The following is a 46692-nucleotide window of genomic DNA, read 5'->3' on the forward strand; positions in this document are numbered from 1 at the left end:
TCTCAACTCCTACTGAGATTTACGTCCTCATTATTATACATGATTTGTGATTTACAATTCATTTGCGATCGCTATATTGGGTCTACCCGTCCAATAAACAAATTGTTCTTAATTGGCTCGGTATAGGCTCAGCTATGGGAGAAGGATTTATACCATCAAGTAGTTTGCTTAAGTTTTTTCCCCTGGCTTTTTGGATAGTTTGGGACAAACCAGCTTCTTTCCCAATAAGTTTCCCACGGATCTCCAAAGACAAATTTAAAGGTTTGGATGAAACCTGCGAATTAATACTTGACTTGCGAAATATACCACCTCTTGACTATCCAGAAAATCCTGGTGAGGGTAGGTTTATTATGTACCGTGAGCAATCAACTTTCGTAGCACAACCGAAAAAAAGAAAAGGATTTGGGGATCTGTAAGTTGGCTATTTTAGCTTCAACTCTTGTTGCTAGCCTTTCAAATTGTGAGAATTTAGGTGTTGAGAAACTTTTGAACTGCAGAGAATCAAGGTCATAGAGTCTCCTGATGTGACGCATCTTAGATTTCGCGTTGTAAGGTAAAATTCACCCGTCTCCACGCCGGTTCGACGCACTAAGCAAGGAAGCCTAACAATTCAAATCCAGCTTACGGTAGCAAGTCGCTGATGTTGAGTTCGAGCCTATCTGCCACGATCGACTATGCCGTTAGCCTGCCTACTACACAAAAGCTCGATCGCTAAATTCGATCGCTCCGGCTCTCGGTGTCATGCCCGTAAATTGCCGAAACTCTGTCCTGCGAATGACTGTGGCTGTTGAACCCACACCAATACGGCAATGTCCATAATCGATCGCTCTTTTTATTTCAACAACTGCTTCTCCCGTTTTACCCGTTGCGCGATCGGGTATTGATCAGAAGTCGTGTCGCTCGACTGGTTAAAAAGATGAGCTAAAAGTCCGTTAAGGTTATCTGTTTTCAGCCGATATTAGGCAAGCAAAATCGTTGGCTTGGTTGGTAAGTGCCAGCGATCGCCGATCGGTATAACACATCACTGCAACCGACCTTATGCTAAGTTATTTTTGGAATGAGAAGCGATCGACCGCGCCAGCAGAAAAGGAGGATCTACAAAAATGGGTAAAGGCAGGTTAGAAGCATTCAGCGATGGTGTAATCGCCATTCTCATCACCATTATGGTGCTGGAATTGAAAGTACCCCATGAAGCTGATTTAGCTGCGCTGCGTCCGCTAGTTCCAGTATTTCTGAGCTATCTACTCAGTTTTATTTACCTTGGTATCTACTGGAACAACCACCATCACTTGTTACAAGCCGCTCGGCAGGTCAATGGTAATGTGTTGTGGGCTAATTTGCATCTGCTGTTCTGGTTGTCACTGATTCCCTTTGTCACTGCCTGGACAGGCGAGAACCACTTCGCGGCCTGGCCAGTTGCGCTTTATGGCACAGTGCTGTTGTTGGCGGCGATCGCTTACTTCATTCTTACTCGTGTTCTTATTTCTCACCACGGTAAAGATTCTACTCTAGCAATTGCACTTGGGCGAGACTTGAAGGGTAAAGTATCAGTGGTGATTTATACCGTAGCAATCCTGCTTTCCTTTGTAAACTCATGGTTGGCTTTCATGCTGTATGTTTTAGTTGCAATAATGTGGCTTATCCCCGATCGGCGTATTGAGAAAACTCTGAATTAGTGAAGAATATTAGGGATAGTTGAACGCTCATTTTTCTCCTTATCAATTACCAATTATAAATTACAAAATGACGATTTTCATGCACACAGCGAGATCGATACCCTAGTTACTTTTGCCCCCACAGCCAACTGGGGTTTACTTGATCGCGCCCAAATGCAAGAAGAACTCGAAGCACTGCTAAGTAGACGAGTCGATCTAATCAGTAAACGGGCGATCGATCGCAGCTCCAACTGGATTCGCCGTCAAGAAATTCTCTCTACTGCTCAAACTATTTATGTCAAATAACCGCACTCGCGCTTCCTTAATCGATCGCTCTCGAAAATTTCAACAATTGCTTTGCCCGTTTTACCCGTTGGGCGATCGAATATTGTTAGGGAGATGTGCCGCTCAACTGCTTCAACAGATGGCTAAAATGAAATTGACTCATGCCCAGCAATTGAGCTAAATCTGCAAGCTTAATAGCTTGATTCAGATGTTCGTTGATGTACTCGGTTTGCCTTTCTGGTTTTATTGTGCTTCGCCAGTATGATCACTATCTCTGGAGTGCTTTTGAGAACTGGCATTGCAAGCCCTAGCTTGATTGTGCCTAGATAGCAATCACTTTTGAAGTCATTGTAGAAATATAAAGTTTTAATTTTAATAATTTCCCTGACTTTACTTCGCTTGGTGTCCAACTTAAACATTTAACAGACAGCCACCACCTTGACCTGGCTGGCAGTACGCACCTTACTTGTATCTAGAGACGGGTTGTTTCAACAAAATCTTCTCTACCTTTAGGAAGAGATAAACCTGCCCTGATCTCAATGCCAAAAAAATAATGTTTTGAGTAAAAAGGCGGGGGTGGAAAGTACGAATGCAGATTGTAGGGTTTCCTTGCCTGTCATTCCCAAGTGCGATCGCCGAAGATAAGAGTATAGAAATTAAACGGCTGGTTTTCACCCGCCCTTACACAAAATGAACTCACAAATAGAACAACAAGTAACAATTCTACAAGACGAAACTGCAGCGGCCGGGAATTCAGCCAACCCAACAGTTGAAACTCATGTATTCACATCAGAATTTGTAACAGAGGAAAAAGTCAGAGTGGAAGAATTTAAGATTAGCGGCGACAGCCTAATTGCTAAAGTCAAAGAACTAATTCAGCAAGGAAAACTCCGCCGCCTCGTCATCAAAAACTCGCAAGGGCGGACTTTGGCAGACATTCCGCTGATGGCGGGATTGGTGGGCGGCGTTGCAGGATCAGTAGTCTTTCCAATTGCTGCTGTACTTGCTACAGTGGGGGCAGTTGCGGCTCATTTGACTGTAGCCATCGAGCGCAAAGAATAGTCCTTAGTAATTGAAAATCTTCTCTTCAAGTCCGCGAAGGCGGACTTTGTTTGTTTAGTAGCGATTTCAATCGCCGAATTGTCTGATCAACGTAACTTCTCCGGTACACTCGCCGCAGGTTGGTCTAAATAATTGTAAACAATCCGCGAAATTCGACGGACAAAATCTCTCACAATCGGGTCATTGTAAGGACGTTTGACAAAGATTGCCGCTAAATAACGCTTACCGTTGGGCATATCAATAATTCCAGCATCGCCAACTACAAAGCCGATATCTCCAGTTTTGTCAGCAATAACTGCTCCCGGCCCCAAACCGGAAGGCAAAAGCGTTCTAGTTGTTGTGTGCCGCAATAATTCTAAAGCCTGTTCTCGGCTCGATTCAGAAACTAATTTATCGCGAGACAGCATCGCCAGCAACTTTACCATATCCACAGAACTTGTTGTATTTGTTCCTTGAAAATCGCCGAGCCAATTCCGAATCCTCGTATCAGTTAATCCCCAAGTGCGAAAACGCTCGTTGAGTTTAGCAATCCCCCCCAAACGTTCAATAATCATATTGGTGGCAGTATTGTCGCTGATGGTAATCATTTTATCTACGGTTTCTCTGATGCTAAACCGAGTGCCATTTGGTCTGTCTTGCATAGTTCCAGAACCGCTGGCTACTAAGTCGGACTTCATAACTAATGTTTCGTCTAGGCTAACTTTGCCTGCGTCTACATCTTGATAAAAAGCAATCAGAATTGGTAGTTTGATGGTACTGGCGGCCGGAAATACTCGATCGCCCTTGATATCCAAATAGTTTCCTGTATCTAAATCCAGAAAAAACATTCCGGCGCTCAGGGATCTATACTGTGCGATCGCACTTTCGATTTGAGGCTTGATGGCTGTCATTTCCGAGCCTGTTGACATCGCCAAATCAGTGGAATAGTTTCTCTGCTTTCCCGGCGAAACAGTGGGCGTAACTTGACCGGCTGCTTGTTCTATGCGGGTAATAGCTGTTGGGATCAAAGACTCGTTCCCCGCTATCTGCTCGGGATTTGGCAACTGAAAAGACCAGCGCGTGGCAGATTCTCTAATGACTCGGACTTTTTGCGGGTCTAACTTATAACCGGGAGTTAATTGTATCACTAACCTGGTAGTTTCCGTGTCAAACTGCCCGACTCTAATTTGTTGAATAGCTGAGTTGTAGCTTTGAGGAGTTTCGGGATAGTCCAAGACTATTCCCGGTAAATCAATTACTAAGCGGGTGGGATTAGCAATTAGTTTAACTTGCGGCTGAACTCCTGAATCTGTGGTTAAATTGAGCTGATTTTTGCTTGCCTCGAAGTGCCAAGATGTTAGTTTATCAGCTTTTGCGGGCAGGGCGATCGAGAAAAGACTAAGGGCGGCCGGCAACAGCCATCGAAGTTTTAGAGTCATGTTTGAAGAGAAAGAGTTTAACGGCTGCAACGAGAAAGCGGGTGGAAAAACGTTCTCAACCGCTTCCGAGGCGAAGCACCTAGCATCATACAGTCAACTTTTGCCCGCAGCCGTATTTCTTTTATTTTCTTTGAGAGTATTCCGTTTCCCGGACTGCTATCAAATCCGGTTCTATTACCCCTTTTTCTCCCAGTCTCGCCCCGGCAGACAAAACTTTGTACACTGGCGGATTCTCTTGGCAGAATTCTTGTTTTGTAGGCACAAATTTTATTCACCTGAGATGAGTTCAAGTTAGGCGACTTCCCGATTTCTAGCATCTTCGAGCGAGTCGATCGCGGCTTTGAGAAAAACTTTTCCTTTAGCAACAAATCGGCGATCGCTCAAAGGATCGTAAGCTTCCCAATTACCGCTAACTTCGCGATCGCGCCACAAAAACCAGCAGCGGTAGATTTCCCCACTATCTATATCATCGCACAAAGCCAGCCAATCATCCCCCGTGAGAGCGCTGGCATCTAATGCTACCAATTCCATCCACGCAAGTGCAGTGCAGGCATCGATGGCCTCAACATCAACGGAGTCAGATTTTGTAGCTAGAGGTTGTGGCGAACACAGTGTAGACTTCATAATTTCTCCTTAATTAAATGAATGAATTTGCCTATTTATGGAACTGACCCGGTACGCCAAGTGGAAAAACTGTGTTTTGATAAATTTCTGGTTCGTCAAATTTACCAGCGGCTGATGCTTCTGTTAAATTATTAAGTGTATTAATTGTGAAAATGGCGGCGGTTCCCAAAGCGGCCATTGCCAGTCTGTGTAAGATTTTGCTCATTTGGCTGCTCCTTTTTTGCTTGGTGTATCTACTCTAAAAAGTTAAGTGGTGATTAGCGGCGGAGATTGGGGAGTTAAGAAAAACTTTTTATCCTAAAATATATTCAACTGTTGAAGCCGTTATCAGGACAGAGTTTGAGGAGTCGATCTCCCCAAAAACCTCTCCAAGTAAAATCCCTTAAATTCCGGCTGGCTGATTATCTTCCTTAAAATCGCCCAAAATAGGGACTTAAGGCGTTAAAATTTCTAGATTCGTTCCCCTTTCAGTGCAAGCGAAGTGCTCAAGTCAAAACGCGATCGTGGTCGCATTCTCACTGCCTCTGGCTTAAAGAAACTTAACGAGGCGCTCCAAGAATGGTCTGACCGACATAACATTAGAGGTACTCTGACGGAAATCGAGGCTGAATCTGGCGTTGGTGCCGATACAGTTAGCAAAATTAAGCAGGGTAGAGAAGGTGCGGATTTGAGTAAAATTCGACAGTTGTTCGCGGCTTTTGAAATGACTCTGGCTGCTAGCGACCATCGATCGGCTAAACTTGAAGAACCGGAAAATTTAGACGAGCTGGACAATTTGGCGGGGGAAACCGCCAGCAGCAGAATTGTTAAAGTATTTGTCAGTTATCGCAGCGCCGAACCCGATCGCGAGTTGGGAAAACAGTTGGAAATAGCCTTAAGCGCGATCGGTCATACAGTTTTCACAGCCGAAAATAACATTAGATTGGGAGATAATTGGTTCGATCGCATTAATTTATTCCTCCACGAATGCGATTATTTGCTGCTACTGTTGCCGCCAACGGAAAACCAAAGCGAACTACTAACATATCAAGTTCAGCAAGCAAAAGAACTGCAAGACTCCCGCCCAGACAGAAAACCAATAATTCTCCCCATCCGCGTCGGTTTTCCCCTCAACACGCCTCTCAATCACGATTTGCGGGGCTATCTGTACCGCATCAAACAGAGGGAATGGAAAACCACCGCCGACACTCCAATTATTATCGAAGAAGTTCTGAATTTGTTGGCCGAAAAACCCGCACCAGTCACAGAAGAAACGGAACAATTCACACAAAAACAGCTATTAGAAATTAGCAGCGACGAAATACCTCTACCCGCCGCAGAACCTGAATTACCGGGAGGACAAGTCGATGTCGCTTCTCAATTTTACGTAGAACGCCAGCCCATCGAAGAACGCTGCTACCAAACTATTGTGCAGCCCAGCGCGTTAATTAGAATCAAAGCGCCGAGACAAATGGGCAAAACTTCCTTGATGGCAAGAATTTTGCATCACGGAACCCGTCAAGGTTATTGCACAGTGCCGCTAACTTTTCAGTTAGTAGATAAAGGCGTATTTGCCAACTTAGATAAGTTCTTAAAGTGGTTTTGTGCTTACGTCGGCCGCGAGTTGCACTTACCAAATCAATTAGACGATTATTGGGACGAGATTTTTGGCAGCAAAGTCAACTGCAAAGATTACTTTGAAAAATACATTTTACCGCAAATCGACAGTCCTTTAATTTTAGGATTAGACGAAATCGATCGCGTTTTTCAATATCCCGACATTGCCGAAGACTTTTTAGGACTGCTGCGGGCGTGGCACGAAGAATCGAAGCGGCGGGACATCTGGAAAAAACTGCGATTAATTGTAGTTCACTCCACCGAAGTTTACATTCCGATGAACATCAATCAATCGCCTTTCAACGTCGGACTGCCAGTAGATTTACCGGAATTCAACGATCAGCAAATACAAGATTTAGCAGCGCGCCACAACTTAAATTGGTCGGATGCAGAAGTTAAGGCATTAACGGCAATTATCGGCGGACATCCGTATTTAGTGCGAGTTGCATTATATCACATTTCGCGATCGGGTTTGACACTCGATGAATTAAAAGAAACTGCGATCGCAGATGCGGGAATTTACAGCGACCATTTGCGCCGGCAGTTGTGGAATTTGGAAGAATATCCAGAGTTGGCGCAGGGGATGAGAGAGATTGTGGCGGCGGATTCTCCGGTGCCATTAAAGGCAATGCAGGCGTTTAAATTAGACAGTTTGGGGTTGGTGAAATTGCATGGTAACGAGTGCGTGCCCCGGTGCGAACTATACCGACAATATTTTCGATCGCACTTGAGCGCGATCGTGTAAAATTTGGTGCGTAAGTGCGGTAAGTAATAATTAGGCGAATGATACCCATGAACGATATTTTTTTGATAACATCCGATAATTGGCTAGATTGGATAACCGTGTTTGGTTATCTAGCCTTTACAGCTTTCATTGCATGGCGCGTGTTCACCACAAAGTAGATATATCATCAACTTAGAGTCTTCTTCTTCTGTCTTGCTTCGCGTCCTTAGCGCCTTCGCGGTTCGTTAAATAAACAGTAAAATAAGAGAAAAATTAACACGGCTATACAGTTATGTCGCCCGTCGAAAATGTAGCAGCAATTCCGAACGATCTGATTTTGCGCTTGAGAATCGAGCAGTATCATGCGATAATTCAAGCTGGCATTCTCACGGATGATGACTCTGTAGAATTGCTGGAAGCTTGGCTGGTTTTCAAAAGACCCAAAAATCCACCGCATCGAGTCACAACTCGTCTTGTCACAACAGCTTTAGAGAATATTTTACCCCCTGGTTAGTATGTCGATTCCCAAGAACTGATAACGCTATTCAATAGCGAACCCGAACCTGATATAGTGGTTGTCCGAGGGGGTACGCGGCAGTCTCTCGATCGGCATCCGGGCTCTGAAGATATTGCCCTGATTATTGAAGTATCTGATACGACGGTTCACCGCGATCGAACGGTCAAAAAACGGATTTATGCCCGCGCTGGAATTGCGATTTATGGGATGGTGAATCTTGTTGAAGGACTGGTTGAGGTGTACTCTCAACCTCCTGTTGAAGTTGACCCGTCCGATGACAGTCAAAGGTTAGATTTTGGGCGATCGGCTGTTATACCGATTATTATTGAAGGGATAGAAATTGGGGCGCTCGCACAAATTTTTCTTTTACCTTGAAATAACTTGAATATCGTGTCACTCCTAAACTTGTAGGGTGCGTTAGATGAAGTCTTAGAGAGATTTTTTAGGGTTGTATTTAGATAGAATCCTCTCATAGATTTCATAATTCTCTTGATCGAAACAGCAAAAAATTACTTTTGGAGAACCACCATTATTTTGTATATATTCCGAGCATACCTTCACTGCAATCTCACCTGCTAGAGCTTTAGGATAGCTGTAAATGCCGGTGCTGATGCAAGGAAATGCCAAACTCTCAAACTCTCGCTCTGTGGCAATCTGCATACACTTACGGTAACACTCAGCTAAGAGTTCCGGTTCTCCATCATTACCCTTCCGCCATACTGGGCCTACTGTGTGGATGACGAAGCGTGCAGGCAATTTATATCCCTTAGTTAGTTTAGCATCTCCAGTATTACATCCTCCAAGTAATCGGCATTCTTCAAAAAGTTCCGATCCTGCTGCTCTGTGTATTGCTCCATCTACTCCACCACCACCAAGTAAGCTGCTATTTGCAGCATTCACTATCGCATCAACTTCGAGTTTTGTGATGTCACCCAAAATAACTTTCATATTCTACAATAGTAAACTGTAGACAAGTTTAGCACAGAAACTCGTTATCTAGTCTTGCTCTCTCAACTTTCGCAAAATCGGAATTTGCTCTAACTGTTCCGGTCGTATATTATCCCAGTTTAACCCTTTCGGGCGCGGATAAATTGTATTAGTCTCAATCACCTCCTGGGCAGTAACAATCCAATTCAACGCCCAATCGTGAGCTTGCATTGGTAAACGCGAATCTGCAACTATTTGCAAAGGATGCACTGTTGTGACAAGTGGCGTATCGATTTGTACTAACCCGAATTCTGTCAACATAGCCAATTCCAAATCGGCAAAACCTGCACCTTTCCCGGTTCTTCCACCGCCCGACCCTGCTGCTACGCAGCCGACTATTACTAAATCAATTGGCTCCATTTCTGCAAAACTTACCAATTTTCCGCAAGTCAGTGCTTTGCGGGCGATCGCACTTTCGGCAATAGATATATTTTGCCGCTGCAAGTCCTCAGCAGTTAACTCTACAAAACAGCGATCGTCTGTCAATCGCGGTACTGCCATATACAGGCGCTTTCCATCTTGCAAAGCTCGCATCCGCACCGGAATTTGCGCCGAATCTGGATTGCACTTAATCGTTTTTGCTTGTTGCCATATTGGTAAAGTTGCCAATCTTTCGGCAGCCAAATCAGCACCGACAAAGTTGGGAATATGACCGAACGGATTGCCAATAGATGCGGCTTGGTGCTTCAGCAAAGACCAAATTTCCGCTCTTAAGTAGTCTTTGTCTGGGTGATATCCACTCCAATCAGTTTTCATACTGTATTGTGCTACAATTTATCATACAGAATTATGCTTTAATACCGCCTCACTTCTTCAGTCCGCGAAGGCGGATTTTGTTTGTATAGTAGCGGTTTCAACCGCCGAATAACTTATATGAATTTTACCACAAAGCCCAGTTACTATCAAGTCGGCGGCAGTCTCACCAATAACGCTCCCAATTATGTGAAGCGGCAAGCCGACGACGACCTTTATAACGGATTGAAAGCCGGAGAATTTTGCTATGTTTTGAATTCCCGGCAAATGGGCAAATCTAGCTTGCAGGTGCGGACAATTCAGCGGCTGAGAAATGAAGGAATTGCTTGTGCTGCGATCGACATTTCGGAAATTGGCAACCGCGGCGTCACTCCCGAACAGTGGTATGCTGGTTTGCTACGCATTCTCGAAAATAACTTTAACCTATCGGATATTGTCAACGTGCGGACTTGGTGGCGCGATCGCAATTTTTTAACTCCGGTTCAAAGATTGAGCGAATTCATCGAAACCGTACTGCTACCCAACATTTCCAGCAATATTGTCATTTTTATTGACGAAATCGACAGCATTCTCGCCCTAGATTTTCCCGCCGACGATTTTTTAGCCTTAATTCGATCGTGCTACAACAAGCGCGCCAACAATTCAGAGTTTGATCGCCTAACTTGGGCCCTTTTAGGTGTAGCATCGCCGACGGATTTGTGCCGCGAGCAAAATGCCAGCAGCAATACCCCTTTTAATATTGGCAAGGCGATCGAATTAACTGGTTTTGACGAAACAGAAGCTCAACCGCTAGCAGAGGGGTTGGCCGACCTTACAGACAGCCCTCATGAAGTTTTGAGAGATGTTTTGTATTGGACTGGCGGGCAGCCTTTTTTGACTCAAAAGCTGTGCAAACTTCTCTTTGAAAATGCCGAATTAGTCCAGAATTCCAAAGAGTGGGTGGAGAAAGTAGTCCGCTTGAAAATTGTGGAAAATTGGGAAACTCAAGATGTGCCAGAACATTTGTCCACAATTCGCGATCGGCTTTTCAAAGAAAACCAGCGCATTGTCAGGAGACTAGGATTATATCAGCAAATTTTAGAGCAAACTGAAATTGTCCCCGATGGTAGTGCCGAACAAATGGAGTTGCGCTTAAGCGGATTAATCGTTAAGCGCGGGGAAAAATTAACAATTTCTAATCCGATTTATGAAGCTGTATTTAACAAAGAGTTAATTGAAGAAAAATTAGAAAAACTTTCGCCTTACTCGGAAGCGATCAAAGTCTGGCTAAATTCTAGCTGTGAAGATGATTCCCAACTGTTGCGAGGGGATGATTTGCAGTCAGCATTAGTTTGGGCGGCAGGAAAAAGTTTGAGAAACGAAGATTTTCAGTTTTTGACTGCCAGCCAGAAAGTTATTTTGAGCGACCAAAATCAACTGCTACGTTCAGCTACACTCGAAACCAAAAAAGCTGTCTGTGATGCCGAAAAAGCTTGGAGTGAAGCTGACTCTGCCAAACAAAAAGCCAAACAGTGGATCGGCATCGGTTCTGCGGTACTGGCAGCATCGTTACTGACAGCGATCGGCTTTTCAACTCTTGCTTACCAGCGGTTTAAACTAGCACAAGCAAGTATTGAAATCGAACAAAATGGCAGCGATGCTTTATTGTTAGCGGTATCTCAAAAAACCGAAAATACCGAAGCTTTATCAGAAGCTTTACTGAGGGCGATCGCCTCCGGCAAAAAATTAAGAACCTTGGTTCAAAACCAACCTAAGCTAGAACAATACCCGGCAACTAGACCGCTGTTATCGTTACAAATAATTCTAGATAAAATTAGCGAAGCACAGCCGATTCAATCCTCATTAAGTCCGCCAAGAAAGATAACGTGGCAAGCTCATAAAAGTGCCGTTACCAGCGTCAATTTTAGCCCAAACAGGCAGATTTTAGCAACCGCAGGAATAGACGATAAAGTTCGGATTTGGAACTTTTCCGGGCAAAAAATTGCTGAATGGAAAGCTTTGCAGCAGTCAGTTAACATGGTAAACTTTAGCCCCAATGGTAATTTTTTAGCTACCGCAGGAAGGGACAGCACAGTTAAAATCTGGAATTTATCAGGTAAAAATATTGCTACTTTGAAAGGAATTCAAGGCTCTGTTACCAGCATCAGTTTTAGCCCCGAAGGAAAGTTATTAGCGGCGGCAGGGATAGACAGCTATGCTGCAATTTGGCAATTGTCAAAACAGCCACAATTAGTATCGCCTAGCCTGAAACTCCCAGGTCACAACGGCTTAGTGAGGAGCGTAAATTTTAGTCCGAACGGCGATTTCATAACGACTTTAGATGGCAAATCTACAGTGCGACTTTGGAATTTGTCGGGCAAGCTGAAAAAAACACTGCCTATTCAGGCAATTGGGATCAGTTTCACTCCGGCTCAACACCAGTATCGCTTTGCTACAGTAACATTGAATGGCAAAGTTGGGCTGTGGAATCTGTCAGAAAAAGAATTAGTTAAGGAATTTCAAACCTTGCATTTTGATGCGAAATCAATTAGTTTTAGTCCCGACGGAGAACGGCTGGCTACAGTGGGAATTGACAAGACAGTGCGACTGTGGAATTTAGCGGGACGGCAGGTTGCTCAATTTGAGTTCGAGGAGAATGTTGTTAGTGTCAGTTGGAGTCGAGACGGAAAACAAATTGCTGTAGCTGGAAGCAACGGCACTGTATGGTTGAGGCAGGTTGAAGGGTTAGAAGAATTGCTGAAGCAAAGCTGCAATTTTTTCGCCACTCAACCGAAGTATTTTACCAGAGTTTCAACTATCTGCAAGTAGGGACACGGCAATGCCCAAAGCGTGTCAACTTAAGCTGTCAGCCCGCCAAGTCCGTTAGTCATCCATCAAGTCCGCTAGGGGTTGAAACCCCTGTCTAATAGCGAAAGTCCTCTCAAAGAGGACTGAAGAGAAGAATCTCCACTCATTAGTCCTCTTTTAGAGGACTTTAGCTTTGAGGCAGGGGTTTCAACCCCTGCCTATTGGTTGTACCTTAAGTTGACACCTATGGGCATTGCCATGTCCTACCCGTAGCTAATGAGTTATGATTATCAATTTACTTTAACAGGCGAAACACTTACATTAGGATTTGTAACTCTTTTTAAGAGTTCTTGTCGGGCTTGTTCGGGATTTTGACCTTTGGGTACTTGATATAATAATCTACAGGAACCGTCTTGAGGATTAGCTGCACAAATAATTAGTTGACCTGTGGACGATGCACCTGCTGTGACAATATTATCCCAGCTTCCTTGCGGTTGCGAGTTGTTGAGAATTCCTGAGACTCTGGTACACCGAGTAATCGCATCTTCTCCTGATTCATTGAAATAGTTATCAGCTAGCCACAAAATAACGGGAATATTTTTGCCTTGTTGGACAGCAATTGTAGCTGGGCGGCCGCCAGCAGCGCCGCAGAAAAATGAAGGCGCTTGGGCAAAGGCGGGACTGTTTGCTAAAATCGGAGCAGCAAGGGCAATAATTGACGCGCTAAAAGCTGACTTTAAGAGCCGAAATTTCATGAGCAGTAATAAGCTTTTTCATTTAAGGTTACTAATAGTCTAAAAAGTTAAACTGTTTGTTGCCGGGAAGATTAGGCATTTAGAGAAAAAAATAAAGTTTATTCTGCAAATTTTGCCGATCGCACACACTGGCCTCATCTGGGCCAAAAATCCGGGGAAAAAGCTCGCTGACAAACACCAAAGGCAGAAAATAGATGCAGCCCTAGGGGCGCTTGCGCCAAGGTATAGGGTAAAGGAGTGGTTTTTCAGCGTTTTTTGCTGAGCCTCGCTGTGCCTGATGCCGTCCCACCTAAAGTGGAACCTGTGTTAACATCGAAAAAAATATTCTCTTTAATAATCAACAATGGGCAATGTTCTGGTGCTGAACGCCTCCTACGAACCCCTTAACATCACCAATTGGCGAAGGGCGGTAGTTTTGTTGCTGAAAGGAAAAGCAGAACAGGTAGAACACAACGGGAAATTTATTGCGCCAAACTTCCCGCTACCAACTGTGATCCGACTGCGGCATTACGTCCGAGTTCCCTATAAGGATATTCCGCTAACCCGCCGGAACATCTTGCACCGGGATGCACACTCTTGTCAATACTGTAGTTATGCGGGGGACGATTTAACCCTCGATCATGTCATTCCCCGATCGCGCGGGGGAGGGGACAGTTGGGAAAACCTCGTCACCGCCTGCGTGCGCTGCAATGTCAATAAAGGCAGCCGCACGCCGAAAGAAGCGGGAATGTCGCTGCGCTATCCGCCTAGGAAACCTCACAGCGGTCTTTATTTTGAAGTCACTAAACACGTTAAGAGCGGTATGCACAAAGAATGGCAAAAATATGTAATCGGCCTTTAAAACCCCTGTCAGCGCAAGCGCGGGGGTTTTTTGCGGGAGTTATTAGTTCTGAGATTGCTTCGTTCATGGCAACACACACTCTCTGCACGAATTAAAAAAGTAAACAGAGAATTTACGATCTTAAATCAGGTTTCTCGTAAAAAGTATGGGCTTTGACAAACAGGCATCTACAAAGAAACCGGGTTTAAGATCGAATGTCGTGCAAATCCTGAAATAATTAAATTGTTAATTTTCAACGATGAAAGACCATTCCCCTCCCAATTCCGATGAAACATCTGGCAGCCGCGAAGGTGAACTTGAGGCCAGCAGCGAGGCTGTACCCGGAGTGAGTGCGCCAGGGAAACGGCGCAGCAAAGCCGAAGTTGTTTCCGAAGAGAATCGCGGCCGTCTCCGCGAGGAATTGCACGATCGCAAAGTCGAGCAATTGCGCCAAATGTTCGATCGGCACAAAGGCACTCGCCAATTAATCTTGCTGCAAGATTTTCCAGATCCCGACGCACTTTCCAGCGCTTGGACTTACAAATTAATCGCCGAACAATACGATATCCAATGCGAGATTATCTACGCCGGCGCCCTCAGCCACCAAGAAAACATTGCCTTAGTTAAATTGACAGGCTTGCCGTTGCAGCGGTGGACGCTGGAAACAGTAAAAACTAAGGATTTGTCGGTGTTTCAGGGCTGCGCTTTCATCGACAATCAAGGGACGACTTGTAACTTAACCCAGTATATTTTAGCCGCTGGAGTTCCGATCGCCGCCGTCATCGATCATCACAATTTGCAGGGGGAAATGAACGCAGAATTTACCGACTTGCGCCCTCAAATCCGCGCTACAGCCACGATTTTTGCCGAGTATTTACAGTCTGGACTCCTAACTCTAGACGCCAGCGTCAGTCTGCACATTAAGTGCGCTACAGCTTTGATGCACGGTTTGCGATCGGATACGATCGCCCTCAGACAAGCTCAGGAGGAGGACTTTTTAGCTGCGGCTTATTTGAGCCGATTTTACGACCCGCAGTTGCTGAATGCGGTGTTACAGTCGTCTCGTTCTAAGTGGGTGATGGACGCGATCGAGCGATCGCTCAAACATCGCACCGTCCAGAACAATTTTTCGATCGCCGGCATCGGCTACCTCCGTTATGACGATCGGGATTCTATTCCCCAAGCGGCGGACTTTTTAGTAACAGAGGAGAACGTACATACAGCCGTTGTCTACGCAATTGTTCACGACAAAGACGAAGAAATTGAAGTAGTAATTGGCTCGCTGCGAACTAATAAACTTACTCTCGACCCCGACGAATTCATTAAAGAAGCCTTCGGTCAAGATGCTCAAGGACGCTTTTTTGGTGGCGGTAGAAGTCAAGCAGGAGGTTTTGAAATTCCGGTGGGATTTCTTTCTGGCGGCAATGAGAACAGCGATTATGCAAGGCTAAAATGGGAAGTATTCGATGATCAGATCAAGCAAAAGTTGCTGCATTTAATTAGTCCTAAAGACAATCCTGTTTACGACCATTAACTCTGGAGTTTCTAGGTGCGGTCTTGATTCCAGCAACAGCCTGAGAATGCGATCGCTTTTCGACCTCCGGTTGCTACCAAGTTTTGCCGTTTTTTTTACTCATTCCGGGCAAAATCTCAACTTGACAATCAGTCCTGCCCGCACTTCAACTCTCATCAACCGGGTTTTTTAACTCTTATTGATAGTTTGAATTCACGCCTAGTTCACCTCTGCCAGGAACAGGCTTTCCGGCCTGTTCCACAACAACTGCATTTTCTTGTGGGGAGTAGGGTTTGGCAGGATATCCCGCCCAGAGAAGGGTGATTGAAAATGGTGCAAGATGCCAGATGTTAGTTTGAACTCACATCTTGCACTATTCTCAATAACAGGCCGTCCAGCCTGTTCAGAAAAAGCTTATGAAAAATGGTGCAAAATTTAAGTTTGAACGAAGTAAGGGGGTTTAAAAACCTGATTTATATCAAATCCGTTAGCATCGGAACAGTAAATTCGAGTTCACTGTTGACTGTTGACTGTTCACGGCGTCAACAGTCAACAGTCAACATCATAGGGAGTGTAAGCGGAAATGATATTATCCCTCCAGGACTAACAGTAATAAATTTTATACCACTTTTCCAAAATCATACACCAAAGAAACCGCATTTTTTAACTATTGTCAAGGGATACAACGAAGAATTTTGGTAAAAAAAAAACGATGATGGGGCAAATTTAGTTTGATATAGTTTACGAAATTCCACAATAATTCTTAATTTTTAATAATTATACAGCGTTGATTTTTTGATTTTTATTATTTATTCGCTAAATCAATCACAATTTGTTATAGTTGGTGCAGGAGGATTTCGATAATAATTAGCAAAAAAACGCTTGAAAAGAAGAAAAAAAGATACCAAACCACCTAAAATCTTGGCTAAATGACATCACAAAAGTAATGGTAGCAGTCAAACAAAAATTGGCTTGAAACATAAATATTGGTTTTTTTATAAACCCAGCTAGCGATTCCTAGGAGTCAAAAGAAATTATTATATTTATTTGTCGCGGGTTAGAATAGTAGAAAATAGCTTAAAAAAACAAGGAACACGGAGATGTCTACAAAACAGACTTTCTCTTGGTCGTTAGAGAAAAGCATAGAAAAAGTTTCAGAAATTGCACTTAAAATCAACGAGTTCGTCGATGTGAAGACAATTTTGCAATGTGCGCTAGAAGAAACCAGGGTGCTGCTGCAAACTGATCGCGTGATTATTTATCGCTTCCTAGCGCATAGAGATAGGGTAGTATTTGCTGAATCTGTTGGTGATCAGTGGCTGCCAATCCAGGGGCAACTGATTCATGACCCTTGCCTTGAAGCAACCTGGGTAGAGCGTTACAGCCAGGGACAAACGAGTGCCATTTGTGATATTCACGCTGGTGATCTTCAAGCTTGTGATGTCGAATTGCTCGATCGCATCCAAGTTCAGGCAAATTTAGTGGCGCCAATCTTGCTAGATGACCAACAGCAGCAATCACCGAAGCTTTGGGGACTGTTGATTGCTCATCAATGCCGAAGTCCTCGTCAGTGGGAACCTCTCGACATTGAGATCCTGCAACAGGTTGCAATGCACATCGGGTTGAGGATGCGGCACTTGGAATCTCACGGCCCGGCGATCGGGCAAAATCAACCGCCAGAACTCGAAACAGAACCAAATCAAACTTATCCCAATACAGAAAGCGCGCCAAGAGTCAATCATCAAAATTGTCTACAACCAGAGTTTGCCTGTTCCCTGAGCGGGGAAATTGTCCACCTCAAAGCCTTTGACTTGTTGCAAAACCCGATCTGGATATTTGATATTGAGCATTGGCAAATCCGGTGGGCCAACCAAGCGTCCTTGTACCTGTGGAATGCTTCGACACGGCAGCAACTCGCGAGCCACAACTTTAGGGATATGTTGTCAGAGTGTACTCGAATTCGATTGCAGAGCTATCTGCAGCAGTTTGAGCAAGGCCAAACCTTGTCTGAGCAGTGGACGTTTTACCCGGCCGGTGAGCCTGTTTCTGTCGGCTGTCGGTGCTCTGGCATCAGGATTGATGGCGGGCGTTTGGCAATCCTGGTCGAGGGTAAGGTCGAAACCGCTCCTCAAATCGAACCGGAAACCCTGCGATCGATCGAGGCAATCCGACACACCACGCTGATGGTTTCGCTGTACACCCTCGAAGGTGTGCCGCTGCTGCAAAACCCGGCGGCCTTGCGCTGTTACGGGGCTGCGCTGCCTCCTGGCTCTGCGACAGATAATGTTTTCGTGAGTCACTTTGTTGACTCTCAGGTAGCAGAGCGAGCAATGGCAGTTATTCAGTCCGGTGAGGTATTTAGCACGGAGGCTCAAGTGATTACTCTGGCGGGAATTCGCTGGCATGGGATGGACGTGCGGTGTACCAACGACCCGGTAACAGGCAACCCGATGTTGCTCGTGAACGAAAAGGACATTACCGACCGCCAGCAGGTAGAAACAGCCCTGCAAAAGAGTGAAACCCGGTTGTCAGAAGCCCAACGGGTTGCCCACATCGGTAACTGGGAATGGGACGTAATTACGGGTAAAATTACCTGGTCTCCCGAACAATTCGAGATTGTGGGACGATCCAGGGCCCTAGGCGAACCTACTTATGAAGAAAACCTGCGGCTTTACCATCCCGAAAGTGCCAAACAGCTACACCTGGTAGTTCAACGAGCACTCACTCACGCAGAGCCTTATCTATTGCGCCTCAGAATCGTGCTCCCGAATGGTTCTATCCGCCATACCGAAGCCAGAGGACAGGTTCAACTCAATGCAGAGGGAAAAGTCATTAGGTTGTTTGGTACATCCCAAGACATTACGGATGTTGTCCAGGCAGAAACAGAACTCAGAGAATTGAGTACAGCTCTTGCTAATGCCGTTGAGGGCATCTCGCGGCTGGATATTTTCGGACGGTACATCACCGTTAATCAAGCCTACGCGAATCTAGCAGGTTATCAGCCTGAAGAAATGGTTGGTATGAGTTGGCAGAAAACAGTTCATCCCGAAGACTGCGACAGGATGATGGCCGCTTATCAAAAAATGCTAGCCGAGGGTCGAGTGGAGGTTGAGGCCCGGGGTATCCGCAAAGATGGCTCGATTTTTTACAAGCAGGTGGTGATGTTGGCAGCCTACGACTCGCAGGAGCGATTGAGCGGGCATCACTGCTTTATGAAAAATATCACCGATCGCAAGCAAGCAGAAGCAACATTGCAACAAGAGTTCGAGCGTCTGGGTATAGTGATTGCTACCCAACAGGAAATCGCCATCCGCAATCCCAATCTAGATGCAGTCATGGCCGTGATTGCACAGAGGACTCAAGATTTGACCCGCGCCGATGGAGCAGTGATTGAAATGGTTGAAGGGGATGAATTGGTGTATCGGGCAGCCAGTGGTATTGTCTCCGCCTATGTTGGATTACGGCTCAAAGTAAGGACAAGTTTATCGGGAAAATGTATTGAGACCGGCCAAATCATGCTTTGCGAGGATTCAGAAACCGATGCACGGGTAAATCTGGCTGCCTGTCAGAGCATTGGTCTCCGGTCAATGGTGGTTGTTCCCTTGTTCTATCAGGACGATCGGGTTGGCGTCTTAAAAGTGCTTTCAGCTAGACCCTCTACCTTTACAGAGTCAGATATCCAGACTTTACAACTGATGGCGGGGTTTCTGGCAAACAGCCTGCATCTGGCTTCAGAGTTTGATACCAAAAACGCTCTCCTGAGTCAATTACAGGAAAGTGAGGAACGGTATCGTTCTGTGATTGCGAGCATGACAGAAGGCGTCGTACTTCAGCTAGCAGACGGAAAAATTACTACCTGTAATGCTAGTGCCGGAAGGATTCTCGGACTGACCCCCGAACAACTGATGGGGCGTACATCCATCGATTTAGACTGGCGAACCTTTAAGGAAGATGGCTCTCCTTTCCCCTGCCAACAGCATCCGGCAATGATTACCCTACGGACGGGAAAACCCGTATCAAATGTTGTGATGGGCATTCACAAATCGGATCAAACGCTGACTTGGATTTCGATTAATTCGCAACCGCTGTTCCATCTCAATCAGTCTCAACCCTATGCAGTAGTGACTACTTTTGCTGATATTACAGAACGCAAGCGGGCAGAGGAGATGCTCAAACACCGGGCGGAACAAGAAAGATTAATTGCTACGACAGATGGGTTAACACAAGTAGCAAACCGCCGCTGTTTTGATGAGCGATTGCAGTCGGAATGGTACCGACTGATGCAGAGCAAACAACAGCTTTCGTTGATTATGTTGGATGTAGATTATTTCAAGCGATATAACGATTGCTACGGACATCAAGCTGGGGATACTTGTTTGGTGCAAGTGGCGAAAGCTGCTGCCGCCTCGGTTAAACGTTCTAGCGATTTGTTTGTGCGCTATGGGGGCGAAGAATTTGCTGCTATCCTGCCGAGTACGGATGCTGCGGGGGCGCTGGCGGTTGCTGAGTCGATGCGTCAGGCAATCCGACATTTGGCAATTCCTCACGAGCAATCTGATGTGAGCGCGATCGTGACTGTTAGCATGGGAATTTCGACTGTGATTCCCACTGCGGAAACATCACCGGATGAACTCGTTGCCGTCGCAGATCGAGCATTATATGATGCGAAACGACAAGGGCGCGATCGCTACAAAAGCGCCAACCAGATGACTGCGCCAGATTTCAATGCAGTTGTAGAATAGGCAAAATGTAGGTATATCCTAGATTGCTCCTAGAAAAATGGGATAATAAAATGCCTGGAAGTATTGATATATGGTTATTTATCTGATCCGGCACGGTATCGCCGCCGCACCCGAAGAATATGATACAGACTCAGAACGCCCGCTGACTAAAGAGGGCGATCGTAAAACCAGGAAAATAGCCCAGCGGCTGTACGAACTCGAAATTCAGTTTGACTTGATTCTCACCAGTCCCCTACTGCGCGCGCAGCAAACCGCCCAAATCCTGCAAACAGTCGGTTTGAGTTCCAAAATAGAAGAATCCGCCACTCTCGCACCTTCAGGAGACATCGGGAACTGGCTGGAGTGGTACAAACAGTGGCAGGAAATAGGTAGCCACAGCTTGGCCCTGGTGGGCCACCAACCAGACTTAGGCCACTGGGCAGAAACTTTGCTTTGGGCTCGATCGCAAGATGCCCTGATTCTCAAAAAAGCAGGTATCATCGGCTTAATTCTCCCGGAGACCGGCTCCCCAGTGGGCCGCAGCCAAATGTTTTGGCTAACGGCGCCCAAGTTTTTGCTGCGCTAGAAACAGCGAACCGCCCCGACATTAACAGGACGCGCCAGCCCTCTTAAAACCGCATTCTGGGACGGCGAAACCGGGAAAAAGGGGCGACAATACGCAGCGGTGCGATCGGGATGTCTCTTGAAAAACCCGGTTTCTGAACCCCAATTAAATGATTATTTGTCAAGACTGTGACACTATCTTCGTTTCTGGTAATGTACTTTTAGTAGATTGAACTCACACAAAACGGTATCGCAATGGTCGTCGGCGAATTCAAACCAGGTTTAGAAGGTGTTCCCGCCACCTTGTCCAGCATTAGCTACGTCGATGGACAAAAAGGGTTGCTGGAATATCGCGGGATTAGCATCGAGGAACTGGCACTGAAAAGTTCCTTTCTCGAAACTTCATATTTATTAATCTGGGGGGTACTTCCCACAAAGGAAGAACTAGAAGCTTTCGAGCATGAAATTCGCTATCACCGCCGGATCAAATATCGCATCCGGGACATGATGAAATGCTTTCCAGAAAGAGGACATCCAATGGACGCCCTGCAAGCTTCAGCGGCCGCCTTGGGCTTGTTCTACTCTCGCAGAGCTCTGGCTAACCCGGCATACATTCGAGAAGCTGTAGTGCGACTGCTAGCTAAGATTCCCACAATGGTAGCAGCGTTCCAGCAAATGCGACGGGGAAATGACCCGGTGCGGCCGAGGGATGACTTGAACTACTCGGCTAACTTTCTTTATATGCTCAACGAGCAAGAACCCGATCCGCTGTTAGCTAGCATTTTTGACACTTGTCTGACTCTCCACGCTGAACATACAATTAATGCCTCTACATTTTCGGCAATGGTAACAGCTTCGACGCTGACAGACCCTTACGGAGTGATTGCTTCAGCAGTTGGCACTTTGGCGGGGCCGCTGCACGGGGGAGCTAATGAAGAAGTGATTGATATGTTGGAGCAAATTGGTTCGGTAGAAAATGTGCGGCCTTTTGTGGAGAAGTGCGTTGCAAATAAGGACAAAATCATGGGTTTCGGTCACCGAGTTTACAAGGTGAAAGATCCGAGAGCAACTATTCTTCAGAGGTTAGCGGAACAGTTGTTTGAGAACTTCGGCCGCGACGATTATTACGACATTGCTGTCAAGTTGGAAGAAGTGGTTGAAGAGAAATTGGGTCACAAAGGAATTTATGCAAATGTAGATTTCTATTCGGGTCTGGTTTACCGAAAAATGGGAATTCCGCTGGACTTATTTACACCAGTTTTTGCGATCGCCCGCGTTGCTGGCTGGTTGGCCCACTGGAAGGAACAGCTAGAGGCAAACCGCATTTACCGCCCTACTCAAATATATACGGGGAGTCACGGTGCTCCTTATATTGCGATCGAGGACAGACTCCCATCCTAGAGCAAAATTATCAACCCAGATCTGAAAATGGCGAGAATAATTGTTTTGCTTTCGTGAAGTGTGGAATTAAAAATTGCTTTCGCCTTCCGAGTCACGAAGCAATCTCTGTCTGCCACAAGCTGCCGTGCTGGGTTACACCCCTCTTGTATGTTGTGGTGTGGGTTGGCGACAATATTAAGAAGTGACGATTTTCAGGAACTCCGGTCCTCAGACTTGCAGGTCTGAGGTTTTTTATTGCCCTAAGTAATATCAAATCCGCGCTTCATCGGAATTATTCATCTCTCTGGAATCTCCCTCTGCGTTCTCTGCGCCCTCTGCGGTTAAATCTCTTAATTCCACAGCCTCCGCATCTGCGTTACCAGGAAGAGCCTGGTAACGAGTAGACTAGCTAAATCTAAACAGATTGAGCTACATGATGGCGGCTGGTCAACTTATCCAATTGATTCACCAACAAACTTAAAAACAATCCCACATCGGTAACAACTCCAATAGACTCGATCGAACCCCGATCGCTCAATTTCGTCACCACCGCCGGATTAATGTCCACACAGACCATCTTCACACCAGCCGGCGTCATATTTCCCACACCAATTGAGTGCAGCATAGAGGACAGCATTAACACCATATCTGCACCCCGTAACAGCTCAGTATATTCTTCTTGAGCCTTAACTAAATCCATTTGCGTGTCAGGAAGTGGCCCGTCATCGCGGATCGAACCGGCAAGAGAGAACGGTATATTATGCTTCACGCACTCGTACATCACACCGTTAGTAACCAAGCCTGCTTCAACAGCTTTTGCAATACTCCCGTAACGCCGCACAGCGTTAATTATTTTCAAGTGATGTCGGTGTCCGCCGCGCACAGCAACACCGCGTTTCATGTCAACCCCTAAAGAGGTTCCCATATTCGATTGTTCCATGTCGTGAACTGCGATCGCATTTCCGCCCAACAACGCTTGTACGTAACCTTCGCGAATCAAATGCGCTAAATGTTCGCCACCGCCAGTGTGAATAACAACAGGCCCAGCGGTAACTACAACTTTGCCACCTCGATCGCGAATTTGGCGCAATTCCCACGCTACTTGTTCCACTACCAATTCTACGCGGCGCTCGCTAGAAACGCTGCCCGACATAAAGCTAAATTCTTGCGAATTGCGCTGTTCCCGCGATTCTGTTTTGCGGATGGTACGGATACCGACTACATCTACAACGACTTTTTCACCTACTTTTAAATCTCGCAGTAATTTACATTTAGCCACTGGGCCCTCAGCAGTTTCAGTAATAGCAACTGCTCCATCCATCCGCTGATTTTGCGCTTTCACCCACTGACCATTTACCCGCACTTCCGTGGGATAAATTGTACTCACATAAAAGTCGTCCGGGCCGACACCATCTTGCACTACCGGTTCTAAAATAGCGTCGCAAATCTCTTGTGGTGGCGGCACTGCACCCAAGTCAATCAGCATTCCCATCATTTCTTCCATCACATCGTGGGAAGGAGCCGAAACTTTAACGTCGGCAGATGATGTGCTTTGCCGCTGCTCTCCCAGATTGAAATTGAGCACTTGGAAACTGCCGCCGAGATCGACAATTAAGTCCAAAGCGCGACTGATTAAACCAGCATCGAGCAAGTGACCTTCCATGCGAATTGTGCGGCTTTCTACCATCACATTTGCCGATCGATCTTCTTGCACCGGTTCCGTTACCCGCAGCGTCAAACACTTACAGGCGCCGCCCGCTTTCAGAAATTCGCTCATCGGCGTTTCAATGACTTGAAAACCTGCCTCAGTAATGCGCGTTTTCAAGGCTTCGCTAACCTTGTTCATTACCACAACTTTGTCAATATTTACCGCATTGCAGGCAAAATTGGCGGCATCTGCTTCTTCAATGGCAATGCGTTTTTCCGGCGCAACTCGCATTTCAATTAAGCGGTTGGAGTAGGAGTCAAATGCTGCTGGATAGTAGAGCAAATAGCCGCCCGTCAGAGGACAAAAACAGGTGTCTAGGTGATAGAAACGTTCGTCAACTAAACGCAGCGAAAGCACTTCTATGTTGAGCCATTTTGCTAGTAACGGGTGCGAGTCGAGTTCGGAACGGAAGCCGTATCCGGCCCACAACCAGCGTCCTTCGCGATCGAGCAAAGCATCGCCAGCGCCCTCAAACGGCAAGTCTTTCGGGAGTTCGTGCACGGTGAAACCTTTGCTTTCAAACCATGCTTTGAAATAGGGTTCTTCGCCTTGGCGTTCTTTGTGATAGAAACGGCTGAGGACGAAGGTATTGCCTAAAAGTAAGCCTGCGTTCGCGGTGAAAACCATATCCGGCCAGCCTTTTTCGGGCGGTACGAGGTCTACCACAGCGTTGTCTTTGAGGACGTGGTAAAGTTTTTCCCACTGTTCGACGGCGCGATCGCGCGATGATTTGTGGACATTTCCCTCCATCCACGGATTAATCACGTAATCCACATCGTAGTGGTCGGGAGCACACATGAGGAAGCGAATTGAGTCAGTCATAATTCAGTTAAAATGTGGTAGACGCTACAGCAGACGTATGTTGACAGAGTTTGTATAATAGCAACTGTAATATTCACTACTAATTTTAGCAGCCCAACGTCTGGAGCCTCAAAAGGCTAACTTTTTATTATATCATGTTTAAGATTAGATTAAACTAAATGACAGACCGTTGGCAGGAAATACCGGAGAAAATGTCAGGTTATGACCAGAAATTTCTTGATGGTATCGGCCACGTGATTTATCCGTGGAATCAATCCAAAATCTAAAATCGAAAATCCTCAAGAAAGAGCATTTATCTCGCGCAAGTCAATCGAAAATCGAAAATCTAAAATCTAAAATCGAAAATCGAAAATCGATTGACGCACTCTAAAATAGGTTTTGATAGAGGATTAATATGATCTCCGTTGAATTGCCCCCCATCTGACGGTCGGGGTGGGTTTAGGCTCATCTCTGGCGATATTATAGATGGTTTGTGAACCGGCCCCTACAAGAATTATGGTTAATTTACCGCCCAGGATTTAACCGCTTATCCTAACTTTTAACTTTCAACTTTTTTTGCGAAATCGGCAGTTCGATCGCAAATTCTGTTCCCCGCCCAACTTCTGAATGACACTCCAACTTACCGCCGTGCGTGTCTTTAACAATTTGGTAACTAATCGACAACCCCAAACCAGTGCCGGTGCCCACAGGTTTGGTAGTAAAAAATGGGTCAAACATCCTTGACTGAACTTCGGGACGGATACCGGGCCCACTGTCAAAAATCCGCACACACACTTGATTTTCGCTGCTGACTTCAGTAACAATGCGAAGCTGGTTAACTTTGCAAGTACAGTGGGCTGATGACTCTTCCATAGCGTCGATCGCATTCACCAGCAAATTCATAAATACCTGGTTTAATTGAGCCGGATAACACTCGACTTTGGGCAGTTTTCCGTAATTTTTAATAACTTGAATTTCCCGACGTTTTGCCTGTGACTGGAATCGGTGCTGCAAAATCACTAAAGTGCTCTCTATCCCTTCATGAATGTCTATTACTTTGCGCTCTGTTTCGTCTAGTCTCGAAAAGTTTCTCAAAGACAGGACTATCTGCTTAATTCGGTTAGCACCTTCTTGCATTGAAGCCATGATTTTCGGGAAATCGCCCGCAATAAAATCTACCTCGACTTCTGCCAATTCTTGAGCTATTTCGGGAGCGGGATCGGGATAGTATTGCTGGTAGAGCTCGATCAATTTTACCAAATCGCGAGCGTACTGTGCGGCGGGAATAATATTGCCATAGATGAAGCTGATGGGGTTATTAATTTCGTGGGCTACTCCCGCTACCATTTGCCCGATACTTGACATTTTTTCTGCTTGAATAAGCTGAGATTGAGCTTTTTTTAAGTCAGCTAGAGTTTTTTCTAGCTGTTTCGCTTTTTCTCGTTCTCTCTGTTCGCTAAATAGCAAATCTACTTCGGCTTGTTTGCGATCGCTAATATCAATATGCGTGCCCGTCATCCGCAAAGGATTTCCCAAAGCGTCGTGTTCCATCACCTTCGCTTGAGCTAAAATCCACTTCCACTCGCCGGATTTTGTCAGCATCCTAAATTCCACTTCGTAAGTAGGATTTTGGCCTTCCAGGTGAGCATTTAGCGCTGATTTAGCCGGAGATAAATCCTCTGGATGTACCAGTTTCTCCCAGGATGAAAAACTATTTGCTATTTCCTCTACTTCATATCCCAGCATCGTTTTCCACCGCGGATTAAAATAGACTTCTCCCGTGGCCAGATTCCAATCCCACAATCCCATCGCACTGCCTTCAAATGCCAGATAAAAACGTTCTTCGCTAATTTGCAAAGCTGCTTCTGCTTGTTTGCGATCGCTAATATCCATCACTGTTCCCAACAGTTTGATTACTTCCCCGGTTTCGCTAAAAACAGCTTCTCCCCTTCCTTCGACGTATATAATTTGAGCGCTAGGATGCAAAAATCGGAACTCTCTTTTGTAGGAAATGCCTTGTGAGATAGTTAGGCTGACTGTTTGTTGAAATAATTCTCTGTCGTCGGGATGACACATCTTTAAAAGTTTGGCAGATGTCGGTTCAGTTGCACTTGAGTCAAGACCAAAAATGCGGAAGACTTCTTCTGACCAAGTAATTTTATTGGTGACTAAATCAAATTCCCAACTGCCGATATGGGCAATTTTCTGGGCTGCTGCTAGACTAGCTTCGCTTTGTTGAAGTTTAAGTCGCTGTTGTTTATCTTGTTCCAGAAGAGTTGCTTGAGCGATCGCAATTCCCATCTGTGCCGCCACAGCGCTCAATAATCTGATCTCATCCTGCGTCCAGTGGCGGGGGCGATCGTACTGATGCAAGCATATCATTCCGTTAGCTTTTCCCTGGTAGGAAGTGCGGATGGATATCATCGATTTTAAACCTATTTGACAGCACAAATCTCGGACGTTTTCTAGCAGGGGTTCGGAAAAAACATCGTCAGAAACTACAGCTTGATCTTGGGACAATAAAAACTCAACGTGAGGATTGCCCTGTATGGGAATTTCTAAATCTAAAAGCGATTGAGAGGCTGTTTTTCTGTACTCAGCGACATTAGAAATTCTGGGAACTGGGTCTTCTGTATATGTGTGAATCAAGCAGCAATCGGCATTAAAAATTCGACCTATTTGAGCAGTCGCTGTTTGAAAAATTTGATCTTGATTTAAGCTGTATCGAATTTCGAGAGTAATTGTTTCTAGCAGAAATCTTTGTTTGATTTGCCGTTCCAAAGCAGCTAAAGCTGTTTTAAGTTCTAGTTCTGCTTTTTTGCGATCGCTAATTTCAGTAGCCGTCCCCAAAATTTTCCAAGGTTTGTCGTCTGCTGTTCTGGCAAACACTGTATCCACGCTAACAAACCAGCGATATTCACCATTTTTGTGCTGAATTCGGTACTCAAACTCAAAGCTTTCACCGTCTTTTGCTGCGTCAATCCTGCTGAGGTGTTCTGAGAATCCTGGCAAATCTTCAGGGTGTATTAAGTTAGGAAGAAACCCTCCTGCCATCTGCTGAATTTCTTCAAAAGAATAGCCAATATCGCTATAAATTTCGCGGTTGATATACAAAGTTCGCTGTTCTATCAAATCGGAAACATACAAAAGATTAGGATGTGTTTGAATTACTGCAGACAGCCAGCGTTGGCTGTCTCGGAGTTCTGCTTCGATCCGCTTGCGTTCTTCTATTTCTGCTTGTAGACGCGCATTTTGTGCTAAGATTTGTTTATAAAGACGGCTCAGAAGCAGTTGATTTTCGACGCGACTCACCACTTCTTCTGTTTGAAATGGTTTACTAATGTAGTCTGCCCCTCCCACCGAAAAAGCTTTGACTTTATCAAAAACTTCATTTAAAGAGCTAATAAAAATTACAGGAATATGTTTGGTTTGCGGACAAGCTTTTAGCTGTTCGCAGACTTGATAGCCATCCATACCGGGCATCATGATGTCCAGCAAAATCAAGTCTGGTGGGCTCGACATAGCAAAGTTAAGAGCCAATTTGCCATCTCGTGTCGGCCGCACTTTATATCCCCGCTTAGACAAAAGCTGGGATAAAAGCCGCAAGCTTTCTGGATGGTCGTCCACCATTAAAATATTTTCTTGTAAGACAGTGTTTTGAAGTCTAAGTGTTTCTAGTCTTGGATTTTTATCATCAGTTGTATTCACAGCAAACCCTCAAACTATTCAAGTTGTATATGTGGGAATATTTTTAAAGTCCTTAACCGCTTTTAGCTAACACTTTCAGATAAACCAGCACAACTATTGGCTATATAGCACACTCCTAAATTATCTGTCATTATATCAAAAATAATGCTCGTTTGAAAATTTTGGTAGATCAACTTATCGGAGTCGAGTGAGAAAACAGCATATATTCCTCCACTCATGGGCTAAGGAAGCAATTTTGATTAAAGCTAAAACTTTTAATTTTACAATTTTTATAAGCTGGTTTTGCCTCCCTTGAACTGGTGGCTTGGTGTGTGTTTTTTTTCAGAAGATATCCTCACGGGAAAGGTCAATTAAAACAGGCCCCTTGGTGTCAACTTAAGACTAAAATTCTTTGTTTGTCTGGTTTGTATCCAAGTCTTGAGTTCCCTAACTCCCCCTTCTTAAGCAGCGCTAGGGCAGTGTAGGCATAATTGTCAAACAGTATACCGTTACTAATTATCAGCTTAAGTTGACACCAAGGGGCCGTGAAAAACTCCTACAATATCTTATATTTTATTGGCGCTGCCGAGCTGATTTATGGTATCTTTGTCTCTGCCTGCAATTCCCCGCAAGCGGCGTACACGGCTTTCACGTTATACCAATTCAGAAAAATTCGAGCAATTTCTAAAGCTAACTGCGGCTTGCCTTGGTCAATCAACCACTGCAAAAAAGGAGTCATCGTTCGCTCGTTAAGCATCCCACCTAATGATAAAAGTCCCCACAGTATTTGGTGCAAAACAGTCATTTGAATCATCATCCGCACTTCCCAACTTGGGTGTTTGTGATAAAACAAAACTCCCATTCTCCCGCGCTGAATTTCTCGGTCAATCATGCCCGGAATTTGTTCTAAACTAAAAGGTGGATGCCAGTGATAGCCGACAGCAGCCGGACATTTAATCAGTTTCAAACCTAATTTTTTTAATCTCACTCCCAACTCTAAATCTTCCCATCCGTACAGTTGAAAGCGAGTGTCAAAAAGTCCAGCAGCCAGCAGCCAGTGACGGGCGATCGCCACATTTCCAGTAGCAAAATAAGCCGCCGAAAAATCGGTGATTTTGTAAGGCTCTGAGGTAGGATTATCGAAATTGCAAGTATTAATCACGCTGCCGTAAGTAAAAACCGCATCAGTATCTTTGTAACCCTGTAGTAAAGCATCGGCGTGTGCTTGCAAAAAATGCTCCGTTACCACCAAATCGCTGTCAATAAAAATAATCGTATCGCCCTTAGCATCTTCAACACCCAAATTCCGGGCAGCCGCCGGGCCCTGGTGAGATTGACAGATCGATCGCACATGGGGCAACAAGTCAGCATTTGCAGCCAACCACTCCAGTGTCCCGTCCGTCGATCCGTCGTCCACGACAATTACTTCATACTCTCTGACAATCTCACCGAACTGCTGATTTTCCAAAGCCAGTAGACATTTTGCCAAAATCGGTTTACGATTATACGTCGGAATCACAACACTAAAAAACACGGATTTTCCCCATCGCCACAGTTACCGTATCCCACGGTAGCAGATTTTCCCCAGCAACTCCTCCGGTAAATAGCCAAGTTTAGCAAAAAAAGAATATATAAATCTGTACTATTTCTGACAAGAATCGATCTCAATTAGGTGCATAATGAAAAGTCGGTTAAATATCACATCTTGCACCATTCTCCAGAACAGGCAAGATGCCTGTTCCACAAAAATTTAATTTTATTGTGGGGCCGGCATCTTACACTATTCTCCCGAACAGGCTTTCCGGCCTGTGCCACAAAAATTTAATTTTATTGTGGGGAGTAGGGGTTGGGCATCTTGCCCGCCCCTAAAAGGCTGATTCACACGGGGTGCAAGATGTCAGTTAAATTCAGGATGTAAAGAGCAATGAGTCGCGCTAAAAAAGTTGTGCTAGCATATTCGGGCGGAGTCGATACTTCCGTCTGCATTCCTTACCTCAAAAACGAGTGGGGTGTTGAAGAAGTAATTACTCTGGCTGCGGATTTGGGACAGGGAGACGAATTAGAACCGATCCGCAAAAAAGCTTTAGCATCCGGTGCTTCGGAATCTTTAGTTATTGATGCTACCGAAGAATTTGTCAAAGATTATGCGTTTCCAGCGATTCAAGCTAACGCACTTTACGAAAACCGTTATCCCCTTTCGACTGCCTTGGCTCGCCCGCTGATTGCTAAATTGTTAGTAGAAGCTGCGGAAAAATACGGTGCAGATGCGATCGCCCACGGTTGCACCGGCAAAGGAAACGATCAGGTACGGTTCGATGTGTCGATCGGCGCGCTCAACCCCAAGATTAAAATCTTAGCACCGGCGCGGGAGTGGAAAATGAGCCGCGAGGAAACCATCGCATACGGCGAGAAATGCGGTATTCCGTCGCCAGTGAAAAAGTCTTCGCCTTACAGTATCGATCGCAACTTATTAGGAATGGCAATTGAAGCCGGAATCCTCGAAGATCCTTGGGCGGAACCGCCGGAAGAGGTGTATTTGATGACAAAGGCGATCGAACAAACTCCCGACACACCCGAATACATAGAAATCGGTTTCGATTGCGGAAATCCTGTCAGTTTAAACGGCAAAAATTTATCACCAGTCGCCTTAATTTCCCAGCTAAACGAAATAGTTGGAAACCACGGAGTCGGGCGCATCGACATGATTGAAAACCGCTTAGTCGGGATTAAATCGCGGGAAATTTACGAAACACCAGCGATTTTAGTTTTGATGCACGCGCACCGAGACTTAGAAAGTTTGACCCTGACAGCAGATGTGACGCGATACAAGCGAGGCATCGAAGAAACCTACAGCCAAATGATTTATAACGGTCTTTGGTACAATCCTTTGAAAACAGCTTTAGACGCATTTATTCAGGACACGCAAAAGCGAGTAACTGGAACCGTGCGGCTCAAACTGTTCAAAGGAAATGCGACTATTGTCGGCCGCAAATCTGACAATTCTCTGTATAGTTTCGACTTAGCAACCTACGGCGCAGAGGACGAATTCGATCACAAAGCTGCCGAAGGATTTGTCTATGTTTGGGGACTGCCAACCCGCATTTGGTCGGAGAAAAATAGAGGTTATAAATAGGAGGCAATTAGGGTTAAAAACCTGATGTTAAGCCGCCAAATCGAATTCGGATTAACAATTCGATGTTAACCCACAGAATCGAATTGGCGGCTACACAAACAAAGTCCGCCTTCGCGGAATTAGAGTAGGGTGTGCACGTCGCACCTTATCTGTCGCAATCGCCCAACCTGTGCCAGTTGCGTAAGTCCTGTTATTATTAAAATCTGTATATGATTATTAAACTCGGTAAATAACCTGAAAAGTTTTAGTCTCATCACTCACATCGGGGTATTATACTGAAAAAGTCAGTCTAATTAATAGTTAGACCTCAGCATATTTGAAGCATAATATTTGAATCATAAGATCAGGAGAAAATTGGCTATGTCTGAAGTATGTTTTAATGTGAGCGGTCATAAAATACAATTAATTCTAAGCCTGTCGGGTAAACAAAGTATTGTTCATGATAACAAAACGATTTCCGAAAAAGGCAGCTCTCTCGCTCCGACCTCTAACCACTATTTTAAAGTCAGTGAAGATGGAAAGATGTCAAGCTATGAAGTGGTTTTCAAAGCCAAGTTTTCGGGTGTAATAGAATATAGTGTTAAACGAAATAATGTGCTGGTTAAAAAGGGTATATTAAGTGCATTCACACCCGGACTAATGAGGATATCCTTTTTTTCCATTGGTCTGGCTCTGTTCTTAAATACAATATCTTTAATTTTTATTCCACAATTTAGAGAAGTTTTCCTTCAGTCGCTTTTCAATTATATTGATGTCGGAATAAATTTGCTGTTTTCTATTGCTTTTTTGGGATTTGGAATCTCCTTAAAGAGAGTTCTTTTAAGAAACTTGCGCTTTGTGACCAAAGTGCTCTGGATTCATATAGGTCTAATGATTTTCGGCTCCTTATCACTTATTTTCCGCTACCTACAAGAAGGAATTATTTTGAGTAACATTTGGGTTATTGCTATGAGGCTTGGATTTATCTGGCTGTTTTGGTTTCTTTTGAACAATTGTGAGGCGCTAGCTCAAGAATTTAAGTCCCAATCTTCCTAATGTGAGAGTTATCCGGCGATCGTCAAAGCAGGGGGTAAAGTACGCAGGGCCACCCTTGTCAAAGTCCGAGCGAGCGATTTGCGTCATCAAAGGCGATAGTAATAATTGGTAATTGGTAATGGGTTGTTATCTTAATAATTTGTTAAATTGTCTTCAGACAAATTTAGCTTTGAGGCAGGGGTTGAAACCCCTGCCGGATTGCGGCAGGGCTGCGTCAGGATTGCTGGGTCAACGTAAAACAGCCGATCGCTAAGATTTCTGTTTTTCCACACTTCCCAAATCCAACTTAGCGCGCAACTCTTCCTTAATCCGATTTAAAATAGAATCCTCATCCAAAGAAGACAAAATCTTGCTCACCACAGCCTTTGGCCCATCATCTCCCCAAGAAGCACCATTAGCCAAATAAGCCTTAGTAACTTGACCGATACCATAGGAAGAAACCCCGGCGATCGCAGCTTGCGTCACCGCCACAGACAAATAAGGCCCTAAAGCCAAACCCCCTGTCGCTGGCGTCGCCAAACCCAACAATCCTTTCAACGAGCTCAAACCAAAATTAGCCAACAATTCCCCCGCAGTAATTCCACCCATACTAATCGCAATCTTTTGCAGCAATTCCACCGCGCCCGCTTCCGTCATCGCAATGCCGTAAACTTTAGATAAAGTTAATATCATCACCACATCAATTACCGCACCGCTAAGAATATCAACTACAGTAATTGGATTAAGTGCGATCGCCACCGATTTCGTCATTACCCCGTTCCAGATAATTCGATTAGCCGCGTCATCTCGAATTTCCATTTTTCGCTGCACCAACTGCTCGTTGATATCCCCTGCACAGAGCATCGTATTCAGCGCGACCAAAGATTTGCCTTCCCGGTCTAAAATCTCCAAAATCTTTAATTTTAAATCTTGCACTTGTGGCAAACTGCGAGTCATTTGCACGCCCATACTTCCGTCGGGACGGCGCACCGCCCTCGCCGTCAAAGGCGAAGCCGCCGCCATCACAATTTCATCGGGAGACAACAATTCTCTTACCCGCTCGTCTCTAATTTTATGATAAATTGCCAGCCTGTCTGCATCAGGATACTGGTCAATTTTATTAAACACTAATAACATCGGTTTTCCGGCTTCCCGCAACTGCGAAAGTGCGGCGTATTCCACCTTCGTAATGTCGCCCGCAACTACAAACAAAATCAAATCGGCTTGTTGAGCAACGCGGCGGGCTAAAAGTTCGCGAGTTTCGCCGTCAACTTCATCTATTCCCGGAGTATCGACTAATTCAACTTGCGACAAACGGTAAATAACGGGCGAAAGTCGATCCGGCAAATTCTCATCAATTCCCTCTCCGACATCCCACTGGCCAATAGTCGTCGTGCGAGTCACCCCGTGAGTCGGGCCAGTTTCAAACACATTTTGACCTAGCAGCGCGTTCAAAACCGAAGATTTTCCCCTTCCCACCATCCCAAACACAGCTATTTGCACGCAAGCGCGCTCTAGCTTGTCGAGCATTTTCTCCAAACCGCCAATTTCCGGTTCCAGTCCTGTTCGCTCTTGAACTGTCAAGTCGAGATTTTCTACTATATCTCGCAGCGCATCTTTAGCGTGGCGCAGGTTGAGTTCTGCCTGAATGTCTGCGAAGCTTAAAATTGTGTCATCTAATTCGCGATCGACATTTGAAAAATCCGAGGCTTCAGTCATTGTTACCTGATGTTATAGCTTTGCTTCACTTAAAGTTTCAACCGATACAATGCTATTCTAGCTTTTTCCGTCTGCTTTGTACATTCTCTCGGATTTATCCAACTCTAACTCTCGGATTTACCAAATTCTAACTCTCGGATTTACCAAATTCTAACTCTCGGATTTACTCAAGCCTGACTCAGCCAAAAGTTCTCGCATTCACCCGCAAGCCCGCCGGGGATTTAAATCCCCGTCTTATAGCAAAAGTCGGTTAAAACCGACTGCCAACCTAAATTAGATTGTGATAATTTTCAGTCCTCTTTGAGAGGACTTTCGCTATGAGACAGGGGTTTTTAACCCCTGTCGGACTGTCCGACAGACCAATAAGCCGATTTACCCAATTTCAACTCATTTACAACAATGATTAACCGCCTCCAAATAATAGCCAGTTATCCTTTTCCTTTACGTGTAATAATTTTCCTCTTAATCTTGCTAGCAATTTGGCTGCCGCTAGCAGCACCCATTTATCTCTTAGTTAAAGATAGTAACCTAGCAACTATTCTGACAATGGGATTGTTGTTTACTGAGTTTCTGTTCCTAGTGCCGCGCTGGGGAAAACAGGTTTACGGACAAACCCAATTACTCAAGAGTTACGGTTTAATCAATACGCGAAAAAACGGTTTTGAGCTTTTAATCGGATTGGCGATCGGGCTTTTGCTCACTTTTAGCTTATTTGCGGTGCAAGGGCTGTTCGGCTTAGTCGCGTGGCAAAATTCTGATAATTTGCCGAGAATCATCGCAGAAGGGCTGTTAAGCGCCCTGGGAGTCGGTTTTGCGGAGGAGTTGGTATTCCGTGGTTGGTTGCTGGACGAGTTGCAGCGGGATTACAATTATAAAATATCTCTGTGGGCCAATAGTCTGGTGTTTGCCCTTTCTCATTTTCTCAAACCTGTTGCCGCTATGCTGCGGAGTTGGCCGCAGTTTCCGGGGTTGTTGTTGCTGGGTTTGATTCTGGTTTGGGGAAAACGATCGCGCCACAATCGCCTCGGTTTGTCGATCGGGCTTCATGCAGGTTTAATCTGGGGATATTACATGATTAACATCGGGCAGTTAGTGCGATATTCGGCATCTGTTCCCGAGTGGGTGACAGGAGTTAACGGCAATCCGCTAGCTGGGGCGATCGGGCTGTTGTTTTTGAGTCTCTTGGCCTTGGGAATGCGAAAAATGTCTGAACATTCCAAAGGTTTCGAGTAAGGACGAAGATTCCTTATTTCCCACAAGTCTGAGGACTAAATTCCTCACTACCAACCAACTTATTCAGAAATTTATAAACTTATGAAACTCAGCATCTTTGCCACTACTACACTGTTAATCTATACAGGTTTGTTAGCTCCGGCAAACGCACAAACTACCGCACAAGTCAAGCCAAATAATTCTTTAGTTCAAGTGCAGCCAACGCGAGAACAAATTCTCAATGCTTGCGTGCAGAATCAGGGGGAAACCCTGCCAAATCCTTTTACCGATGTACCTTCCAATCACTGGGCTTACAAAGCTGTTTTGACAATGTATTATTGCGGGGCTTACCGAGAAGGGATGAACCCTGCTTTAATTAAAGAATCACTGGAATCGGGACCTCCTACTAGAGAAAGTTTGCCTTCCCGATCGCCCTTTCCCAATTTCCCATTACAGCCATTTCCCGTGATTAATTAAAGAATGACTGGCATCGGGATATCCTACTAAAGAAAGTTTTTATTCCCGATTACCTTTGCCACATTTCCCATTACCAAGATTTTAAAACTCAGCCCGAACCGTAAACGAATAATCCCCGCCCGGTTCAAGCTGATAATCCCATTTTTCCAGAAAACGGTGCAGCGGTTCCTGAATCAATGCCCTACCCTGAGAAGGCTCAAGAATCAGTGTTTTTTCTGACGTGAAACGCCACTGAAACTGCCACTCAAAATTGCCGGCAGTCACTTCACCCTCAATCGTGCCTTTTTGCCAAGATTGACCAGTAACCCGGACATATGCAGTTGTTTCAGGCAAACGTCTCGAACTCACCTTTTTGTTTCCGCGTTTGTTTCTGCAATTGTGCGACTATTGTAAAGGCTCATGGCTTTTTCTACTCCTTGGTGCAGACTTAGTTCCACAGCTTCTACAACCAGTTTAAGCACTTTCTCTACTAACTGACTTTCCTCTGAGGAAAATTTTCCTAACACGAAGGAAATCGTATCTTTCTCATTTTTAGCAGCATCGTTTTGAGGTTTGCCGATGCCAATCCGCAAGCGGGGAAATTTGTCTGTGCCCAAATGAGAAATTGTCGATTTCATGCCGTTGTGTCCGCCGGCGGAACCGGCAAGCCGCATTCTCAATTTCCCGATCGGCAAATCCATATCATCGTATACTATTAATACCGACTCCGCAGGTATTTTGTACCAATCCGTCGCCGCCCGAATCGCTTGACCCGACAGATTCATGTAAGTAAGCGGTTTCAGCAAGCGGATTTTCTGTCCCCGCGGCCGGTTTCCCTCGCCAAATATGCCTTGAAATTTGCGATTTTCCGACAGCGAAATCTGCCAAGATTTAGCCAAGGCATCGACAGCATTAAAGCCTATGTTGTGTCGGGTGCGATCGTATTTAGGTTCGGGATTGCCTAACCCAACTATTAGCTGGGGAATCACTAACTCCGCTGGTGTTTCCGACTTCTGAGTGTTGTTCATTTAAGTGTCTGTGCTATCTTCCTTGGGCTTCGCCGCCGTGAGTTTTTCAGTTTCCGGTTTGCTGCTAGTTGCTACTGCTTCTTCTAACTGCTTAGCTTCCCGCGTGAACTCCGACTCAAAATCCCGCGAAGCATCTTGAAATCCGCGAATTGCTTTCCCCATACTCCGGCCGATTTCAGGTAATTTTTTCGGGCCAAATACCAATAGGGCGATCGTAAAAATAACGGCCATTTCGGGCAAACCAATGCCAAAAATATTCATGGTTTTTCTCCAGCAATTTGTTTAGTTACTTCTTGTTTATTTATGGCAAAAGTAATCGGAAAGGGTAAGGAAAAACGGGAAAACTTAGCTTTTACCCTTTCTCCTCAACCCTCAGCTTTTACTTTTAGCCTTACTGTTTTGTGATCAATTTTTAGCGGCCTAGGCTCGACCAATCCATATCCACACTCTCCAGAATCAGAGAAGAGTTGTAGATTTGCAAAATAATCAACAAGAACACGAAAAACAGTCCAATGAAAACGCTCATCAACAGCGTGGTTCCCCAGCCGGGGGCTACCTTGCCGTATTCCGAGTTAAGGGGTTTGAGTATATCTCCTAACCAAGTCCGTTGTGCCATAAGTCACCTGCAATGAATCTCTACAGAAAAGTTTGACATATTTCTACCGCTAATTGCGATCGCAATTTCTCAGAAATGCTGCAGGGGGGACTCGGAAAACAGGGAGTGGCGGTTGGCTGCCATACCGTACAGCGCCTAAAATCACGAGACTTTCAGACGGATTGTTATTTTTTGTAATATTATAGAGTGGAGCACTCATAATCGATCAAAAATATGGAACCCGCAGCAGTTCTCGGCATTTCACTGGGCGTGTGTCTGGTGGCAATCACCGGATTCTCGATATACACGGCTTTCGGTCCCCCTTCTAAGGAATTGAGAGATCCTTTTGAAGAACACGAAGACTAAAGAAGAAGGAAGCCACAACACGGATTCGGACACGGATACACGGATGAATTTAAGTGTGTTTCCAGATATCTCCTATTCTCTGTCTCTCCCTCTCTCCCTGGTAGATATTCTTCTAGGGGTGGGAAGGGAGTGATGCTGTGAGGCGATCGCCTGTCGCCTACTCGTCAAATGGTATATTTTTCATAAATACAGTAAATCTCTATTCCATTTAAGCTAAAAATTATTAGGTGTCAGGCTAAAGCATCATGGGGAACACATTTGGGCATTTATTTCGGATATCGACATTTGGGGAATCTCACGGCGGCGGTGTGGGAGTAGTAATTGACGGTTGCCCGCCCCTGGTGTCGATCGACGCATCGGAAATTCAAGCCGAACTCGATCGCCGCCGCCCTGGCCAAAGCAAAATTACCACGCCCCGCAAAGAAGCAGATACCTGCGAAATTCTGTCGGGGGTGTTTGAAGGCAAAACTTTGGGAACGCCGATCGCAATTTTAGTCCGCAATCAAGACACTCGCCCCCAAGATTACGGTGAAATGGCGACAACTTACCGCCCTTCTCACGCTGATGCTACCTACGATGCCAAGTACGGAATTCGTAACTGGCAAGGCGGAGGTCGCAGTTCGGCGAGAGAGACAATTGGTAGAGTAGCAGCAGGCGCGATCGCAAAAAAAATTCTCAAACAAGCAGCAGGAGTCGAAATAGTCGGCTACGTCAAACGCATCAAAGACTTAGAATGTGTCGCCGACCCGGACACTGTTACCTTAGAACAAGTAGAAAGCAACATCGTCCGCTGTCCAGATGCCGAATGTGCCGAAAGAATGATTGAACTGATCGAAAAAGTTCGCGACAGCGGAGATTCGATCGGCGGTGTAGTCGAATGCGTCGCCCGCCATGTACCCAAAGGGCTGGGAATGCCCGTATTCGACAAACTCGAAGCCGACTTGGCCAAAGCCATCATGTCCTTGCCCGCCAGCAAAGGCTTTGAAATAGGTTCCGGGTTTGCCGGGACTCTGCTCAAGGGCAGCGAACATAATGATGAATACTATACTGATGATAAGGGTGTAATTCGTACAGTGACGAATCGCTCTGGTGGAATTCAGGGTGGGATTGCTAACGGCGAAAATATAATTTTGCGGGCGGCATTCAAGCCGACTGCGACAATTCGCCAGCAGCAGCGCACCGTTACCCGAGAAGGCGAAGAAACGCTGCTGGCTGCCAAGGGACGGCATGACCCTTGTGTTTTGCCAAGAGCTGTGCCAATGGTGGAAGCGATGGTAGCTTTAGTGTTGTGCGACCATCTGCTGCGCCATCACGGACAATGTGGAACCTTAAAGCCTGAATTTTAAAATGGAAATCAGCTTGTCCTCTGTAGCGGCAACTCCCGTTGATTGCCCTCAACCCTCCGAATCAATAAAAGGTATAGATGATTTTGTCGTACAGTTCTGGGGCGTGCGGGGCAGTGTTCCGACACCCGGACAGGAAACTGTTCGCTACGGCGGCAATACTTCTTGTTTGGAAATGCGAGTCGCTGGCAAACGCTTGATTTTTGACGGCGGAACAGGCTTGCGGATGCTGGGAGACCAGTTGGTGCAAGAAATGCCTGTGCAAGCTTATATGTTTTTTACTCACTATCACTGGGATCACATTCAAGGTTTCCCGCTGTTCGCCCCAGCTTTCATCCGCGGCAATAGCTTTGATATTTACGGGGCGACTCCGCCGGATGGAGATTGCATGAAAAGGCACTTCGTTGAACGGGTGCTCCACTCGAATTCGCCGGTGCCGCTGATGGGTTTGCAGGCAGATTTGAATTTTTACGAACTCAATCACAACCAGACGATGATGCTGGACGATATTGAGATTAGGACGGGTTCTCTGAATCACCCGAATACTGCTATGGGATATCGGGTGAGTTGGCAGGGACGATCTGTTGTTTATTGTTCGGATACTGAGCATTTTCCCGATCGACTAGATGAGAATGTCTACAATTTAGCCCTCGACGCTGATGTACTGATTTACGATGCGATGTACACAGATGAGGAATATCACAACCCCAAGTCTCCGAAGGTGGGTTGGGGACACTCGACTTGGCAGGAAGCGGTGAGAATGGCTAAGGAGGCCCGCGTGAAACGAGTGGTGATTTTTCACCATGATCCGGCTCATACTGACGATTTTCTCGATCGCATCGCCGAAGATGTGCAAATCGCTTTTCCGAAGGCTGTCATGGCCCGCGAGGGTCTGATTTTGCCGATCGGCTTCTGAAAAGTCGCCTAGGCGAGCTCGATCGAACCATCAACCGATCGAACCATAATTGTTATGTGAATATGTGGATCTGGGGCGAAACCAGCTCCACAATTTTTTTTAATACGCAGCAAACTCTTAACTGCATGGTATAATTCTTGCTTGTTAAGTTTTTAGCCAGATTATTTAAGGTTTTTTTTATTCTTCAACCGCGTCCGCAAGACGCCAAGACGTAAGATAATTGGAGGATTGCCCAGGGTGAAAAGGAGACTGTTTTGAATGTCAACAAACACGGGGAGGCGAGGATCTCGCACGCCTGAGTGCTAGTCTGAAGCCAGTAGACTTCCACAAGCCTTGTTACAGATTAATTATTAAGGACAAAAACTGAAGTTATAGCTCGGATCAAATAAAAGCGCGATCGGTTTTTTGGGATCATGAATATTGACAACTCTCAAAAGCTAATAGCTTTTAGGTACAAACTGAGAAAATTTTCAGCAGTCAATTTGACTAACCAGAAAGAAACGATGGCTCTTGGGTTTGGCAGTAGCTGCGGCAAGCGAATGTTATGACTTGACTATCAAAATGGGAAATTTACGTTTTAGATCTTCAGCACATCAATACAGATGGATTGCCCTAGGCAGTTTTGCTGTAATTATGGGTATTTCAGGCGCCCTGGCCTACCGCCTCGCCCCGCCCCCCGGATTCATGGCTCAAGGCACTCTCACCTCTAATAATCCGCCAGTCAAATTTTCGACCACGGGTACCACAATTCTCAAGCAGGGAGAGCAACTCACCCCGGAGGTTCTCCTAGCAGATAATGTTGTCAAAGCAGTGGCAGATGCAGTTAAGCTGTCGCCCCAGCAAGTTCGACAAAATGCTAGTGTCAAGATTTCTAAGCCGGAACAACCCCTAGAAATTGTGGTTGGGTATCGCTCGCTCGATCAGGAGCAAGCAATCCAAACGGCGGATATGTTGATGAAGGGCATGGTTGAAAAAAGCCGCCTGATTAACAGATATCGGTGGCAATCAGTCAATCAGTCGCTCAACCAACGCTTGGCACAAGTCACTCAAGACCTGAAACAAGCTCAGCAAAAACTCGACCAATACGAAAGAGAGCGCGCTCGCCTGTTGCAGCAAATGAAGCTTCAGCAAGACTTTTACAACAAAACTCAGCTTGCAATGGCGGATACGCAAGCGTCGGAAAAAGAAATGGTTAGCAGTTTGGCCGCCGCTACAGTGCCGCAAATTGTGGCGACGCCCACGAGCGATCCGACAGTGCCTCTGATTTTGGGAATTGGCTTGCTGCTAGCAATTTTGGTCAGCCGCGGTTTGATTCCTTCGGTGGCGGATTGGAGGTACAAAGCAGCTTTTCAGCGAGAAGAGAGCGAAAGGCTCCAAAGTGCTTTGTACCGACTGATCAAAGAAGGCCGGGGCGAAATAACTCTGGTGCGGTTTGCGATGGAAACGCGACTGTCGCCGGATGTCGCTCAGCGTTTTTTGAACCAACAAGCTGAAGTTTTTAATGCCAATTGCGAAATTAAAGACGACGGCAGCATTTTGTATCACTTCCACATTTAAAGGGCTGCGAGCGATCGCAATCCACAGAAGACTTTAGCCGATCTGGGCATCACTGCTCGATCGGCTTGTTTTTTTCTTAATCTGATATCTTGCACCATTGTCAGCAACAGGCAAGATGCCTGTTCCACAAAATATAAATTTTCTTGTGGAACAGGCCGGAAAGCCTGTTCATAAAAGACTAATTGAGAATAGTGCAACATCTCAGTTAATAGGACTTATATCAGGTTCTGTCGATCGACTATCCCCCTCTAGGTAGGCGCGGGTTTACGGGATGTATAACTTATACTACTACTACAGATTTGGGTCAACCCGCCGACGCGATCTGGCGTGGCGGTGATTTGACCCGACATGATATTAACCTCAACCGGGTTTCTTAGCTTGTAAGATGCCCCGGAGCTAAAAATTGCTCGATCGACATAGGTGTTGACTAACGTAGAACACCCGAAGATTGGGCCAGTTTGTCCCAGACTGGCTAAAAAATATTTTTTTTGTTTCTGCTTGCTTTTTGCTTAAACATATGTATAATGATAAAAAATCAGTAAATGTACGGTTGCTTTTTACCGGAGTTACCTGATTAAGGGTTAATTTATCCTTAAATCTTTCTTAAGGTCTAACTCAACTCAGTAGAAATGCTGTAGTATAGAGCAATAACGGATTCAGGTAGGTTATGTAGTTTCACATCAGAAACTCGATCGGGCAAAAGCCTGAAATCAAACTCTCCGACTGAAAGCGTACATTTTCATATTGAACTTTTGTAATCACCTAGAGGCTAAACCATGATTTTTGGAATAATTGGTTCAACGTTCCTAGCTTACTTTTTGCTAATGTCGGTCGCTAATTACGGCGACACTGGAATGTAGATTAGTTAAGGCACTTATGCACCGAGACATAAGGCAGCAGGCAAAAAAAGCTGTTTGACAACTTCTTGACAACTTCGATTAAGTCTCAGCTTGGGCCATGTCTGTCATGTCAGAGTAGTGTCTGATCGGACAAAAAAATGGATGAAGGAGTCGTTAAGTACCGCTGTGACTGGGAAGAAGCAGACCCTGTAGCTGCCCGGAACATAGCAGATTTGATGGACTGGCGCGATCGGCTCCACGCTTGGGGATTAATTGGCGTCTACGAAAATGGCATAGGGTTTGGCAACGTCAGTGTCAGACTCGGTAATTCTTGCCAATTCGTGATTTCGGGAACCCAGACTGCACACTTGAAGACTCTGGGACCAGAATTCTACTCTACTGTTACCAAATTTAACTTAGAACAAAATTTCCTCGGCTGCCGGGGCCCCGTACAAGCTTCGTCGGAGTCCCTGACTCACGGGGCCCTGTACCTTCAGAGAGAGGACGTGGGCGGGATAATTCACGTCCATAATCCTCAGCTATGGCAGCAACTGCTGTTTAAGATTCCTACTACTAGAAAAGAAATACCTTACGGCACTCCCCAGATGGCCTTAGAAATGTTTAGACTTTTTGAGGAGGAGAATTTGGCCGATCGCAAAATTCTGGCGATGGCAGGTCACGAGGACGGCATTATCTGTTTTGGCGGCACCGTGGACGAAGCTGGCCAAGTGCTTTCTGCTGCGATCGGTTACACATGAGATATTGAACTATTCTCAAAAAAAGCTAAGAAACCAGGTTTATTGACAAAAAACCTAGAATTTTACCTGTGTCTATGGGAACTGAGATGTTGCACCAATATCAATAGTCCTTAATCCTTTTTTGGGCGGGTTCTCCTGCCCAACCCCTACTCCCACAAAAAATTAATTCTTTGTGGAACAGGCATCTTGCCTGTTCTTGATAATGGTGCAACATCTCAGTGCCAAGAAACTAAGGTGATGACGTGGATGCCTGATTTGAGTTAGACTGAGCTTTACCCTTGACATCGGGCGGCTGGCTCGATTTAGCCTAATGGGTTCACAACTTTTGAAGTGCCTCTTGCCTCTGCGGTAAGGGAAAGATATTTTTAAAGAGAAACACATTATATAACAAAAGCTGAGAGTCATCGTGAATCAAACTAAACTTGTAAGCTCAAAAGAATTGCAATCAGAGGTATCTCGTCTCACCGAAGAGCTGCAAATGCGCGACCAATTGGTGCAGCAGTTGTCTCAAGAACTTTTCCGGCTGGTGAAGGGCAATTCTAGTTTTGTGCCGGCGCCGGAAGTTTCCGATCGCCACCAAGCTCAAATGCAGGCAATGCGGGAACAACTCCAAGCTGTTGAAGAACAGGTGGGTTTTTATCAGGAACAAATCGCAGAGCGGGATACTGAGGTTTACCAACTGCGGCAGTCTGTGCAAGAATTGACGGATCGCTCTCGGATGCTAGAACAGGTGGTTCAGGAATTGCCGGGGGTTTACCGCCAGAAGTTTGCCGAGCGACTCGATCCAATTAAGGAAAAGTTGGAGCAACTGCAAAAGGAAAACCGCCAGTTGCACACTGAGTTGCAAAGCGTAACTTACCGTCTCGCTGTGCGGAGCCGCAAGGCTAAGGGCCTGGATCTGCCGAGCGTCGATGCTGAGGACGATCGGGGAATTCAAATGCCGAGCTTTGGCAATGTCTAAGGTTTTGATTGTGGCGGGTGGTGAGAATGATCCGGCTGCAAGTCTCAAGGCGGCGATCTCTCAATCTCATCCTTTAACTGAAGTCAATATCTGTGGGGTTTCTGAACTCCATTCGGGCGCGATCGATCCGGGTGGGGCGATCGTTTGTCCTTTGACGCTGAATGTGCCAGAAAATCTGGTTTTTCCGGCTCAAGATGTGTTTCGATTTTGTGGCAATGTTTCGGCGGCGCGCGATCGAGTGTCCCAGGAGCTGCTTTTTCCCGTCGGTGCTGGCAATTTTTGGCTGCCTGTGGTGTTGACGGCAAAGGGGCCACTGTATGCTGAGGTGATCGGTGGCGAATCTGAGAAGCAGTCTGGGGAGTGGAGTTACTCTCAACCGGTGCATTTGTCGGATGTTTGGCGACAGCAGTTGTATGAGTTGGCTTACGGCTTGCTGAATCTTTTAAAGGCGCCGCCGGCGACTTATTTGATGCAGTTCGGGTTTGTAGGGGAAAGGATTTGTTTCGATCGACTTTGGCCTTTTCCGGCTGCACCTGCGATCGCTTCTGTCGGCGTTCAAGTGCCGGATTTATTTGTTTGTCATTGGTATTGCTTGACAAATAAACCTATTTATGATATTGAAATTAACTCTGCGGTTGCTTGAAGTCTCTTGGAAACTTGAGATTTAAACTCGGGATCTCATTTTAATCAAGCAACTAAAGCCGGAGTTTCAGTGGAGATAACTTGCTCGAAACTGTCGAAGATTTCAAAGAGTTGGTCGAGTTGAGTAATTTCAAAAATTAGCTTGACTGTGGCTGAGAGGTTGCAGATGACGAGGCGGCATCCCCGGTGGCGGGCGGCGTTGAGTCCGCCGACTAAGGCGCAAATCCCGGAACTGTCGATGAAATCTACGGCGGCCATGTCTATTACCCAGAGTTTGTGGCGATCGGGCACAATCTCGGCTAGCTGTTGCTGGAGGAGGCTGCCGGCTTGGGAGTCGAGGCAGTTGTGAGGTTGAAGGACGATGGGTTGGTTGAAGTTGGGAAATTCCATAGCAGTTATCCTACGATCGTAAAGTATGAATAAGTTAGTTTATTTGCTGACTCTGTTGAGAGACTCAGGGAATTTCAGCTAAGGTTTTAGGATGCGCGCTCGAGCTAGGGAATCGGTGGGGAGAGCCGTCGTGATAAATTTAGTAGGAAACTGGCTGGCGATCGCGCGGAACGCAACTGCAACAATTCTCTATTCATCTAGTATGCCTGAAAGGCTAATTTTTAGTTGGGCCAGCGATCGCGACAACAGTGTGTTTTTCATCACAGCGAAAGATTGCACTATTGGCTGAATCGAGCCAATATATAAATGTATTGAGCTTTGCAAAAGTTTACGAAGGCAGTATCGAATGTCTTTTGAGTTTTTATCGTTAGAGACTATTCAGCAGTTTGCGCGTGATTACGGCTACTGGGCAGTATTTCTGGGAATTTTGCTGGAAAATCTGGGAGTTCCTCTTCCAGGCGAGACTATTACGATTGCTGGCGGGTTTTTAGCTGGCAGCGGGGAACTGAATTACTGGTTTGTGCTCGGCAGTGCGATCGCTGGTGCTACATTGGGGGGAAATTTTGGTTATGCGATCGGCAGGTACGGCGGCTGGCCACTGCTGCTGAAGCTGGGACAATTTTTCCGCTTCCGAGAAGAACAACTGTTTGACTTAAAAGAACAGTTTAGCAAAAATGCAGCTAAGGCCGTATTTTTGGGCCGTTTCATTGCCCTGCTGCGAATTTTTGCTAGCCCCCTAGCGGGTATTGCAGAAATGCCTTTTTGGAAATTTTCGCTGTTCAATGTTCTGGGTGCTGCAAGCTGGGCATCTGTAATGGTGAGTTTATCCTACTTCTTGGGACAAGTTGTGTCTTTAGAGAAATTGGTAGCTTGGGCTGCTCAATTTGCGGTATTTGCTTTGCTGTTAGCAGTTGCTTGGATTGCAATTCCTATTTGGTTGGAGGCGCGGAGTTTGGACAAGACTAAGTAGGGTTGCCATCCGTTACCCAAAAAAATCAATATTCTTGTGGAACGGGCATCTTGCCCGTTCTTTATAAGAGTTGAACATACGAGCTTAAACTTACATTTTGTGCCAAGATTAGCAACGGGCTAGAAGCCCGTTCCACAAACAATAAACTTTTTTGTAAAAAAAACGAAACCATACATTTATAATAGGTATAAATCATGGGATACACTACAATTTTTGACGGGATATTTCCTTTAAATAAACGGTTATTAGACAGCGAAGCTATTTACTTATTAGAGTTTTCTCGAACTCGACGGATGAAGAGAAATCCGGCGATTTTGCAAAGTATTCCCGATCCGGCGAGAACAGCGGTGGGTTTTTTGGGGAGCATCTCAAATATGTAATGAGTATAAATACTATTCAGGCCAAAGCGAAATTTAAATAAGCACAACGATGTTTC

General features: G+C 45.5%; 45 protein-coding genes. 27 read left to right on the forward strand and 18 right to left on the reverse strand.

What is annotated here, in order from left to right; all coding sequences use genetic code 11:
• The first annotated feature begins 134 nt into the window (after positions 1 to 134).
• The 3 genes from QUA83_RS18520 (at position 135) to QUA83_RS18530 (ending at position 1961) form a co-directional block, all read left to right on the forward strand.
• Complete coding sequence (locus QUA83_RS18520; RefSeq protein ID WP_333294989.1) at positions 135 to 416, forward strand: hypothetical protein; 282 nt, start codon at positions 135 to 137, stop codon at positions 414 to 416.
• 687 nt (positions 417 to 1103) lie between these two features.
• Positions 1104 to 1676, forward strand: coding sequence for a TMEM175 family protein (locus tag QUA83_RS18525; RefSeq protein ID WP_333294990.1), 573 nt, complete (start codon positions 1104 to 1106; stop codon positions 1674 to 1676).
• A gap of 45 nt (positions 1677 to 1721) precedes the next feature.
• The gene (locus tag QUA83_RS18530; RefSeq protein WP_333295027.1) at positions 1722 to 1961 is read left to right on the forward strand and encodes a nucleotidyltransferase domain-containing protein; all 240 of its coding nucleotides are present in this window, start codon (positions 1722 to 1724) and stop codon (positions 1959 to 1961) included.
• An 85-nt stretch (positions 1962 to 2046) separates the two neighbouring features.
• Here the strand turns inward: QUA83_RS18530 and QUA83_RS30605 are convergent, their stop codons facing one another.
• Positions 2047 to 2112 (reverse strand): hypothetical protein, encoded by a 66-nt coding sequence (locus QUA83_RS30605; protein WP_445301788.1) that lies wholly within the window; start codon positions 2110 to 2112, stop codon positions 2047 to 2049.
• A gap of 518 nt (positions 2113 to 2630) precedes the next feature.
• Between QUA83_RS30605 and QUA83_RS18540 the strand changes: the two genes are divergently transcribed.
• Positions 2631 to 3002, forward strand: coding sequence for a DUF4342 domain-containing protein (locus QUA83_RS18540; RefSeq protein ID WP_333294992.1), 372 nt, complete (start codon positions 2631 to 2633; stop codon positions 3000 to 3002).
• A gap of 86 nt (positions 3003 to 3088) precedes the next feature.
• Here QUA83_RS18540 and QUA83_RS18545 read toward each other — a convergent pair whose 3' ends face one another.
• From QUA83_RS18545 to QUA83_RS18560, 4 genes are all read right to left on the reverse strand, one after another.
• Positions 3089 to 4420 carry a serine hydrolase gene (locus QUA83_RS18545; protein ID WP_333294993.1) on the reverse strand — a complete coding sequence of 444 codons (1332 nt, stop codon included), beginning with the start codon at positions 4418 to 4420 and terminating at the stop codon, positions 3089 to 3091.
• A gap of 121 nt (positions 4421 to 4541) precedes the next feature.
• Positions 4542 to 4682, reverse strand: coding sequence for a hypothetical protein (locus tag QUA83_RS18550; protein WP_333294994.1), 141 nt, complete (start codon positions 4680 to 4682; stop codon positions 4542 to 4544).
• Positions 4683 to 4711: 29 nt separating this feature from the next.
• The gene (locus tag QUA83_RS18555; RefSeq protein ID WP_333294995.1) at positions 4712 to 5044 is read right to left on the reverse strand and encodes a hypothetical protein; all 333 of its coding nucleotides are present in this window, start codon (positions 5042 to 5044) and stop codon (positions 4712 to 4714) included.
• Positions 5045 to 5075: 31 nt separating this feature from the next.
• On the reverse strand, positions 5076 to 5249 hold the full coding sequence (locus QUA83_RS18560) for a hypothetical protein (protein ID WP_333040368.1): 174 nt from the start codon (positions 5247 to 5249) through the stop codon (positions 5076 to 5078).
• 276 nt (positions 5250 to 5525) lie between these two features.
• On the opposite strand from QUA83_RS18560, the gene QUA83_RS18565 reads away from it, so the two are divergent.
• The 3 genes from QUA83_RS18565 to QUA83_RS18575 all read left to right on the forward strand — a co-directional run bounded on the left by QUA83_RS18565 (position 5526) and on the right by QUA83_RS18575 (position 8256).
• Positions 5526 to 7385 (forward strand): AAA-like domain-containing protein, encoded by a 1860-nt coding sequence (locus QUA83_RS18565; protein ID WP_333294996.1) that lies wholly within the window; start codon positions 5526 to 5528, stop codon positions 7383 to 7385.
• A gap of 271 nt (positions 7386 to 7656) precedes the next feature.
• Positions 7657 to 7878 (forward strand): hypothetical protein, encoded by a 222-nt coding sequence (locus tag QUA83_RS18570; protein WP_333294997.1) that lies wholly within the window; start codon positions 7657 to 7659, stop codon positions 7876 to 7878.
• A gap of 21 nt (positions 7879 to 7899) precedes the next feature.
• On the forward strand, positions 7900 to 8256 hold the full coding sequence (locus QUA83_RS18575; protein ID WP_333295028.1) for a Uma2 family endonuclease: 357 nt from the start codon (positions 7900 to 7902) through the stop codon (positions 8254 to 8256).
• 54 nt (positions 8257 to 8310) lie between these two features.
• On the opposite strand, the gene QUA83_RS18580 is transcribed toward QUA83_RS18575, so the two are convergent.
• On the reverse strand, positions 8311 to 8829 hold the full coding sequence (locus QUA83_RS18580; protein ID WP_333294999.1) for an O-acetyl-ADP-ribose deacetylase: 519 nt from the start codon (positions 8827 to 8829) through the stop codon (positions 8311 to 8313).
• Between the two features lie 48 nt (positions 8830 to 8877).
• Complete coding sequence (locus tag QUA83_RS18585; protein ID WP_333295001.1) at positions 8878 to 9624, reverse strand: 5-formyltetrahydrofolate cyclo-ligase; 747 nt, start codon at positions 9622 to 9624, stop codon at positions 8878 to 8880.
• Positions 9625 to 9741: 117 nt separating this feature from the next.
• Between QUA83_RS18585 and QUA83_RS18590 the strand changes: the two genes are divergently transcribed.
• Entirely contained in the window at positions 9742 to 12429 is a 2688-nt protein-coding gene (locus QUA83_RS18590; protein ID WP_333295003.1) for an AAA-like domain-containing protein, read from the forward strand.
• A 269-nt stretch (positions 12430 to 12698) separates the two neighbouring features.
• Here the strand turns inward: QUA83_RS18590 and QUA83_RS18595 are convergent, their stop codons facing one another.
• Positions 12699 to 13163 carry a COP23 domain-containing protein gene (locus QUA83_RS18595; protein WP_333295004.1) on the reverse strand — a complete coding sequence of 155 codons (465 nt, stop codon included), beginning with the start codon at positions 13161 to 13163 and terminating at the stop codon, positions 12699 to 12701.
• Positions 13164 to 13506: 343 nt separating this feature from the next.
• Here QUA83_RS18595 and QUA83_RS18600 point away from each other — a divergent pair, with 343 nt between their 5' ends.
• The 5 genes from QUA83_RS18600 (at position 13507) to QUA83_RS18620 (ending at position 22182) form a co-directional block, all read left to right on the forward strand.
• Positions 13507 to 14004 (forward strand): HNH endonuclease, encoded by a 498-nt coding sequence (locus tag QUA83_RS18600; protein ID WP_333082663.1) that lies wholly within the window; start codon positions 13507 to 13509, stop codon positions 14002 to 14004.
• A gap of 238 nt (positions 14005 to 14242) precedes the next feature.
• Entirely contained in the window at positions 14243 to 15517 is a 1275-nt protein-coding gene (locus tag QUA83_RS18605; protein ID WP_333295006.1) for a bifunctional oligoribonuclease/PAP phosphatase NrnA, read from the forward strand.
• 1079 nt (positions 15518 to 16596) lie between these two features.
• On the forward strand, positions 16597 to 20238 hold the full coding sequence (locus tag QUA83_RS18610) for a diguanylate cyclase domain-containing protein (RefSeq protein ID WP_333295007.1): 3642 nt from the start codon (positions 16597 to 16599) through the stop codon (positions 20236 to 20238).
• A 70-nt stretch (positions 20239 to 20308) separates the two neighbouring features.
• Positions 20309 to 20803, forward strand: a complete 495-nt coding sequence (sixA, locus tag QUA83_RS18615; RefSeq protein ID WP_333295008.1) for a phosphohistidine phosphatase SixA — start codon at positions 20309 to 20311, stop codon at positions 20801 to 20803.
• 233 nt (positions 20804 to 21036) lie between these two features.
• Positions 21037 to 22182 (forward strand): citrate synthase, encoded by a 1146-nt coding sequence (locus QUA83_RS18620; RefSeq protein ID WP_333054608.1) that lies wholly within the window; start codon positions 21037 to 21039, stop codon positions 22180 to 22182.
• Positions 22183 to 22576: 394 nt separating this feature from the next.
• Here QUA83_RS18620 and argZ read toward each other — a convergent pair whose 3' ends face one another.
• The 3 genes from argZ to QUA83_RS18635 all read right to left on the reverse strand — a co-directional run bounded on the left by argZ (position 22577) and on the right by QUA83_RS18635 (position 29891).
• Entirely contained in the window at positions 22577 to 24691 is a 2115-nt protein-coding gene (argZ, locus tag QUA83_RS18625; protein ID WP_333295009.1) for a bifunctional arginine dihydrolase/ornithine cyclodeaminase, read from the reverse strand.
• A 531-nt stretch (positions 24692 to 25222) separates the two neighbouring features.
• Positions 25223 to 28378 (reverse strand): PAS domain-containing protein, encoded by a 3156-nt coding sequence (locus QUA83_RS18630; protein ID WP_333295010.1) that lies wholly within the window; start codon positions 28376 to 28378, stop codon positions 25223 to 25225.
• Between the two features lie 574 nt (positions 28379 to 28952).
• The gene (locus QUA83_RS18635) at positions 28953 to 29891 is read right to left on the reverse strand and encodes a glycosyltransferase (RefSeq protein WP_333295011.1); all 939 of its coding nucleotides are present in this window, start codon (positions 29889 to 29891) and stop codon (positions 28953 to 28955) included.
• A gap of 390 nt (positions 29892 to 30281) precedes the next feature.
• On the opposite strand from QUA83_RS18635, the gene QUA83_RS18640 reads away from it, so the two are divergent.
• Positions 30282 to 31490, forward strand: a complete 1209-nt coding sequence (locus QUA83_RS18640) for an argininosuccinate synthase (RefSeq protein WP_333261258.1) — start codon at positions 30282 to 30284, stop codon at positions 31488 to 31490.
• Positions 31491 to 31850: 360 nt separating this feature from the next.
• Entirely contained in the window at positions 31851 to 32525 is a 675-nt protein-coding gene (locus tag QUA83_RS18645; protein WP_333295013.1) for a hypothetical protein, read from the forward strand.
• A 249-nt stretch (positions 32526 to 32774) separates the two neighbouring features.
• Here the strand turns inward: QUA83_RS18645 and QUA83_RS18650 are convergent, their stop codons facing one another.
• Positions 32775 to 34223, reverse strand: a complete 1449-nt coding sequence (locus tag QUA83_RS18650) for a GTP-binding protein (RefSeq protein WP_333295015.1) — start codon at positions 34221 to 34223, stop codon at positions 32775 to 32777.
• A 399-nt stretch (positions 34224 to 34622) separates the two neighbouring features.
• Between QUA83_RS18650 and QUA83_RS18655 the strand changes: the two genes are divergently transcribed.
• Both QUA83_RS18655 and QUA83_RS18660 read left to right on the forward strand, forming a co-directional pair.
• Positions 34623 to 35456, forward strand: a complete 834-nt coding sequence (locus tag QUA83_RS18655) for a CPBP family intramembrane glutamic endopeptidase (protein WP_333295016.1) — start codon at positions 34623 to 34625, stop codon at positions 35454 to 35456.
• A gap of 81 nt (positions 35457 to 35537) precedes the next feature.
• A complete protein-coding gene (locus QUA83_RS18660) occupies positions 35538 to 35912 on the forward strand; it encodes an S-layer protein (protein WP_333295017.1) in 375 nt (124 codons plus the stop codon).
• A gap of 81 nt (positions 35913 to 35993) precedes the next feature.
• Here the strand turns inward: QUA83_RS18660 and QUA83_RS18665 are convergent, their stop codons facing one another.
• The 4 genes from QUA83_RS18665 to psbH form a co-directional block, all read right to left on the reverse strand.
• The gene (locus QUA83_RS18665) at positions 35994 to 36260 is read right to left on the reverse strand and encodes a DUF3146 family protein (RefSeq protein WP_332958583.1); all 267 of its coding nucleotides are present in this window, start codon (positions 36258 to 36260) and stop codon (positions 35994 to 35996) included.
• A complete protein-coding gene (gene pth / locus QUA83_RS18670) occupies positions 36257 to 36919 on the reverse strand; it encodes an aminoacyl-tRNA hydrolase (protein ID WP_015176009.1) in 663 nt (220 codons plus the stop codon). Before pth ends, QUA83_RS18665 begins: the two co-directional genes overlap by 4 nt.
• Positions 36920 to 37180: a TatA/E family twin arginine-targeting protein translocase gene (locus QUA83_RS18675; protein ID WP_333295019.1), complete on the reverse strand. Its 261-nt coding sequence runs from the start codon at positions 37178 to 37180 to the stop codon at positions 36920 to 36922.
• Positions 37181 to 37331: 151 nt separating this feature from the next.
• The gene (gene psbH, locus QUA83_RS18680; RefSeq protein ID WP_015176007.1) at positions 37332 to 37535 is read right to left on the reverse strand and encodes a photosystem II reaction center phosphoprotein PsbH; all 204 of its coding nucleotides are present in this window, start codon (positions 37533 to 37535) and stop codon (positions 37332 to 37334) included.
• A gap of 213 nt (positions 37536 to 37748) precedes the next feature.
• Between psbH and psbN the strand changes: the two genes are divergently transcribed.
• The 4 genes from psbN to QUA83_RS18700 all read left to right on the forward strand — a co-directional run bounded on the left by psbN (position 37749) and on the right by QUA83_RS18700 (position 41696).
• Entirely contained in the window at positions 37749 to 37880 is a 132-nt protein-coding gene (gene psbN, locus QUA83_RS18685) for a photosystem II reaction center protein PsbN (RefSeq protein ID WP_006633693.1), read from the forward strand.
• 245 nt (positions 37881 to 38125) lie between these two features.
• Positions 38126 to 39226 carry a chorismate synthase gene (gene aroC, locus QUA83_RS18690; protein ID WP_333156308.1) on the forward strand — a complete coding sequence of 367 codons (1101 nt, stop codon included), beginning with the start codon at positions 38126 to 38128 and terminating at the stop codon, positions 39224 to 39226.
• A gap of 1 nt (position 39227) precedes the next feature.
• Positions 39228 to 40139 (forward strand): MBL fold metallo-hydrolase, encoded by a 912-nt coding sequence (locus QUA83_RS18695; RefSeq protein ID WP_333156309.1) that lies wholly within the window; start codon positions 39228 to 39230, stop codon positions 40137 to 40139.
• A 633-nt stretch (positions 40140 to 40772) separates the two neighbouring features.
• Complete coding sequence (locus QUA83_RS18700; protein ID WP_333156311.1) at positions 40773 to 41696, forward strand: hypothetical protein; 924 nt, start codon at positions 40773 to 40775, stop codon at positions 41694 to 41696.
• Here the strand turns inward: QUA83_RS18700 and QUA83_RS18705 are convergent.
• The gene (locus QUA83_RS18705; RefSeq protein WP_333295020.1) at positions 41693 to 41896 is read right to left on the reverse strand and encodes a hypothetical protein; all 204 of its coding nucleotides are present in this window, start codon (positions 41894 to 41896) and stop codon (positions 41693 to 41695) included. The genes QUA83_RS18700 and QUA83_RS18705 overlap by 4 nt on opposite strands.
• Positions 41897 to 42693: 797 nt before the next feature.
• Here QUA83_RS18705 and QUA83_RS18710 point away from each other — a divergent pair.
• From QUA83_RS18710 to QUA83_RS18720, 3 genes are all read left to right on the forward strand, one after another.
• Positions 42694 to 43293 (forward strand): class II aldolase/adducin family protein, encoded by a 600-nt coding sequence (locus QUA83_RS18710; protein ID WP_333295021.1) that lies wholly within the window; start codon positions 42694 to 42696, stop codon positions 43291 to 43293.
• 406 nt (positions 43294 to 43699) lie between these two features.
• On the forward strand, positions 43700 to 44254 hold the full coding sequence (locus tag QUA83_RS18715) for an Npun_F5560 family protein (protein WP_333295023.1): 555 nt from the start codon (positions 43700 to 43702) through the stop codon (positions 44252 to 44254).
• Complete coding sequence (locus QUA83_RS18720) at positions 44247 to 44897, forward strand: hypothetical protein (RefSeq protein ID WP_333295024.1); 651 nt, start codon at positions 44247 to 44249, stop codon at positions 44895 to 44897. The genes QUA83_RS18715 and QUA83_RS18720 overlap by 8 nt, the downstream gene beginning before the upstream one ends.
• A gap of 44 nt (positions 44898 to 44941) precedes the next feature.
• Here QUA83_RS18720 and QUA83_RS18725 read toward each other — a convergent pair whose 3' ends face one another.
• Entirely contained in the window at positions 44942 to 45286 is a 345-nt protein-coding gene (locus QUA83_RS18725) for an STAS domain-containing protein (RefSeq protein ID WP_333096247.1), read from the reverse strand.
• A gap of 130 nt (positions 45287 to 45416) precedes the next feature.
• Between QUA83_RS18725 and QUA83_RS18730 the strand changes: the two genes are divergently transcribed.
• The 3 genes from QUA83_RS18730 (at position 45417) to QUA83_RS18740 (ending at position 46636) form a co-directional block, all read left to right on the forward strand.
• Entirely contained in the window at positions 45417 to 45575 is a 159-nt protein-coding gene (locus tag QUA83_RS18730; protein ID WP_333198814.1) for a hypothetical protein, read from the forward strand.
• 57 nt (positions 45576 to 45632) lie between these two features.
• Positions 45633 to 46256, forward strand: a complete 624-nt coding sequence (locus QUA83_RS18735) for a DedA family protein (protein ID WP_333295025.1) — start codon at positions 45633 to 45635, stop codon at positions 46254 to 46256.
• Positions 46257 to 46450: 194 nt separating this feature from the next.
• Entirely contained in the window at positions 46451 to 46636 is a 186-nt protein-coding gene (locus QUA83_RS18740) for a hypothetical protein (RefSeq protein ID WP_333295026.1), read from the forward strand.
• Positions 46637 to 46692: the final 56 nt, after the last annotated feature.

The sequence above is a fragment of the Microcoleus sp. K1-B1 genome, assembly GCF_036704705.1.
Classification (GTDB): domain Bacteria; phylum Cyanobacteriota; class Cyanobacteriia; order Cyanobacteriales; family Microcoleaceae; genus Microcoleus.

Bases quoted from the DNA above. Each gene is read 5' to 3' on its own strand.
- QUA83_RS18520 (WP_333294989.1), top strand. From the start codon at position 135: ATGGGAGAAGGATTTATACCATCAAGTAGTTTGCTTAAGTTTTTTCCC.
- QUA83_RS18525 (WP_333294990.1), top strand. From the start codon at position 1,104: ATGGGTAAAGGCAGGTTAGAAGCATTCAGCGATGGTGTAATCGCCATT.
- QUA83_RS18540 (WP_333294992.1), top strand. From the start codon at position 2,631: ATGAACTCACAAATAGAACAACAAGTAACAATTCTACAAGACGAAACT.
- QUA83_RS18545 (WP_333294993.1), bottom strand. From the start codon at position 4,420: ATGACTCTAAAACTTCGATGGCTGTTGCCGGCCGCCCTTAGTCTTTTC.
- QUA83_RS18555 (WP_333294995.1), bottom strand. From the start codon at position 5,044: ATGAAGTCTACACTGTGTTCGCCACAACCTCTAGCTACAAAATCTGAC.
- QUA83_RS18560 (WP_333040368.1), bottom strand. From the start codon at position 5,249: ATGAGCAAAATCTTACACAGACTGGCAATGGCCGCTTTGGGAACCGCC.
- QUA83_RS18570 (WP_333294997.1), top strand. From the start codon at position 7,657: ATGTCGCCCGTCGAAAATGTAGCAGCAATTCCGAACGATCTGATTTTG.
- QUA83_RS18580 (WP_333294999.1), bottom strand. From the start codon at position 8,829: ATGAAAGTTATTTTGGGTGACATCACAAAACTCGAAGTTGATGCGATA.
- QUA83_RS18585 (WP_333295001.1), bottom strand. From the start codon at position 9,624: ATGAAAACTGATTGGAGTGGATATCACCCAGACAAAGACTACTTAAGA.
- QUA83_RS18590 (WP_333295003.1), top strand. From the start codon at position 9,742: ATGAATTTTACCACAAAGCCCAGTTACTATCAAGTCGGCGGCAGTCTC.
- QUA83_RS18595 (WP_333295004.1), bottom strand. From the start codon at position 13,163: ATGAAATTTCGGCTCTTAAAGTCAGCTTTTAGCGCGTCAATTATTGCC.
- QUA83_RS18600 (WP_333082663.1), top strand. From the start codon at position 13,507: ATGGGCAATGTTCTGGTGCTGAACGCCTCCTACGAACCCCTTAACATC.
- QUA83_RS18605 (WP_333295006.1), top strand. From the start codon at position 14,243: ATGAAAGACCATTCCCCTCCCAATTCCGATGAAACATCTGGCAGCCGC.
- QUA83_RS18610 (WP_333295007.1), top strand. From the start codon at position 16,597: ATGTCTACAAAACAGACTTTCTCTTGGTCGTTAGAGAAAAGCATAGAA.
- sixA (WP_333295008.1), top strand. From the start codon at position 20,309: ATGGTTATTTATCTGATCCGGCACGGTATCGCCGCCGCACCCGAAGAA.
- QUA83_RS18620 (WP_333054608.1), top strand. From the start codon at position 21,037: ATGGTCGTCGGCGAATTCAAACCAGGTTTAGAAGGTGTTCCCGCCACC.
- argZ (WP_333295009.1), bottom strand. From the start codon at position 24,691: ATGACTGACTCAATTCGCTTCCTCATGTGTGCTCCCGACCACTACGAT.
- QUA83_RS18640 (WP_333261258.1), top strand. From the start codon at position 30,282: ATGAGTCGCGCTAAAAAAGTTGTGCTAGCATATTCGGGCGGAGTCGAT.
- QUA83_RS18645 (WP_333295013.1), top strand. From the start codon at position 31,851: ATGTCTGAAGTATGTTTTAATGTGAGCGGTCATAAAATACAATTAATT.
- QUA83_RS18650 (WP_333295015.1), bottom strand. From the start codon at position 34,223: ATGACTGAAGCCTCGGATTTTTCAAATGTCGATCGCGAATTAGATGAC.
- QUA83_RS18655 (WP_333295016.1), top strand. From the start codon at position 34,623: ATGATTAACCGCCTCCAAATAATAGCCAGTTATCCTTTTCCTTTACGT.
- QUA83_RS18660 (WP_333295017.1), top strand. From the start codon at position 35,538: ATGAAACTCAGCATCTTTGCCACTACTACACTGTTAATCTATACAGGT.
- pth (WP_015176009.1), bottom strand. From the start codon at position 36,919: ATGAACAACACTCAGAAGTCGGAAACACCAGCGGAGTTAGTGATTCCC.
- QUA83_RS18675 (WP_333295019.1), bottom strand. From the start codon at position 37,180: ATGAATATTTTTGGCATTGGTTTGCCCGAAATGGCCGTTATTTTTACG.
- psbH (WP_015176007.1), bottom strand. From the start codon at position 37,535: ATGGCACAACGGACTTGGTTAGGAGATATACTCAAACCCCTTAACTCG.
- psbN (WP_006633693.1), top strand. From the start codon at position 37,749: ATGGAACCCGCAGCAGTTCTCGGCATTTCACTGGGCGTGTGTCTGGTG.
- aroC (WP_333156308.1), top strand. From the start codon at position 38,126: ATGGGGAACACATTTGGGCATTTATTTCGGATATCGACATTTGGGGAA.
- QUA83_RS18695 (WP_333156309.1), top strand. From the start codon at position 39,228: ATGGAAATCAGCTTGTCCTCTGTAGCGGCAACTCCCGTTGATTGCCCT.
- QUA83_RS18700 (WP_333156311.1), top strand. From the start codon at position 40,773: ATGGGTATTTCAGGCGCCCTGGCCTACCGCCTCGCCCCGCCCCCCGGA.
- QUA83_RS18705 (WP_333295020.1), bottom strand. From the start codon at position 41,896: ATGTTGCACTATTCTCAATTAGTCTTTTATGAACAGGCTTTCCGGCCT.
- QUA83_RS18710 (WP_333295021.1), top strand. From the start codon at position 42,694: ATGGATGAAGGAGTCGTTAAGTACCGCTGTGACTGGGAAGAAGCAGAC.
- QUA83_RS18720 (WP_333295024.1), top strand. From the start codon at position 44,247: ATGTCTAAGGTTTTGATTGTGGCGGGTGGTGAGAATGATCCGGCTGCA.
- QUA83_RS18725 (WP_333096247.1), bottom strand. From the start codon at position 45,286: ATGGAATTTCCCAACTTCAACCAACCCATCGTCCTTCAACCTCACAAC.
- QUA83_RS18735 (WP_333295025.1), top strand. From the start codon at position 45,633: ATGTCTTTTGAGTTTTTATCGTTAGAGACTATTCAGCAGTTTGCGCGT.
- QUA83_RS18740 (WP_333295026.1), top strand. From the start codon at position 46,451: ATGGGATACACTACAATTTTTGACGGGATATTTCCTTTAAATAAACGG.